The following is a 57,671-nucleotide window of genomic DNA, read 5'->3' as shown; positions in this document are numbered from 1 at the left end:
TGCAGGCCAGAAATTTTATTGAGCAGGAAAAACTGGATGATGCAGAATCTCTTTTACAAATTCTGGCAGCAGACCGTTTTTTCCTGAAAGACTAAAAACACAGTGGCATGAACAATATGCCTATTTATTATACAAGGATAAAAAATACGATAGCGCAGCCTTTCATTTAACCAAAGCACTCCCCAATGCTACCAATAATCAGGAAATGGCAAGATGGGAATACCTGGCTGCACAACTCTATAGCTTGGCCAATAAAGATTCAATGGCCATTGTATGGTTCGAGAAAGCCATCAAACAAACCACCGATCCTTTTTTAGATGTATTTGCCCGTTTAAACATAGCTGCCTTATCTGCGGATGGTAAAAAAGACGCAGTTAATTTTCATCTCAGCCAATTATTGCAGATGGCCAAAAGAGAGAAGTATCAGGCATTCAGAGATTTAATTTATTATGCAGCAGCGGAACTGGCCATGTCTCAGAAAAACTATCTGATGGCAAGCAACTATCTGAACAAAAGCATTGAATTCAATGAAAAAAATGCTGAGCAAAAGGCAAGGTCATTTTTCCTTTTGTCTGAAGCCAATTATTTACAAAAAAAATACATTGAAGCTTCTTCAGCAATGGACAGCGTGAATGCTCAATTACTTACCGAAAAGGAAACCGCAAAAGCCAATAGCATCAAGGGCCCTTTACAAAAAATTGCAAAGGGTTTCATCACGGTAAACAGAGAAGATAGTTTGCAAAAAATTGCTGCCTTGCCCTCCGCTGAAAGAGAAGCCTATTTAACCAGTTTATTGAAGAAACTAAGAAAAGAACGGGGGATTAAAGAAAGCGAAGCAGAACAAGGAAGCAGCTTTGGAGGGAATTTGAACTCAGGTGCGGACTTATTTGGAACCGCAGGTGCAACAGGGTTTTATTTCGCCAATAATTCCTTAAAAACCAAAGGACTTTCCGACTTTAAAGCTAAATGGGGCAACCGCCCAAATATTGATAACTGGAGAAGACAATCGGCAGTAGACAGAAACTTCAGTGTAGCTGCTATAGACACAGACGAAAAAAACAACAAATCTGCCAATACAGCCCCAGCTGTACTGAGTTTTACTTCGCTGGAAGATAGTCTGCCACTTACACCGGAAAAATTATTGCAATCCAATAATGCCATCACAGAATCACTATTAAATAATGCAAATGGATTTCAATACGAGCTTAATGATGCAGCCGCTTCAATAGAAACCTACGAATTGCTAGCCAAACGATTCCCGGAAAGTGCTGTACTGGAAGATATTTGGTTTCAATTAAACAATGCTTATAAAAAAACAAATCAATACGGAAAAGCAGATTCAGTTAAACAACTGCTTCAGTCATTTTATCCCAAAGGAAAGAACAACCAGATTTTACTCAATATGGGTAAAGAACAAACTGATCCTGCTATTGGCCTGTATCAGGATATTTACAACCAGTTTATCAGTGGCGATTTTGAAAAAGCACTGTTAAAAAAACAAAATGCTGACAAACAACTGGGTAGTTCTTACTGGACCCCGCAACTGCTCTATATAGAATCGGTTTACTTCTTAAAAAATCAGCAGGATAGCATTGCTAAAATTAAACTGAATACGCTGGCCAGTATGTTTAAAGAACATCCGTTGGCCGAAAGAGCCAAAACATTTTTGGATGTTATTAACAGAAGAAAGGAAATTGAAACCTATCTGTCCCAGCTTTCTGTTGAGAGACCGGTAGAAATACCAGATAAGAAAATTGATCTCAATAGCACAAAGGCAGAAGATCTTCCCCTAACAGTTAAAGCCCCTGTTAAAGTTACCGTACCAGTAAGCGCACCAACTATGCCAGGCAACATAAAAGCTGCTCCTATAGAAAAAGCACTTGCTCCTGAAACCTATCAGTTTAATGCTTCCGATTCTCAGTTTGTAGCCATCGCACTTTATAAGGTAGATCCGGTTTTTGTAAGTGAAGCCAGAAATGCCTGGAATCGTTTTAACCAGGAAAGGTATTATAATCAGAAACTACCCATTAATGTAATCAGGGTAAATGATTCAGAACAAATTTTAATTATGGGTCCCTTTGCTAATGCAGCAGAGGCAAGCACTTATACAGATAGAAACAGGCCACAGGCAAGCTCCAGAGTAACACCCTGGCTGGATTCATCCAAATTTAGTTTTGCCATCATCAGCAGAGAGAATCTGAATTTATTGCTAAAAAAAGGAGAAACAGGTACCTACTGGCAAATGTTGCGAAATCTGTTCCCTGATAAATATTAATTTTACCCTTCAAACATAGAACAAAAGATGAGTAAACCGGTTCGCATATTCTGGCGTATTTTTTTGGGTGGTTTTGCATTTGTCATCATTCTGCTGGCCATGTTGAATTTTGGATGGATTGGCAGTATGCCCGACCTGGATGACATTGAAAATCCATCTGCTTCTCTGGCTTCTCAGGTTTACGCGGAAGACGGAACCTTAATGGGCAAATATTATATTGAAGACAGAATCAATGTTCAGTATAAAGATATTAGCAAACATATTATTGAGGCTTTAATTGCCACTGAGGATGAACGCTTTTATGAGCACAGCGGAATAGATGCCCGTTCATTGGGGAGGGCTATTTTTTATCTGGGTAGTGAAGGGGGAGCCAGTACCATTACCATGCAAACAGCTAAAAACCTTTTTACAGAAAACTGGAGCACTAAAAATTTCATCTTAAGGGCTCTGCAGAAAATTAAAGAAGGGATTATTGCTGTAAAACTGGAAAGAAATTTTACCAAAGAAGAAATTATTACTCTTTACCTGAATACTGTTGCCTACAGCGATAATGTGTATGGAATCAGAAACGCTTCCAAAACATTTTTTCAGAAAGAGCCCGACCGGGTGAATGTAGAGGAAGCCGCCGTGTTGATAGGTATGCTGAAAGGTGCAACATTGTATAATCCCAGAAGAAATCCAAAATTATCTTTGGACAGAAGAAATACCGTACTGAGCCAGATGGTCAGAAACAATTACCTGGATCCCCAACAGGCAGAGATTCTGAAGAGACAGCCCATTGAGCTCAATTACAAAAAACTCGATGAAACAACAGGACTTGGACCCTATTTCAGAATGATTCTGGGCGAAGAGATGAAAAAGTGGTGTAAGGAAAACACCAAGAACAATGGTGACCAGTACGATTTATACAGAGACGGATTAAAAATATATACCACTATTAACCCGCGTATGCAATTGTATGCAGAGGAAGCAGTAGCCAAACATATGAGCTACATGCAAAAATTATTCAACACACAGGAAAATATCAGAACAGGAAGTATCTGGAAAGGATTTGAACCCATTCTGGAACAGGCCATCAAGCAAACTGACCGCTGGAAAAATTTAAAACGTGAAGGATTAACAGATGAAGAAAACCTTCGCACTTTTCAGGAGAAAGTACCCATGCGCGTTTTTGCATGGAACAACAACAGAGGAATAGATACAGTAATGACTCCTTTTGACTCTATCAAATACCACAAACAAATGTTGCAGGCTGGCTTTATGGTAATGGATCCGCTGAACGGACAAATTAAAGCCTGGGTAGGAGGAATTGATTTCAAAACCTTTAAATACGACCACGCTAATATCAATACCAAAAGACAGGTAGGTAGTACCATTAAACCATTATTGTACAGCTTAGCTATTGAAGAAGCCGGACTGAATCCCAATTCACCGGTACAAGACGTTCAGCAGAATTTTGGACAATATGGTCTGGTACCTGCTACTTCCAAAACCTGTACAGGAGCTACCATCCCCATGGCAATTGCGCTGGCTAAATCCAGGAACTGTGCTTCTGCTTATATCATGAAGCAACTGGACAATACAGCAAACAATGGAGCAAAAAGATTCGTTGAATTTTTAGAGAAGTGTGAACTTAAAACCAAGATAGATCCATACCCTTCCATTGCCCTTGGCGCTTGCGAAATATCCTTGATTGAAATGATGCAGGCATACAGTATGTTCCCTGGCAGAGGCTTCAATGCAAAGCCCATGTATATTACCCGAATTGAAGATCGCAATGGAAATGTATTGGCCACGTTTACTCCACAGAGAAAAGAAGTTATCAATGACGTTACCGCTTATTCCGTAATTAAAATGATGCAGGGGGTTTTAACCAATGGTACGGGTGCCGGCATATGGGGCTATGGATTACCTGCGGGATTACAGATGGCTGGTAAAACAGGAACCACCAACAACAACAGTGACGCCTGGTTTATGGGCTATACCCCACAATACCTTGCAGGCGGATGGGTTGGTTGTGATGATCGTTTTATTCGCTTCAACAGTAAGAATGGTGAGGGTGGCAGAGCCGCCATGCCAATCTGGGCTTACTTTTTCAATAAAGCCGCTGCAGATCCCAATTGTGGCATCGACACCAAACTAAGTTTTGTTAAGCCGGAAGTGATGAGCAACGATATCATTATTGATTATATCAATGGCACCAACCAAATTTTAGGAGGAGAAGGTGAAGATATGGGAGCAGGCACTTCAGAAGATTATGAAATACCCAAAAACATTAAACCAGAAGACCTGGGTGCAGAATCTGATTTGATTATTGACAATAAGAAACCTGCAACCCCTCCTGCAGTTCCAGCTAATAACCAACCCAAGCCTGCAGATAAACCCAAAGCAGTTTTACCACCTCCCGTTAAAAAACCGGGTGGGAACAGATAATGGAATAAAAAGTCTTGTTTTTATTCCATCAATGTTTTTGCTTTTAAAAAGCGAAATAGCTAGGACTGTAATTTAATTAATCCGAATGCCGGATTAATATCACCAGATGATTGATAAATCATATCAATAACTGAACTACCATATCTGGCGTAAAAGGAAGCCAGGTTCTCCTGTCTTTCCTGTAAACTATTGCCAGGGAATAAAGCTTGTTTAATGGATTGAATTTGATTTGCTGCAGTAGAAAATTTTCTTTTCTCGGCCCGTTTCATTTTTTTCTCGAGTTCATCCACTTTTTTCAGTGATTGATGAGACAATGCAGTCACGTGATCTCGCAGACTGGGATCAATCTGTGTTGCCAATCTACTCATCTGATCATAATAGGCCTGCAATGCTGCTTTTTCTTTATCCAGATTAAGCTGATGTTCGGTATGCTTCTCTACATACTGACCAATTAACAAATGTTCCGGAAGAAATAAATCTGCATCCGTCAGTTGCAAACTCATCTGCTTTTGTGCAAGCTTGGCTGAAGAAATAGAAAATGAATTTCTCAGCATCAGTAAGGGATAGGCAACCCCCGCATTTTCAAAAACTGTTTTCAGTTCCAGCCAATAAGCCAGTTCACCTCCCCCACCAACAAAGATGATATTGGGTAAAATGGTTTCCTGAAAAGCACCCCTTAAAATCACATTCGGACTAAACCGTTCCGGATGTTCATCCAGTTCCTGCAAAATGGCTTCTTCAGTAAAGCGCAAACCAAGGGAAGGAACTGTATACGCATTACCTTCCTTTTCAATTCTCTCCCGCTTATCGTCAATTAAATAAAAAAGATTGATGGGCCTGCCTGCAGCCTGTACTTTGTAAAATTGTTGCAGACTTTGAATGGTATCTGTTACCGCTTTATGAGAGAACTGTTCGGTAAGTTCTTTCGCCATTACAGGAGCAAACAACTTTTTTAATGCAGGTTGATCCGGAATTAATACAACCAAACCATAATGCCCGAACAGCGTGTGCACCAATGATAAGGTAGCTTCCTGAATGGTCTTCCCATTAACATAGCAATTACGTAATAATTCTACCCATTCATTTCCATTCGGTAATACGCCTAACTGACCTGCAATGGATTCAATCAACGAAACCAATTGCTTGTCAACCTTCATTCTTCCTACCGCACCTGTTTGCTTTGTATCCCAGCTCCATTTAGCACCTTCAATATTAACAAACCCCAACTCATCCAGATCCGCATCCTCACTTCCCATGTAAAAAACAGGTACGAAATTTTTATCAGGATATTTTGCTGAAAGGGATTCTGCCAGTTTAATCACATGAAGTATTTTGTAAACAAAATACATGGGGCCAGTAAATAAATTGGGCTGATGCGCAGTGGTAATGGTATAGGTAGCCGAGTCGTTAAGCAATGAAATATTGCTGAAAACTGCTTCCGTATTTTTCTGACCCATATATTGCTGTTGCAATACTTCAGTAAGCACTTTCCGGTTTACCGGATGACTATCCCTAGACTGAATAGAGGTTTTAATCCCCTCCCAATTGGGCTCATGCAAATAAAAGGGTCTGATATTTTCGTGTTGCTGAAGATAGGCTTCTACAATCTTTGAAAAATAACCGGTACTCTCAAATGGCAAATACGTCGTGCTACAATCCATATCGGTTGTAAAAATACAAATGTTTTAAGCAAATCGGTCAGGACTGAATGGAGTAATATCCATACTAAGAGAATTCCCGTTAATGATTTCACTAACCAGTTTTCCGGTGCCTGCCCCCAGGCTTAGTCCAATCATAGAGTGTCCGGTTGCAAGGGTCAGATTCTCCCATTTCCGGGTTCTGCCAATATAAGGTAGACCGTCTGCAGAACAGGGTCTGTAACCATACCAGATATTTTCAACAGGAGGCATGTCTATTTTAAAATCAGTATACACTGATTGCACTGCAGAAAGTATCCCTTTTACGCGATTCATTCTGGGAGGCGTATTGGTTGATGTAATTTCCATTGTACCACCAAATCGGATTTTATTTCCGTCCATCGGGGTCAATGCCACCCTACCCTCTACCAATACACTAGGATGATTAATCCGATAAGGTGAATTTTCCAGCGTAACAGAATACCCTCTTCCGGGCATCAATAAAAGATTTATATTTAATTGACTGGCCAGCTCTCTGCTCCAGGAACCGGAAGCCAACACCACTTCATCCGTTTGATAATTTCCTTTTTCTGTTTTTACTCCAATAATTTTTTTACCCGCTGTTTCAAATCCGCTTACTGCTTCGTTTTTAATCAGGTTCACACCCTTTTCTTGAAGCAGGTTTAATAATTGCTGCATCAGCTGATTCGGATACAGATGCGCATCACATTTAAAATACAATGCACCCAATGCATCCAGCGGAGTATGTGATTCCATCTCCTGCAGCTGTGTACGATCCAGCATTACCGTATCAGACAAGCCCAAAGCCTGCGCTTTCTTACATAGGTGTTCACATTTTTCCTTCCCCTTCTCTGTCTTGAATATTTCCAATAAACCTTTTTGCTCATAGGCAAATGAAAAATTGGGCAGCCTGTCCCATTGTTCATACCAATGCTTACTTAAAAACGCAACATCCCTCAAGGGAATAGCCGCCGCTTCTACCTGTTTTTCATTGGCCATTTGCATGAACTTCCAGCCCCATTGTACAAGTGACCAGTCTGGTCTTGGCTGAACATAAAAAGGACTTTCCGGATTCCACATCCACTTTAAACCCTGCTTAACTATTCCTGGTGTGGCCAGCGGAACAAAATGGCTGGGACAAACATATCCTGCATTTCCATAAGAACAGTTATTCTGCATATCTGTCCGGTCAATTACCGTTACTTCATGTCCCGCTTCACTTAAAAACCATGCGCTGCTCAAACCAATAATTCCACCTCCGATTATCGTTACTTTCATTTAACTTGGGTATAATTTTGAGACAATAATTATGGAAACTTACGGAAAAATATTGCTCATTGCGATGCCCGCATTTTTAGTTTTGATTTTACTTGAAAAATGGTGGGGGGTCTATAAAGGAAATGATACCATACGGACTATGGATATGGTGTCTAGTTTAACTTCTGGCATCACCAATTCTACCAAAGATGTGTTGGGATTAAGCATTGCAGTAATCAGTTATAACTGGATGGTTTCGCATTGGGCCATCTTTCAGATTGAATCATCCGTATGGTTATACATAATTGCATTCCTGGCGCTGGATTTAACCGGCTACCTGGTTCACAGGATTGATCATGAGTTTAATTTTTTCTGGAATGCCCATATTATTCATCATAGTAGCGAAGATTTTAATCTGGCTTGTGCGTTGCGTCAGAGCATTTCAACCTTTGTAAGATTATTTACCATTTTTCTTTTACCGGCAGCATTGTTGGGCGTTCCCACTCAGATTATTGCCGTTGTTGCCCCTTTGCATTTATTTGCTCAGTTCTGGTACCATACCCAACATATTGACCGTATGGGTTGGCTGGAGAAAATTATTGTTACTCCGTCTCATCACCGGGTGCATCATGCCATTAATCCGGAATACCTCGATAAAAACTACGGACAAATTTTTATTTTCTGGGACAAATGGTTTGGCACATTTCAGGAAGAATTACCGAATGTTAAACCGGTGTACGGAATCACGAGACCTGTAAGAACCTGGAACCCCATCAAAATCAACTTCATGCACTTGTGGCTGTTGATAAAAGATGCCTGGCATGCACAAAACTGGTCCGACAAATTAAAGATCTGGTTCATGCCCACCGGATGGAGACCAGCAGATGTTGCAGAAAAATATCCCGTATTTAAAATTGAGGATCCATATCATTTTGAAAAATATGAAACAAGGGCTGGAAAAGCATTTAACATTTGGGTATGGGCACAATTGGCCATCCTGTTACTGATGATCAGCTATTTATTCGGAAACATAGCCAGCATAGGAAGCCCGGGTATATTTTACTATGGGTTGTTTATTTATATCTATGTGTATGCTTTTACCGAGCTGATGGATGGAAATACCAATGCATGGGCCTGGGACTTGCTGAAATTATCCATTGGAGGATGGTTAATGTGGAATACCAGGGGATGGTTCGGCATTGAACAACTGCATCCAATACTACCCTATATTATTGGCATTTATCTGTTTGTTTCTTTTCTGCTTAGCATCTATTTCAGAAAAGAAAGCAACCGTGTTCCTGCAACAGCATAATACTATTGCATATCATTGGCAGTAAAACTCAAAGGCAACAAACTGGTAGCATCTTCAATAATATAAATAGGACCTTCCTGACCACTTAATATCAATCGGATGCGTTGCTGCTGTCTTAATGTTTGTTCCAGTAAACTTTGTCTGCAAATACCACATGGGCTCACAGGATTATTACTTTTCCCGTTTTCATTGTGATAGCTGATGGCTATGGTTTTAATAGCCTGGTTCCTGTGTAAGGAAGCTATGGCAGACAATAAAACGCGCTCGGCACAAATACCCACAGGGTAACTTGCATTCTCCTGATTGGTGCCTTCTACCCTGCTTCCATCGTTTAGTAAGGCAATGGCACCAACTTTAAAATGAGAATAAGGGGCATAGGCATGAGAGGTAATGGCTCTTGCCTGTAGCAATAATGATGCATCTTCCGGAGAAAGCGACGATTCCTTATCAAAAACCTGGTACTGAAATGGTATTTCTTTCATGAAATCTATTCAATGACTTTAAAAATTCTGTTCCATCTGGGTCCTTTATTCCAGCTGAACCAAATTAAGGAGGCCTTTCCAACTATATGGGTTTCGGGCACAAAACCCCAGAAACGACTATCCTGACTTCTATGTCTGTTATCCCCCATCATCCAGTAATAATTGTATTTAGGGATATACTGATTGGTTACTTGTCCATTAATAATGATTTGTCCGTTTTTCTCTTCCAGCGTATTCTGTTCATAAACCGTAATTAACCTGCGATATAAGGCAATATTATTGGGCGCCAATGCAATCGCTTTCCCTTTTTGCGGAATGGTCAAGGGCCCGTAATTATCCAGTGTCCATGGAAAATTGGCTTCATCATTTGGAAAAAACATGCCCACATTGGTATCAACATATTTAACTACAGAAACCACTCCGGGATACTTTTTTACTTTCTCTGCTTCTGTAGCCGTTATATTGAAAATATAAGTTTTGCTATCCGGGCCTGGAGAAAAATTTCCATTGTTATTCTCCAAATCAATTCCTATTTCGTCCTGCAGGAATTCATCAGAAAATCCGGAACCTGAAGTGGTAACAATATAATCAGTTTGGGCTCCCTCCGGAATATCGGCTAGCTTGCCATTTACAAAAAGGTCAGCATTTTTAATTTCAAGCACATCTCCGGGCATGGCAACACATCTTTTGATATAGTTGTCTGTTTTATCCATTGGATGCACCAGAATTGGGTATTCAGCCAGCAATGCTTCCCTGTTGCCTTTGAACTGACTACTTCTTAAAACTTCATAATAGGTTACCTTACTGCCAAATTCGGGCAGATTGATAATGGTATCTCCGGCCGGAAAATTAAATACAACCGCATCATTCCTTTTGATAGCACTGGTTGCTGGCAATCGTTTGTAAGGCAACTGCACTTCCTTAATATAGGAAGGCGTTGTTAAGCTGAAAGGCATGATATTATGTACAAATGGAAAAGATACAGGTGTCTGAGGTATTCTTGGACCGTAACTCATTTTGCTAACAAACAAAAAGTCGTTTACGAGCAAACTCTTTTCCATACTTTCTGTAGGAATTACATAGGCTTCAAAAACAAAAGTCCGGATAATGGTAGCTGCCACAACAGCAAAAACACCTGCGTCTATCCATTCTCTTGAAGCAGGCTTATGGTAATGTTGCAAGGCAGAAGGACCGTGCCATTTTTCTTTCTCAGAAAAACCCAGGTAAGGAAAATATATGAAGGGGAAAAACACTACAGCCGCATGGGCAGGTACAGATACCTTTTTAAAATTCATTACAAAAATGATGGTAATCCAGATAGTAATAAACTGACCGGCTATAGGAATCAATTGCAGCCAGAACCAAAATCTTTTAATATGGGCAACCCGAACAATTTCCCAAGTGTTGTAAAATGGCACCAGGGCTTTCCAGGGTTCAATACCTGCTTTCTTAAACATTCCATACATGCCTGCATGCCATCCGACTAATCCAATTAAAAAAATCGCAATACCCATAAACTGTTTTTAATGTAAACAAATGTATCCAATTAAATATAACTTTTAACATCGGTAGCCTGTATCTCCTTACCGGATAAAATAATTAACCTTTCCACTACATTTCTTAATTCACGAATATTCCCCGTCCAGTTATGTTTTTTAAGCAAATCCACTGCCCCTGAGGCAATTGCCTTGGGTGCCTGTCCATACTCATTGGCAATTTCTTCTAAAAAATGTTGAACCAGCAAAGGAATATCTTCCCTTCTTTCATTCAAAGAGGGCACATGAATTAAAATAACACCCAGGCGGTGATATAAATCGAGTCTGAAGTTTTTGGCTTCTACTTCTTTCATCAAATCCTTATTGGTTGCAGCTACAACCCTCACATCTACAGCAATCTCCTTATCACCGCCAACACGGGTAATTTTACCTTCCTGCAAGGCACGTAAAACTTTTGCCTGCGCAGGTAAACTCATGTCTCCTATTTCATCCAGAAACAATGTTCCTCCATGTGCCTGCTCAAATTTACCTATGCGTTGTTTTACCGCAGAAGTAAAAGAGCCCTTTTCATGTCCGAACAATTCGCTTTCAATTAATTCTGCTGGTATAGCAGCGCAGTTTACTTCTACTATTGGTCCCTGCGAACGGTTACTTTTCTCGTGCAGCCATTTGGCAACCAGTTCCTTGCCACTGCCATTTTCCCCGGTTACCAATACCCGGGCATCTGTTGCAGCAACCTTATCAATAGTCTCTTTAATTTTTTGTATTGGGGCCGATTCACCAATGATTTCCTGAATACGTGAAACTTTTTTACGCAACACTTTTGTCTCTTTAACCAGAGTAGTCTTATCCATGGCATTGCGAATGGTAATCAGCAAACGGTTCAGATCGGGCGGTTTCGATATAAAATCAAATGCCCCTTTCTTAACTGCATCCACAGCTGTCTCAATATTTCCATGCCCGCTAATCATAATCACAGGTACATCCGGATTCAATTCTTTTGCTTTTTGCAGAAATTCAATACCGTCAATTTTTGGCATTTTAATATCACAAAGTACCAGGTCAAAATTACCTGCTGAAAACTGTGCCAACCCTGCTTCACCGTCACCTGCTTCCACGGTTGTATATCCCTCATTGTTCAGAATATCCTTTAATACATTGCGGATTGCCCTTTCATCATCTATAACTAAAATAGAAGCCATATATTAAGTTTATTTACGAAGTTAATCATTGAAAACTGATTCTGAATCCTGCATAAAAATTACGCCCGGCTGCAGTATTGAAATACCGATTACCTACTGCGTTAATATCATTACCCAAACTATATACCTGATTAAGTAAATTATCAATACCTGTAAAAAGCTGAATACCTGTATTGCCTTTCTTTAATTGTTGGCTCAGCTTAACCTGTACCAGCTGATAAGGATCCGCAAAAACAGTGGCTGCATCATTCAGAGAAATTTTTCCGGTAAAATTAACATTACAGAAAATGGCCAGCCCCGATTTTGTTTTAAAATCAAGTCCTGTAACCCAAACAGAAGTTGGTACCCCTGTTAAGGGATTATTATTTAGCTGCAATGAACCTTGCTGAATATTAGTGAACCGATAAGGCTGATAACTGAATGCTCCCTTGTATTCCAAATCGAATGACTGTCCTTTTACCATTTGCATTATCCTGTAACGAATATTCAATTCAGCACCATGTTGTCTGGTTCCGCCTGCATTAACAAAATATTCATTCCCACCTGCATCCGTTCTTCTTACAATGGTGTTCTGCAGGTTAAAGCGATAATAGGAAATATCAAAAACAAAATGGTCATCGCCAAGAACTCCTTTTATGCCAGCTTCCATATTCCATCCCTGTTCCGCATTCAGTAAGGGATAAAATTGTCCGTCCGATGGTCTGATTTCTGCAAGCGTAGGGGCTGAAAATCCCCTTGAAACCACACCATACAAATTCAATTTGGGAGACACGGTATAATTGAATGAAAACCTCGGACTTATTGGAGAAGCAATCTTTCTGTAATTGAACAACTCGGATGCTCTTTGCATAGACTTGTACATATAATCCTGCTGACTAATACTTACCCCTCCCTGAAGAAACAATCCCTTAAAGGGTTTCCATTTTATCTGTGTAAATACAAAAGCCTGCTGACTGTAAATAATATCATCAGCAAAAAGATTGGCAGGTGTTCCTTTGTTGTTTGCATAATTTTTTATGCCAGCCTCATTGGCCATATATTCTGCACCGGTAGTCCACTGAAACTGATCGGAATTTTCAGTGGGGGATACTATCCACTGTATCCCCGTCATCAGATTCCTCTCCCTCCGTTTTTCATAATTGGTAATAAACGGATTTTCAAAACGGGTATTGGAGTATCCAATAAAAGCATGAATGGCATGCCGTTTATTAATCTGATAAATATCCTGCAAACCTATCCAGCATGTAGCATTACGAATGGATGCATTCTGCTCAATTGCCCCAGGTAAAACAGGCGTAGCCTGTCTGGACAATCTGGGATTCATGGCTACCTGTGCAGCAGTAATACCCCCCGGAGTCTGATAAAATAAATTGGTAAAAAGCAATCCAGACTTAATCTGATGTTTGTTAATCTGAACTGTATTCTGCCAGAAAATTCCAGATCGGTTCATTGCTGAGTGATCTCTGTACCCATCCTGCGCCAACCGATGCATTTGCAAGGTTGAACTCCATTGACGGGAATGATACTGCTGGGTTACCTGTTGCTGATTGTATCCATATGATCCTGCACTTATATCAATCTGCGTTTTATACTTTGGCTTATCTGCAAATGAAGCATTTTGCTTCAATAATAATATTCCTCCGGTACCTGCACCATACATGCTGGATGCAGGCCCTTTGGCCACTTCAATCTGGTCAAGCTGGGTAAGATCTATCAGATTCAGATAAGTATTTCCGGTAGCATCTGTAAATGGAATCTGATTCCAGTACACTTTAATATTTCTTATTCCGAAGGGTGATCTCAGTAAACTACCTCTTACCGATAAACGATAACTTCCCGGTGAACGTTCTTCCATTCTGATACCCGGGACCCGGTTTAATGCCGGCAATGCAGATGCGGCGGAAAAGGATTGAAAATCTTTTTGTCCAATAAGGGCAACAGCCGCAGGTGCTTCCTTCCACTTTACCCTACTGTTAAAAACAGTAACCATCACATCCTCTAAGGGCTTTTCTGCCGAAATAGTTGAATCCTGAGCAAATGCCAGATGACAAAACAAAAAGAATAAACCGGCTAGTGTAGATTTTTTTAAGATCATCATGAGGATAGCTATCAAATAACAAAGCCCGAAATGAATCGGGCTTTATCAGTTCATATGTTATTTTATTTCTTCATGTACATTACTTCTTTTACCAGCTTAACCGTTCTGGTTACATCCGGCACTGCCAATGCAGTCAGATTCGGCGCATAGTGCATAGGAGCATCTGCGCTGGTAATTCTTCTTATTGGCGCATCCAGGTAATCAAAACCTTCTTTCTGAATGCGATAACTAACTTCAGAAGATACAGAAGCAAAAGGCCATTGTTCTTCTACAATCACCAATCTGTTGGTCTTTTTTACACTTTCTAATATGGTCATCCAGTCTAGTGGTCGGATGGTTCTCAAATCAATTACTTCTGCACTTACGCCTTCTTTTGCCAACTCATCAGCCGCTCCCAAAGCCACTTTCATCATTTTATTAAACGAGACAATGGTAACATCTGTACCCTGTCTTTTAACATCCGCTTTTCCTAACGGTATATAATATTCTTCATCAGGCACTTCACACTTATCACCATACATAACTTCACTTTCCATGAACATAACGGGATCTTCTTCAAATCGGATGGCCTGCTTTAATAAACCTTTTGCATCATACCCATTTGATGGAGATACCACTTTTAAACCGGGAATATTTGCGTAGTAGCTTTCAAAAGCCGTTGAGTGTTGTGCCCCTAACTGACCAGCACTTCCGTTCGGGCCTCTGAAAACAATAGGACAACCAATTTGTCCGCCACTCATGGCAAGCATTTTTGATGCAGTATTCAGTATCTGATCCATGGCCAAAACTGCAAAGTTCCAGGTCATGAATTCAACGATGGGTCTTAACCCATTCTGAGCAGCACCCACCCCTACAGCAGCAAAACCCAACTCAGCAATGGGAGTGTCAATAACACGTTTATCGCCAAATTCAGCCAGCATTCCCTGACTTACTTTATATGCTCCATTGTACTGTGCTACCTCTTCCCCCATTAGGAATACTCTATCATCTCTTCTCATTTCTTCACTCATCGCTTCCCGAAGGGCTTCTCTAAATGCTATTGAACGCATAGTTGCTTATTTTAAAATGTGCACAAAAATAGAATTTAAACCTATACAAAAGCAAAAAACCCCTCCTGAGTTTTCACCAGGAAGGGTTTTTTATAACTTGTTAAACGTTTATTAGAATACGTTCCAGCCAAAGCTTACATAATATAAACCTCCGATCTGTACGTTTCCAAAACCGTTGTAGTAGTATTTGTTGAAAATATTGGTACCACCTACTTTAATCAACGACTTAATGCTTGGTAGTTTATAGCTAACCATTGCGTCAACAGTTGAGTAAGAAGGAACCTGACCTACAGCAAATGTACCTTCGTAATTGAAGGAATCCACCCATCTGTAAGTTACATTGAAGCCATAACGGTTGTCTTTTCCAAATCCGCTATTAGAGAACCCTGCATTAAAGCGGTACTTAGGCGTATTGAAATAAGATACAAAACCCGCTGGCAAATCACCAATTACATCAGAATATAAGTTGGCGTTTACAGAGAAGTTTTTAGGCATCAGATATTCCAAAGAAGCACCCCATCCTTTTACATCAACAGAACCTGGTGCATTGGTAGAAATGCTGTAAGCAATTCTTCTGTTTGCATCTAACAGGTTCAATGGACTTGGAGGTAATCCAGCTCTTGCCTGAATTACGGTTACACCACTTAAGAAGTCTCTGTAACGGGCAGTATATGCGTAAACGTCAATCAACAAACGCTTTCCAATTAAACCCTTGTAACCTACTTCAAATGAAGTGGTAGATTCAGGTTTAAATTCTCCAAATTGTTGTTGTTGAAGTAAACCAGGATTTGGAGCACCCGCTAAAGCACTTGCACCAAAAGCCTGCACACTTGCTAATGTATACGCAGGGTTGCCATTGAAATTGTAGAAATCTCTCAACTGAGGCAAACCTCCCATTAAACGGGTACCACCACCTACAAGAAGGTTGATCCACTGATTCTGTGTAGTTGGGAAACGGTAAGCAGTCTGATAAGAGAAACGTAAATTATGATCCTGTGCCAACTTAATAACTGCAGAAACTCTTGGAGTAAAGCGGCCTTTGAAATTGGTGTTCTTGTCGTAACGACCAGAAGCAGTAATTTTTAAACGATCTCCGAACATTTTCTGAGAAATCTGCAAGTATGCACCTGTTTCAGTAATATTAATATTACCTGCAGTGTCAGCAAATAAAGTTCCCAGAGAATTCAGGCTGAACTGACGGATATTACCTCCAATCATTAAATCAGTTCCTTTTTCAGTTAAGCCAAGGTCATCTGATAAATTATACTGTGCTTCCAAACTTTTTAAAGTTGTTCTGTCTACAAATAAACCACCTCCCTGAGAAATTGGAGTGTTGGCAATTTGCTGGAACAATGGATTGTTTCCAATAAATCCGCTTGGTCTTCCCTGATCAGCTACATTTCTTGCAGCATTCAGGATATTCATTCTGTTGGCAGCAACTACTCCAGGTGCAGCAGTTTGTGCAGCAGCCAAAGCAGCAGTTGGAGTTAAACCAGCACCTAAACCAGCAGCATAACCACCAGCCAATGCAGCAATATAAGTTCCTACAGCACCGCTGGAAGCAGACCCTACAGTTGCACCCACAAATTGTGGGAACCACTGAGTTGCACTTGGTTTCCAGGCTTCATTAAATAAACGGGTTGCAATGGTAGAGTTGAAAGAACCACCGGAATTTTCACGTGTTGTGTAAGCTCTTACATACCAGTTCTTTGCTTTCAATTCAAATTTGTATTGACCCATTTTTAAATCCTTCAGAGAATAACGGTCGCTACCGGTGTATACGGTGTTACCCATACCCCAGTAACCAGCAAAAATGGCTTCAATTTTGTCGCTGATTTTATAATGTAAAGCACCACTTAATTTAACATTCAGTGTTGTTGGATTTACCACCTGACTTTCATCGTAACCAGTTCTGGAAACGTATAAAGGTGAATTGGCAAATGATCCTAAAACAGCAGAAGAAGGAATTGGTGTTGGAGTAGTGATACCAGGGAAAGTTCCCGCTGGCAACAATGCCAGGAATGGATTACCGGCAATTACACCTGCAAAAGCAGAACGCAAATCAGCATTGGTTTCATCACCATAAGTATTAACACCATCGTAATTTGGATCTGTTAAACGGTTTCCGGGAACCACATTACCATTCGGGTTGGCAGACAATGGAGAGCGCAGATAGTTGCCATTGTTATTGGCTAACCAATCCTGAGCCTGTACAAACTGAAGATTCATTTTGTATGCCCACTTCTCATTGATTTTTTTCGCGAAACGAACGCTCCAGTCGTAATAAGGAGATCTTGGACGCTGCTTATTATCAACATGGTTAACCCCAGACTTAATCTGGAAACTCAAGCCCTGATATTTGAAAGGACTTTTACTGTTAATCAACAAAGTACCGTTGGTACCACCCGGGCCATACAATGCAGAAGATGCACCTTGTAAAAGCTCCATGTTCTCAACGTCTAATTCTGTTAAGCCAATGATATTTCCCACAGAGAAATTCAATCCAGGTGCCTGGTTGTCCATACCATCCACAATCTGGTTCAAACGCGTGTTACCACTGCTATTGAAACCACGTGTACCCACACTGGTAAAAGTTAAACTGGCAGATACAACGTCTACTCCTTTCAAAGTAGCAATCATATCATAATAGTTGGCAGCAGGAGTATTTCTGATGGCAGCTGGTCCGATTCTTTCAATAGAAACCGGCGATTCAAGAATACGCTCAGGTACTCTTGATGCAGAAACAACAATCTCATCGCCCAATGTGAAAGCTGTTTCCAGCTCAACAACAATATCCTGATTGTTATCCTTTACAACAACTTCCTTGGCTGCATAACCTACAGAAGAAATCACAAGGGTAAAAGGTAATTTTTGAACAGTGGAAAATTTAAAACTTCCTTTGTCATCGGTATAGGTACCTGCAGTACCTCCTTTAACTGAAATTGAAACCGCAGAAAGGAGTTCTTTGGTCTTTCCATTTTTTACACTGCCGGAAACGGTTGTCTGCTGAGCCATTACTGAAATACTCAATAAAAGCGCAAAGATAGACAGGCCGAAATGGGTTAATAGTCTTCTCATATTGGCAATTTTAGTTTGAATTGTAAGGCAAAATAATGTATGTTCCCCTCACATAAAAATTTAATTTGTACAATAAATCAGCTGTTTGTGGACAAATTTTGATGGAGTGGGTAGGTTTTAGAAAAATAGCAGTCTAATTTTGGGAAATGGCACAGTATAATTTCCCCGACCAAACCGGTTTTTACAGAGGCAAAGTAAGAGATGTTTATTCCATTGGCAGCCAGTGGCTGGTGATGGTAGCAAGTGACCGGATTTCAGCATTTGATGTTATTTTACCCAGGACCATTCCCTACAAAGGTCAGGTACTGAATCAGATAGCTGCATACATGCTTCAACAGACCACTGATATCTGTCCTAACTGGTTAATGGATTCACCGGCCCCCCATGTTTCCATAGGCAGAAGATGTGAACCCTTTAAAATTGAAATGGTAGTAAGGGGAAACCTGGTAGGCCATGCCTGGCGAACTTACCAGTCAGGAAACCGAACCATTTGCGGGGTTACCATGCCGGAAGGATTAAAGGAAAATGACTTTTTCCCGACACCCTTAATTACCCCGTCTACAAAAGCAGCAGAAGGTCACGATGAAGATATTTCTAAAGAAGCCATTATTGCGGGGGGATTGGCAACTGCTGAAGAATGGAATGTACTGGCTCAATACGCGCTGGCCTTATTTCAAAGAGGAAAAGAAATTGCGGCCAAAAGAGGATTGATTCTGGCCGACACCAAATATGAATTTGGCAAATTAGGAGATACCATTTACCTGATGGATGAAATTCACACACCGGATTCATCCAGGTATTTTTATGCAGATCAGTTCGAAGAAAAACAGATCAGCGGCGAAAGACAAATTCAATTGAGTAAGGAATTTGTAAGAGAGTGGTTAATCGCCAATCATTTTATGGGCAAGGAAGGACAAAACGTACCTGAAATGAGCGATGAATGGGTAAACACCATCAGCAAAAGATACATTGAATTATACGAAAAAGTAATTGGGGAAACCTTCCTGCCGCAGAACTTTACTGAAGACGAAACTTACCGCGCTGTTGTGCAATCACTAGAAAAAATACAATAAGGAAAATGAGGCAGGATTAAATCTCCTGCCCCATTTCTTTTTTTGCCTGTATTATTTCATCCAGCCTGGGTCTGATCCTGGCCTGGCTTTTATTAAAAATATTACGCCCCTTATCAATGCCTTTTCTAATTTCAGCCTGTCTTTCAGCAGGCATATGAATGGTGTCTTTACACTCTTTACTGCAACATCCTTCATATTTTTCTGCACAGGAAGTACATTGTATAAAAAGTAAATGGCAACCATCATTCTTACAGTTGGTATGGCTATCACATACAGCTCCACACTGATGACAATGTGCAATAATATCCTCGGTAATCCGCTCTCCCAGCCTGTCATCAAAAACAAAGTTCTTCCCAATGAATTTGGGCTCCAGTTCCTGACGCTTGATTTCATTGGCGTAATGAATAATGCCCCCTTCCAAATGATACACTTTTTCAAATCCTTTGTGTAACATGTAAGCACTGGCTTTCTCACATCTGATTCCTCCCGTACAATACATCACTACGTTTTTATCTTCCTTACCCTGCAACATTTCCACTGCCATGGGCAACTGTTCCCTGAATGTGTCGGAAGGAATTTCAACCGCATTGGCAAAATGTCCCACTTCATATTCGTAGTGATTGCGCATATCAATCACAATGGTATTGGGATCGTTCAGCATTTCGTTCATCTGGGCTGCATTTAAATACTTGCCTTTACGCTCCATAGAAAATGCAGGATCATCAATGCCGTCCGCCACAATTTTATCTCTGACTTTTATTTTGAGCACCCAGAAACTTTTCCCTTGTGTTAATGGATCATTTAAACCAGAAGGATCTTCTACAGCAATATTCAATCGCAAATCTTCCAGTCCGGGAATGGAGTTCATGATGCTTTTAAATTCATCCATATGATGTTCCGGAACGCTGATCTGTGCATTGATTCCTTCTTTGGCAATATATACCCTTCCAAACACCGAAATGGCATTGTACATTTTGTACAGCTGGTCCCTGAACTCCTGTGGATTCTGAACTGGGAAATAACGATAAAAACTAATCGTAATTCTTTTGAACGTTTCTTGCATCAAACGTTCCTTTAGCTCCTTATTGGAGACACGATTATGTAGTACTGCCATAAATAAATTTTAGACATAGCTGCTGCTATGTTCCGTTAAACAATGGAGCTGCTTGCAGGGCAGCCAAAATTCACAGCAAAAGTACAAATTATCTTCCAACAGGCAATGCAATCCGGATACCCGAACGCTGAGCGCCCCCCAGTTCAACAGAGCGTATATAATCCACCCGAATAACCTTGAAGATATTTTCCAGACCAGCAAAATATTCTACATAATAATTCCCCTTCTCCAGCATCAATGCATTGGCACCGGTAACCAGAAACCAATTCAGCTTCTTAAAGCCCGGAATTTTATTGGTTAATAAACCATTCAAATGGTATTCAATATGACCTGTTCCATACAATGCTGCAGTGTTGCTGAACCTATAATAAGGAGCCAGCTGAAAAGAACTGGTGAAAGGGCTGGCCAGAATAACCTGGTTGCCAATAAAATGAATCTGATCGGGTTCAAATACTTTTGTTTTTGTAAAAATCCACCTGTGGAAAATGCATATTTCAATTCACCGGCAAGTCCCAGATTCATTTCATCAGAAATATTCAATCGCCATTTGGTATAATCTGCGTCGGCACCCAAAATACCTGAAATGGCTTTGGTAACAGATAAATTAAATGTGGGATAACCGGAACCAATATTCACTTTGCGATCAGGGTATTCAATATACCTTGCACCTGGAATCCAGGTCAGGCTGGCATTCAGCAGCAATGCCTGATTAGGCTGCATGGGTCCTGCCCCCATTTCAGAAGGATAATTACCCGTAAAAGATCTGTTGGGAAAATCTTTCCAGAAAGCAATATCAGGAAGATTATTCAAAGGTCTTCTATTCTGGTATTGAAGAGAACCCGAAAAGTTCAACCCATTTCCAATACCCGCATTATAATTGATTCGGAAAAAATCCGCCTCATAAATTTTCATGAAATTCTGTTCTCGCAAAAGCGTATAAATAGAGTTAATGGGTTCAGAAATAGGAGCAGCATTGTTAAACTGAAAAACCTTTTTACCCCCCGCAATCTGCAAAGACTGAAAATACTTTTTCCCAAAACTATAATTCAAGGCAAGTGAAGGATTAAAATGCCTGTTCGCAAATCCATACCGGAATTCAGGCGTAATGGTTAATGATTTTCTACCCTCGTATTGTTTTCTCCACTGAGGTGCCACCAATAAAACACCTCCTTCCACTGTATTAAAGTTTAAAGAATTAATAAGCGGATCAATACGAAAAGTTGTTTTTTCTTTTCTTTTAGAAAAGGTTTTGCCAGTAAGCAAAACAGACCCGATACTTATCTTGTTTCTTATTTTATCCAGTGAATCCAGGTAGGCCGGGGATTCCCTTACTTTCTCCAGGCTGTCTTTTTTCTGATAATCCCTTACTTCTTCAGCCAACAAGGGTAATGGACGGATACTATCCCAATAAGTCATTGGTTTTTTATTGGCACTATCTTCATAACGGCGAATTACATTATTAAAAAACCGGGGTTTAAAAACAGGCGTAATATCAAACTGATTGTATACCTGCAGGAAATTTCCGAAAAAATCGAAACCAAAGAATTTACCATAAGGATAAATCATTTGTTGTTTAATTACCCAAAACGATTTTAAAGGAACATATTGTTGCTGAATAACCAATGAATCCAGCAGTTGCATCTGTTGCTCTCTCACCAGTTTAAGATCAACACTCTGTATATGCCAGTCGTTTTCTGTTATATGAATATACCCTGTAAATAAGGGCTCGTAGTTTCTTCTGGGTATTACACGTATGCGGTTGATTTCTTTTCCTGACTCATAAAATGTACCTTCAAATTTATACTTGTAAAAATTCAAGGCATTATCGGATATGGGGGATATAAACCCTCTTGGATTCAATCCATCTCCCAGGGAAACCATATTGTCGTAGAAAGAAATAATCTGTGGATTGCCAAAACCAAATCCATTACTTCTGCCACTTACTTTTGTTGAAACAATCTCTACTTTTTTCTGATTGGGTTCACTTACCGAATACTTCGCAATTGTTTCTGATAGAAACAACATTTTCCTTTTACTGGTATCCCCGTCTTCAAAATCTACTTTCTGACCCAGAAAACTTTTGGGATAATCACGAAGCTGCATTTGTCCTTTTATATAAACTTCAGCAGAAAACTGCTTAATTTCTGTTGCATTAGCTTTTCTGCTGGCAATGGCATTTCTTATTATACCATAAGCAGGATCTTCTCCGCCGGTTTTTACAATTACTTCATTTAACTGGTAGGTTTGGTTTACCAGAAAAATATCAAGCTTGATTGGCTGATTGCCAACTACAATATTTTTTTCCTGCGATTGATATCCAATATATTGAAACACCAGTGTGTACTTTCCCGGACTAAGTAACAAACTATAAAATCCATTGCTATTGGCGGTTGCCCCACTGGTTGTTCCTTTCACCAGAACCGAAGAAAAAGGCAGGGGAGACTGATTGGAAGCAGAACTTATGATTCCTGAAACGGTATTGGCCCATACAGGCATCTGAGCAAGAAAGAATAATAACAGAACTGCTGCCTTTTTACACATAAAAATAATTTGAATACAAAAAAAGCCCCAATACCTGATAATACAGGTTGGGGCTCTATAAATTGATGTTAATTTATTAACCTTTTATGCGATCCTGCCAGGCTAGCATCCCACCTGTTACATTAATCAGGTTAGAGAAGCCTGCTGTTTCCAGAATCAGACAAGCCTGTCCACTTCTGTTTCCGCTTCTGCAATACATGTAGACAGGTTCGTTTTTCAGGTGTTCTATTTCATCCAACTGCATGGTTTGAATATGACCCAGTGGTATATGCATTCCACCAATATTAAAATCGGCTCTTTCGTGGGGTTCTCTTACATCTACCAGATTAATTGGCTCTCCACTATCTAGTTTGGCTTTTAATTCTTCTACAGTTATTGTTTGCATATATTATTATTAAGGATGATGATTTACGGTATCTTTTACCGGTGCCTGTTCACTTATGTAAAGGTCGATTAATTGACCGGATCTTATTTTATTTTTTGCAGGATTGCCATCTATCCCCGGAACATCACTCCAAAGAGGAGGATTTTGCCGGATAACAAAAGCAGTGGAAGAGTCTCTTACTGAACCGGCTGCTATAATTGAGCCTATATTAATATTCATACCGGTAAGCGTTGCTCTTGCCTGATCAAGCGTAAGTCCAACCAAATCAGGAACATCCAATTCATCTCCGCCAATACCGCTCCCCAACACCAGGTTAATAATTGTACCAATTGGAACTTTCTGTCCGGGTTTAACCGGAGTTCCATTAATCAATTGCTCCAAAACGGCATTACGGGCTATATCCGGTTTATAGGTAACAAAGCCCAGCTTTAAACCAAGGCTTTGCAAATACATTTCTGCACTTCTGATTGAGAAACCAGTAAGATTGGGCATTTCCACTTGTGGCGGAATGGTTCTGTTCAGCGTTAAATAAATCCTTCTGCCTGTTTTTACAATGGCATCTGCTTCAGGAGACTGTCTAATTACAGCCTGCTTGGCGATGGTGTCAATATAAACTGAATCCTGAATAACTACTTCAAAACCCTGATCTTCCAGTAATTTTTGTGCAGCAATAATATGCTGTCCGGCAACATTGGGCACTTTCTCAAACTTGCCATATCCGGTTATCCAGTCAAGTGATCCAAAAAATAAAAGTATTAACAGAAGAATAATTCCTATCCCTGTTAAGATGTTTACCCAAAGTGGTTTATCTGTAATGAATTTGAACACTTGCTATTATTAATTTAGGAAATAATTTAGTGAAATGCCTGCTCAATTACCGCTGAATAAAAATCAGTCAGACTCATCCCCATTGCCCTCACCTGCTGAGGGATTACAGAAGCATCGCTTTGTCCGGGCACCGTATTTACTTCCAGCATAAACGGTTTCTGTTGCTTTGTGTCGTAAATAAAATCTACCCTTACTACTCCTCTGCAATTGAAGATTTCATAGACCCTTTTTGCTGCAGCTTCCAGAGAAGCTTTCATTTTTTCATCAATAACCGCCGGCGTTGTTTCAATGCTTTTTCCCTGATACTTGGCTTCAAAATCGAAGAACTCATTCTGGGTTGTTATTTCAGTAATAGGTAAAACCTTAATTATACCATCCTGCTTAAATACTCCAATGGTAAATTCTCTGCCACCAATAAATTCTTCTACCAGAATCTGGTGATCTTCCCTGAAAGCTTTAACTATAGCGGGTTCCAGTTCTTCTGCGCTGTTCACTTTACTCATACCTATACTACTGCCCCCATTATTGGGTTTTACAAACAAGGGCAATTGCAGTTGGGAAAGTATTTCGCTTGCGGGAACAGGTGTATGACTGAACAAATGCATAGACTTAGCTACTGCAATACCTCCAAACGAAGCAACCGCAACGGTATATCGTTTGTTCATGGTTAATGCTGAAGTGGCCGCGTCACAGCTGGTATAAGGCAATCCAATCAAATCAAAATATCCCTGCAATTTTCCATCTTCACCCGGTGTACCATGAATGCACATCAATGCCACGTCAAAAACAATATTTTCATTGTTCTCCACAATGGAAAAATCTGCTTTATCCACGGGTAGTTTTTCACCTGAAGCTGCTTCATACCACCAACCAGAGGCATTGATATCAATTTTATAAACGGTATACTTATTCCGGTCAACATGATTGCCAACCGTTAAAGCACTCTTGTAACTGATTTGCGCTTCTCCGCTCAACCCTCCTGTAACCAATGCAACTTTTCGCTTCATTTGATAATTTGTGCAATTAAATATGCATTTTAGCCTTCTTAGCCATTAATTCATCAATCGTTTCCTGATACATTTCATCAGGAACACAACAATCTACCGGACAAACTGCCGCACACTGTGGTTCTTCATGAAATCCCTGACACTCAGTACACTTATTGGGAACAATAAAATAAGTATCCAGACTAATAGGAGCAAAACGCTGGTCTGCATCAACCGTTGACCCGTCCATTAACTGAAAACTCCCCTTGATGGTAGTACCGTCGGCAATAGCCCACTCTACTCCGCCTTCATAAATTGCATTATTAGGACATTCTGGCTCACAGGCCCCACAATTGATACACTCTTCTGTTATTTTGATTGCCATACGAAATGGGTTTGTTAGGTTTGTAAAATTACTTTTGCAGTACCAAAAATACGGTTGACAAATGATTTTACAAGAACGAATTGGATTATTATCCCGATTAGGTCAATATATTCTGTCGAATACCCCCGACTGGCAGGAAGTAAAAGAAAGAGCATATCGTGAAAACCAATGGTTTGTTCCGGAGTTCATTAATAAAGCCAGCGAACAAATTGCCCAAAGCTTTCTTGATGAAGATAATTTAACGGCATGGGCCAATCAATATCAGATTCCGGACGCTTTATCCCATCCGAAGCAGGTCGGCATTGTAATGGCTGGCAATATCCCGTTGGTGGGTTTCCACGACTTCCTTTGTGTATTTGTTTCAGGAAATATCAGTGTAATTAAACCCTCATCAAAAGACGAGGTACTTATCAAGCACCTGATAGCCAAATTGTACGAATGGGACGTAAGAATACAGAACTGGGTTTCTTTTGCTGATAAGCTAAAAGGCCTGGACGCCTATATTGCTACAGGAAGTAATAATTCCAGCCGCTATTTTGATTATTATTTTGGCAAATACCCCCATATCATCCGAAAAAACAGAACTTCTGTTGCCATTCTGGATGGATCAGAATCGCAGGAAACGCTTTCCTTGCTGGCAGATGACGTGTTACAGTATTTTGGCTTAGGCTGCAGAAATGTTACACAAGTGTATGTGCCGGAAAATTATGATTTTCAACCTTTGCTAGCTGCGTTGAAGAAGTATCCTGAATTTATTGACTATCACAAGTACAAACACAATTATGACTATCACCTGGCTTTACTGATAATGGGGGGAAAGTACTATATGAACAATGACCTGATGGTGCTTACAGAAAATGCTTCTCCCTTTTCACCGGTAAGTCAACTGCATTTTGCCTACTATCAGAACAGACAAATGCTGATAGAGCAGTTGCAAAAAGACGAAGCCATTCAATGTATCGTTGGGATGGGATTAATCCCATTTGGCCATGCCCAAACCCCCGGACTGAGCGACTATGCAGATGGAATAGATACCATGGAATTCTTAACAGGCTTGTAAAGATGACATTTTTTCGGAAAAATTTGTTAAATGGTGTCATTGGTCAACTGTCAATTAAACAGCTTTGTTTATTTGCTATTGAATAGGCACATTAATTGATTAAATTTATTAAAACAAACAGCGCATATGAATTGGAAAAATGGTTTACTGATCGTAGGCATTAGTGCCTCTACCGCCCTAGCTAGTGTTTGGGGCTACGGTAAATATATGGAGAACCAACAGGCTGGAATTCAGGAACAAGGGAAATTACCAGTGAATTATGCTGGATTTATGAGTGGTGCTAATAATGCGGCAAACAATGCAATTGATTTTACTGCAGCCGCCACCACGGGAACCCCTGCCGTTGTGCACATTAAAACCAGAACCAAGGCCAAACAAATCAGCAGTTCGCAACGCCAGCGTAATCCGTTTTCGGATATGTTCGGTGATGATTTCGGCGATTTCTTCGGAGGCCCCAGAATACAGCCTGAACAAAGAGCCAGCGGAAGTGGTGTCATCATAACAGAAGATGGATATATCGTCACCAATAACCACGTGATTGACGGAGCGGATGAAATTAATGTTACGCTTGCCAATAAAAAATCCTACAAAGCCACATTAATTGGGCAGGACCCAAACAGCGATCTGGCTGTAATTAAAATTGAAGGAAAGGCATTCCCTTATATTGTTTACGGCAATAGCGATGACGCCAAATTAGGCCAATGGGTATTGGCCATCGGCTATCCTTTTAGTCTGGACGTAACCGTAACTGCAGGCATTATCAGTGCAAAAGCAAGATCAATTGATATCAATGGAAGACAGGGAGCCAACCCAATTGAATCCTTTATTCAAACCGATGCCGCAGTAAATCCGGGCAATAGCGGTGGCGCGCTTATCAATACCAATGGAGAATTAATTGGCATCAACTCTGCCATTGCTTCTCCTACCGGATCTTATGCAGGTTACTCTTATGCCATCCCAGTAAATATGGTTAAGAAAATAGTAACCGATATAGTTAAATTCGGTACGGTTCAAAGAGCGTATATCGGAATCAGTTATCCAAAGGAAAACTTATCTGATGAAGCCAAGAGAGAACTGGAAAAAGAGTTAGGCACTGCCTACAAAGAAGGAGAAGGTGTTTATATTACAGATACTCCTGAAGGGGGTGCTGCTGCAAGTGCAGGATTAAAAAAAGGAGATATTATCACGAAGATTCAGGGTGTTAACATTACCAGTGGTCCTGAATTACAGGAACAAGTAGCCCGCTACAAACCCGGCGATAAGGTTACAGTACAATACAAGCGTGGTGGAAAGGAAAATTCTGTAACAATTACGCTGAAAAATAAAGCAGGAAATACCGATTTGGTTAGACGCAGCAGTGTGATTGAAAAACTGGGAGGAGAACTGGTAAACCTAGACAAGAAAGTGGCCACTGCTAATGATGTTCCGGGTGGTGTATTAGTTAAGAAAGTAGGAAATGGCTTACTAAGCAAGAGCCGCATGGAAGACGGCTTTGTTATTACTGGTATCAACGGAAAAGAAATTGTAAATCTCGACGAACTGAAGATTGCACTGGGAAATATAAAAACCGGAACCATCCGCATAGATGGATTCTATCCCGGATTTGAAGGAAGATATACTTACCCGCTGCAGATCACTGAAGAATAACAAAAAGATTTTCTTGCCTTAATAAGGTAACTAGTAAAATAAAATCCCCGCATAATTGATGCGGGGATTTTTGTTAAGAAGCAATCAATCAATTATTTTCTCATACACCAGGTACTCCCCTGCCTGCAATTCAAAGCTTTCAGCTTGCTTAAATTGAAATATCAAATCTGAAAATACATTCCGGAAACTTCCCTTTAACCAGTCATGGTCAATAGAAATTCGCAATCTGTTATGCTTTGAAACATTCAACAATACCAAAACTATTTCTTTGCCGCTTCTTCTGAAAAATGCCATCAATGAGTGATCCTGATCGGAAGGAAGTATATGCGTTTCGCCTTTGTAAATGGCAGCATTTCTCATTCTCAGGCTGGTAAGCTTCTGATAAAAAGTATGCAGGGAAGGCTGTTCCTTCCATTCAATTAAATCCTTATCAAAAAAAGCCAAACGTTTCAGCATTGGATTTTCCTGACCGCTGTAAATTAAGGGCATGCCTGCCCATGTAAAAGAAAATACCGACCATGCAAGCGCCGCTGAACCATATTTCTCGTATTCGGTACCATTCCAGCTATTCTCATCATGATTCGAGGTAAAAAATAATTTAATCGCATGTCTTGGGTATTGCGAATAAGCATGTAATACATTTCTTATTTCATGTAAACTGCTATTCCCTTCTGCATATCTTCCTGTTTCATGCATCCACCACCAGGCATAAGTGGCATCAAAAACCTGATGATAGTCCTGCACTTCACATTCTGCCAACCAGAAAAGGGGCTTGGTTAATTCACAACTCAATCTTGCCTGCTGCCAAAAATCAATTGGCACCAAATGAGCCATATCACAACGGAAACCGTCAATATCAAATTCACTTACCCAATAGCGCATGGCTTTAATGAGTTCATGTCTCATTTCCGGAACGGCAAAATTCAAATCAATCACATCTTTCCAGCCATTTTTTTCAGTGAAGTTTCCCTCTTCGTCCTGCATAATCCAGTCGGGATGGTCCAATGTCCAGTGATGATCACAACCAGTGTGATTGGCCACCCAGTCAATAATCACTTTCAATCCCAGGGAATGGGCTTTATCAACCAATGCTTTAAAATCTTCTTTATTACCAAATTCCGGATTGATATCTGTGTAACTGCTACAGGCATAATAACTTCCTAAACTCCCCTGTCTGTTAGCCATACTTATAGGGGTAATTGGCATCAGCCATAGTATGGTAACCCCCATTTCCTTTAGCCTTGGCAGATGTTTTGCAAATGCAGCAAAACTACCTTCTGGTGTATATTGTCGAATATTAACTTCATATAAAGTAGCAGTATGCGCCCATGGCACTACGTGAAAAGATGACTTCATGTTTACCCAATCTTATACGGTAAGATAAGTGTTTATCGTTTTAAAAAACCTAAAACAACACTAAAAGCTATTACAGCCAATGCACCGGCTACATTCAACCATAAAAAGCCCAACCCAATTACATTGTATTTATCCAGCAGGAATAATGCTACCACTAACAACTCGCCAATAACCGCTGCCCAAAATACAGCCGTGCCTCCGATTTTTTTAAGATAAAATGCCACTAAAAAAATCCCGAGAATAACACCGTAAAACAGCGACCCTAAAACATTTACAGCTTCAATTAAACTGCCCATGCCTGTGGCAAACTGTGCGGTGATAATGCAGAATATACCCCAGAAAAAAGTATACCATTTAGAGAGCTGATAATCTTTCAACGATTGCGTTGCATGATCTGTTTCAGGTTTTTGCTTTAAAAACCGCTTATGAAAATCTACCATCGTGCAGGATGCCAGCGAATTCAGCGCAGCAGCAATGGACCCCCAGGCAGCCAGAAAAATAATGGCAATCAATAGTCCCACCAACCCTGCTGGCAAGAAGTCTACCACAAATCTTAAAAAAATATAGTTGGTATCATTGGTATCTGCAGCAGGCACTGCTTTTTTAATGACGGTTTTATACTCTTTTTTAAGGGTGGCCAATTTTTCAGCCCCCAACGCCACACTATCTTTTAATGCGGGTGTAGATTTCAATATGTACAATTTGCTATTCGCCTGCTGATTAAATTGCTGCTCCTCAAACTGATATCTTATTTGAAGCAATGAATCCCTGTAAGAGGTCTGCATAGCTTTATCCTCCGCAGCTCTGTTAAAGAAAATAGGTGAAGGATTAAACTGATAAAAGGTAAATAACAGTGCCCCAAGCAAAAGAATAAAAAACTGCATCGGTACTTTTACCAATCCATTCATGAGTAATCCTAACTTACTTTCTGATTCACTTTTGGCTGTCAGGTATCTACCCACCTGTGACTGATCTGTACCAAAATAAGAGAGAGCCAGAAAAAAACCACCAATAATACCACTGATAATATTATATCTGTCTTTCCAGTCAAACCCGTTTTCAGTAAACCCGGTTGTAATCACATTCATTTTCCCGGCTGCACCACTAACTGCCAGCGCTTCACTAAATCCTACATTTTCCGGCAAATGTTTTACAATCAGATAACCTGCAATAAACATCCCGATAAAAATGATGATTAGCTGTATCTGCTGAGTGTAGGCCACCGCTTTTGCACCACCGGTAACTGTATACACAATTAACAATCCACCCATTACAATATTGGTATAATAAATATCCCAACCCATTAGGGAAGACAAGATGATGGAAGGCGCGTAAATACTGATTCCTGTAGACAATCCTCTTGACAATAAAAAAAGTGCTGATGTAAAGGTTCTTGTTTTAACATCAAAGCGTTGTTCAAGATATTCATAGGCAGTAATCACTTTCAATTTGCTGAATAGCGGAACGAATGTGATACACAATACCACCATTGCTATGGGGATACCAAAATAATACTGAACAAAACGCATCCCATCGGTAAATGCCTGCCCGGGAGCTGAGAGAAAAGTAATGGCACTGGCTTGTGTACCCATGATACTCAGCAGCACAATATACCAGGGCATATTTCGGTTACTCAGAAAATAACCTTCCATGTCTTTACTGGTCTTACTTTTGTAAACACCATAAGCAATAATGCCAGTAAGCGTAATAATTAAAACAATCCAGTCTGTAAGTCTCATTTAAATAAGTTTGTCATCCATTCAAATAAAACAATCTGACACAGCAATACAACCAGTATGAAAATATACCAGCTGCGCCAGGATTTAAACAAGGGTATTTTCTCTTTCATTTTCTTGATCTTGAATTAAGTAGTCCTCCCCCCAATAATCCCAATGCCAGTCCAATCAACAGTCCCGCTTTAACATTTTTCAGAAACAGTCCAACAACTACCCCAATAATAACAAGCAAAAAAAACTTATTTTCTTTCTAGGTTGCATAGTTATTTATTATCAGTAGCGGCAATTAAGTTAGCCAATAATTTATAACTACCCGGCACTCCGGCTGGTAATTGCCGGAATAATACCAGGCTAACATAGGTAAAATACCCTTTCCCATATTTGGCCGTCACAAGACTACCCTTTGTAGGTGCATCGTTGCTATCCTTCATTTGAAAGAAAGCTTCATAAGGTGCTTTCACCGGCTCCATCTGATAAGTACTTCTTTCCTGAATCCAGTTATCAAAATCCTTCTCGCCAATCCGGTTGGGAAAATTCATAAAAGGGTGTTTTGCATTCAGCAATTCTACAGACGCTTTCTCTTCTGTTACCCTTACATTTGAAACAGAAAAATCGTAAGGCCCAACTTTTACCCGCTTATTTCCTATTAAATTATTCTTGAGGTATTGCACAATTAAGTGGCCGCCATTTTCTATGTATTGATTTAGCACATCGTTCTTATTGGTAAGCCACTCATGAATATTATACGCACGAATTCCAACCACAACAGCTGCATATTGTTCCAGCTTCGATGCAGCAATATCAGACTCATGTAAAATATCAACAGTGTGACCCAGTTGCATTAATGCTTCCGGCACCTTATCGCCGGCTCCAACTATATATCCTACTTTTTTTGGCGTTGAAAAAACAGGCTCATCAATCAATTGAATCTGATCTTTGTATAAGTAATTGATAGCAGGAATATGGTCATATCGAATGGACTTTAATTGCTGATCAAAAGAAAAAGATTGCTCGTTGCGCTTTAGCTGAACCTCTCCTGTTATGGTATTCCCTTTTTTCTTTTTAAGTACTTCAGACAGCGAAAGTGAATAGGGATAGATATTTCCCGCAATTAAATTATAACTGGTGTCTTTGGATACAAGTAAGTTTTTCTCGTCTTTTAAACCCAGCTTTACGGGAACAGCAGCAGCAGTAAAATTAGACTTGAACTGAAGTAGAATATCGGGTTGTACTATTGCCTTATTGTCCGGTGTTTTTAAATCTGAAAAAATTACTTTTTTGTTCAGAGAAACCAAAACGGGTGGAATCACCGTAAGAGGCTCGTACAATTCGCCTCTTACAAGGTCTACATATTTATATTGTACCGGTGACCTAAGATTCATTTTTTCTCCGTTAATACTAAAGGTAAAAATGACTTCAAAGTCTGGCAAGGAATTGGCAAGCCCAATCAAATCCTGATTGGTTACATTAAATGTACCCATGTCTTTCATAGGAGATGCCAGCCAATAAGGCTGACTAAGAGGCTGATTCGTAGGAACCGTATACTGATAGGTTAAATTGAAATTGATATTATTTTGTAAAGCCAGCTGTATGGACGAATCAAAAGCTGCTTTACCCTTCGACATCAATTGTATCTGCATCAAATTAATATTTGCATCCGTTCTTTTATTTATCTGGAATTGAATACCCAGTTTTTCTCCGGGAACAGCGAATTCCATTTCAGTAGTTGCTTCGGCCACCAATCCGGCGCTAGCTGCAATTAATCGCGTTATATCCGATAATTTCTGATCCTTCCATGTTGCATTCATCTGAATCATTTGAACCTGCCGATACAATTCAACTAATTTTGCAACTGCATTCTCAGGTTTTACAAATTGAAAATCATGAATCAATTCATCTATTTTCTGTTCAACTATTTTGCCTGAATGTCCAAATCTGCTCCAATCTGTTGTTACCCCATCCATTAACTGAGTTTTAGCAGAATCTCCCGCAATCGTTACAAAATATTCATAAAGAGGACCTTTTCTTCTGGGCCTTCCCTCTCCCTGACTTTTGTGCATTGATCTGGCTTCTCCTCCTACCTCACCATAACTCTGACCCAGAAATGGATTATAAACGCCTGCATTGATTTTTAACTGATTTTCACTGGTTGTATTGGCTCCTCCAAAATTGAAAGTATTCCACAACAAACGTTTGGCCTGCCATACACTTACTCCTTTTTTTAACTGTTCGGGAAATTGATTCGGATCTCCGGCAGCTTTAAAAGCTTGTATGGATAAAATGGCAGAAGATGCATGATGACCATGTCCGGCTCTTGCATCGGGAGGAAAACGGTTGATAATAATATCGGGCTGAAACTTTCTGATTACCCATACCATATCAGCCAGCACTTTTTGCTGATCCCATATAGAAAGTGTCTCATTAGAGGTTTTACTGAACCCAAACTCATAGGCACTGGTAAAATATTGTTCTGAACCATCAATTTTTCTTGCTGCCAGTAATTCCTGGGTTCGGATAAGACCCAGATCAATCCCCTGCTCAGAACCAATCAGGTTTTGTCCCCCATCTCCTCTGGTTAAACTGAGATAGGCAGTCCTGTACTTTTTTTCTTTTGCCAGATAAGGCAAAAGACTGTTGTTTTCATCGTCCGGATGCGCAGCAATATATAATACACTACCTGCTACTTTCAATTTTTGCAACTCCTGAAAAATGGCAGCACTTCCCATCGGTTCCGGCAATTGTGCATTCAGACTGGAAACGCCCATGCCACAGGCTGCAAAAAAGACCAAGACTAAGTATCTATTCACTACATTCGAAAGCATAGTATAAAATTGGTGTTTAAACGAAGATAACCATAGTTATCACTCTTGCTTACCCATTCAAATAAAAATATGATGAGTATCATAATTGAGAGTAATGCAGGTCATATTTCGCTCAGTATTAGCCACTTAGCTTCGCATAAAATTATTGTTTATGAAAAAATTAATGACAGCTTTATTGCTTATTGTTGTTAGCCTTGGAGCTAACGCTCAGAAGAAAGGATTACAGGGAGTTAGTTTTGCCACTTCTCAGTTTGGCTACACACAAACAAAAACCGGAACCAACAAGAGTACCAATTTAACGGTGTTACCAATTGTAGGAACTTTTGTATCTCCATCCGTAGCCATTGGTGCTGGTATTGGAACAGTTAATATAAAATCAGTTACCGGTGCTACTACGAATGCCAATACCAGTTTATTTGTATTCCAGCCATTGGTAAGAAAATACTGGAATGTTGCGGGCAGCATGTATTTCTTTGGTCAGTTGGCTGCACCCATCATCAGCGGTAAGGAAAAGCAAAGCGAACTGAAAGTAACACAGATAGGATTAGCAGCATCCGGTGGCTTAGATATGATTCTGGGTAAACATTTCAGTGTTGAGTTTTCTTACAACCTTGCCAATCTGTCCTTTACTACCTTGACTCCAAAAACAGGTAATAAAACAACCATTACCGATTTCTCTCTGGCTCATGTAGCCAATGTAGAAAGCGCATACAATAGTGCTTTAGGTGGAAGCAATCCAACATTGACTACCCCACTTTCATTTGGATTTAAATTTTTGTTTTAGTTTAGAAAAATTGGATTCTTTAACCGGTCAATCTTTTTTGACCGGTTTTTTGTTTTTATACCCCTGCTGTACAACATTCAACCAGTGAAATGACTCTAAGAAACAGAAACCTGTTTATTTTGCATAAACAAAGTGCATTCTTTTATTTATTTCAATATGAGCAAACCAATTTCAGTTTTAATATTTAGTTTCCTGCTTACGCATTTTTCATTTGCTCAGTCGAGTCAGAAAATACCATTGGATGGAAATAGATGGTATCAGTTAACCAATGCAGAAAAAGGTCTACAGCAATTAACAGACGGTGATTTATATACCCCTGTAGATGCCCAGTACGATAAAATTATACCACTGCACGAATCTTATTACCCTTTACTGAAGGGAGAATCGATGGTAATTCAAAGCATTCGATTCTACGATTGGGTAGGAATGAGTTCGCAGCCCTTTGTGCTGTACATTATAGACAGCAACTGGACAAGAAAACCCATCGCTTCATTCGATGGCAGTAAATACGACAGATGGGTTGGCCCTTATCCAAACAGACCCGATATTATTCAGCTGGATACACCTGCTACCAATATCATGTATCTGATGCTGGTATCGCAAAATGATTATCCTTCTGAAATGGAATTGTACGGAACCTACAATGCACCATTACCCGTAAATCCGGTCATCAAAAAGAAAAATCCGATTTCAGGATTACTGGGAATTAATGGGTATGAGTGGAACTTTTCAGACGCAAGAACAGACCCATTTGGCATTGACCCAAAAAGATTAAATACAGTAAAGCAGTTTGGAGGATTCAGACACTATATGGATTGGCAGAAACTCGAATACAGGCAGGGCAGTTACACCTATAGTCCTACCCGAAGTGGTAGCTGGAATTACGATGCAATTTATGAAGCCTGTAAAAAAGAGGGCATTCCTGTATTAGCCTGCTTAAAAACATTACCAGACTGGATGCTGGCATCCTATCCGGATAATTTGAAAGACAATGAAAACAATCCGGTATTCTATGGCAAAGACCTTAGTGATCCAGCCTCTTATATTGAACAGGCTAAACTGGGTTTTCAGTATGTGGCACGTTATGGTAAAAACAAGAATATTAATCCGGGCTTATTGTCGGTATTCGATTCCTCCAGATTTACAGGTGATGAAATCAATACCGTAAAAATCGGACTGGGACTGATTGAATACATAGAATGCGAAAATGAAAGAGACAAGTGGTGGAAGGGAAGAAAAGCTTATCAGACCGGAAGAGAGTATGCGGCCAATTTATCTGCTTTCTACGACGGGCATAAAAAAACACTAGGAATAAATGTTGGAGTAAAAAATGCTGATAGCACCATCCAAGTTGTAATGGCAGGCGTTGCGTTGGCTTCAACAGACTATTTCAGAGGTATGATAGACTGGTGCAAAGAGTTCAGAGGCTTTCATCCCGACGGATCCGTAAATATTTGCTGGGACATCATCAATTATCATCTTTACACCAATGACACAAAAACGCAGCGTGGTATTGCACCTGAACTAAAATCGGCAAACGCCAATGCTGATTCAACAGCAAAAGCATTCCTGCTTAATTCAGCTATTTATCTAAACAATATGCCTGTTTGGGTTACAGAAACAGGTTATGATATCAACCCCGGAAGTCCTAATAAAGCCATTGCCGTAGGGAATAAAACTGTATTACAAACACAGGCAGACTGGCTGCTCAGAACTGCTCTTTTATATGCCAGAAATGGAATTGAAAAGCAGTTTTTTTACCAACTGGAAGATGATAATTCAGGGTCACCCCAACTATATGCAACCAGCGGTTTATTGGGTGACGCATTGAATAACAGGCCTGCTGCAGATTATGTAAACCAGACAAAAAAGCTGTTTGGAAATTATGTATTTAATCAATCCCTTAACGCAGACCCCACGGTGGATGAATATTTACTTAACGATACAGGCAAAATGTATGTGGTATATATTCCTGATGAAAAAGGCAGAACCGGAGTTTATACCTTACAGCTGGGCAATGCCGATTCAGCCTACATCTATACCCCCACAGCAGGTGCCAGTGAAATGGCTGTGATTAAATTAAAAGTGAACAATGGAAATATCATCGTAAATGCCTCTGAAACACCCGTTTTTGTGAAACCGGTTGGCCGAACCGGAGTTAATCCTACAACTGTTACTGGTATTCAGCTATTTCCTAATCCTGTAAAACATACTATTACCATTCAGGGATTACAAAATGGGAAACAACAGCATTTAACGGTATATAACAGCATCGGGAAGAGGGTTTCACAGTCCGTAACCACAAGTAATACTTTTCAGTTGAATATGGCTTCTCTTCCAACCGGCATCTACTACCTGGAAATAAGAAACAGCAATCAGAAACAAACCCTGAGTTTTATAAAGAGTAACTAAAATGCAAAAAGCCACTCAAATGAGTGGCTTTTGCGGACCGGACGGGACTCGAACCCGCGACCTCCGCCGTGACAGGGCGGCATTCTAACCAACTGAACTACCGATCCATTCCTTTCCGACAGGTTATGTCGTTTTTGGGATTGCAAAGATAAGGGGAAAAGAGTTTTTCAAACAAATCTTTTCAAAAAAAAAGCAATGCCTATTTTTACCGCCAAATCATATAATATGCCTCAATACCCCAATAGACAATTTCTTGATTTTGAAACCCCCATCAAAGAGTTGTATGAACAAATTGATGCTACAAAAAAATTAGCAGAGAAGAATCCTAAAATAGACTATACCCTAACCCTTCAACAACTGGAAGCTTCTATTCTTGAAAAAAGAAAAGAAATAACTGCACATTTAACTCCCTGGCAAAGGGTACAACTGAGCCGTCATCCCGACAGACCTTATACCCTGAAATATATTGATAAGATGTGCACTAATTTTGTGGAATTGCACGGAGACAGGAATGTAAAGGACGACAAAGCCATGGTTGGCGGATTTGCACAATTAGACGGAGAAACCGTAATGATTCTGGGGCAGCAAAAAGGTGTGAATACCAAAATGAGACAGATGAGGAACTTTGGTATGGCCAACCCGGAAGGATATAGAAAAGCACTTCGGTTAATGAAGCTTGCAGAAAAATTCAATAAGCCGGTTATTGCCCTGATTGATACTCCCGGTGCTTTCCCTGGTTTGGAAGCTGAAGAAAGAGGACAGGGCGAAGCCATTGCCCGCAATATTTACGAGATGATGAGACTGAAAGTGCCCATTGTTATTGTAATAATTGGCGAAGGGGCCAGCGGCGGCGCCTTGGGAATTGGTGTGGGTGATAAAACCCTGATGATGGAGAATACCTGGTATACTGTAATTTCTCCTGAAAGCTGCAGCTCTATTTTATGGAGAAGCTGGGATAAGAAAGAAACAGCAGCTGAACAATTAAAACTAACGGCATCAGATATGAAAGGATTTGGACTGGTAGATGAAATTGTGCCGGAACCATTGGGTGGTGCACACTGGGACTACCAGGAAGCAGCTGATATATTGAAGAAAAATATAAAACAGGCATTAGCTGAATTTAAAAACGTTGATCCTGCTGAAAGAATCAATAATAGAATTAATAAGTATTGTAAAATGGGATTCTGGGAAGAATCTGCTATTTAAGATTTATGCAAGTTCAAAATCAATTTAAAGGAACAGGTGTTGCGGTTATCACCCCATTTACTAAAGAGAATGCTATAGATTTCCCTGCATTGGGTAAAGTCATAGAATTTTTAATTTCCAATCGTGTGGAGTACCTGGTTCTATTGGGTACAACAGGAGAAACACCTGTCCTAAGTACTTCAGAAAAAACAGAGATTCTGCAGTATTCCTATGAAAAAATAGCTGGAAGGGTACCTGTAGTTGTAGGAATCGGCGGGAATGACACCATGCATTTACTGGAAGACTTTAAATTGCTACCTCTTGAAAAAGCTGCAGCCGTATTAAGTGCAGCACCATATTACAACAAACCATCACAGGAAGGGATTTTTCAGCATTACAAAATGGTTGCTGAATCTTCTCCCAAACCCACTATTCTGTATAATGTGCCAGGCAGAACGGGTAGAAATATGTCTGCCGGAACAACCCTTCGATTGGCCAATGAAGTTCCCAATATCATAGGAATTAAAGAAGCCAGCGGAGACATGGCACAGTGCATGCAAATTCTGAGAGATCGTCCTGAAGGATTTCTGGTATTAAGTGGAGACGACGCCCTGGCATTGCCTCAGATGGCTTGTGGAATGGAAGGCGTAATCAGTGTTGCCGCCAATGCATTTCCGCTTGAATTCGGGGATATGGTCAGAGCTTGCTTAACAAATAACTTTAAAGAAGCCAAAGCAATCAATGATAAATTAATTCCAACTTATGATTTAATGTTTGCAGAGAACAATCCTGCAGGTGTTAAAGCATTTATGTATAAAATGGGATTAATAAACAACCAATTACGATTGCCTAATGTACCATTAAGTCATCCTGTATTCAGCGCTATAGAAGCATGGATGGCCAATAACCGCTAGCAGCCGGAGCGAAAAGAGACAGATTAAAAGAATTGCTGAACGAATTCGTTTTCTTTTAACTCAGCAAGATTTTCAACACTTAATGGCTTACTCACAAACTGAGCAACAACAGGGAATTTTTTTGCCCTGGAGAAGTCTTCCGGATCAATTGTAGAGGATAGGATAATTACTTTAGTCTGGGTCAATTTTTCTGCAAACAGAGGAATATAAGCTTCCAGAAATTCCCAACCATTCATTACCGGCATATTAATGTCCAGTAAAATCAGAGAGGGCGCGTCTGCCACAGGATCTGAACTGGTAGCAAATAAATCTTTAAAATAATCCAATGCATCGCTACCGTCAACTGCAGTTACCACATCATTGGTAAAACCTGTCCTTTTCAAAAGTAATTTTGAAATAGTAAGCGAGATACTGTCGTCGTCAACACAAAGAATTTTATTAATCATCTATCTGAAGATTCTTTTACTGATTATCCTATTATATTGGAAGGTACGGCGAAAACTTTAAAAACAAATCATTTTCGTTTCGCTTTTTCCCATAAAACAGACTGTTCTGTAAAACAATATCTGAGCAATCCTGCTACTACAGCGTAATTCATCAAACAAAAATAATAGGGAACAAAAAACACTTTCACTTTTAACTGCCTTTGTTCCAGTATCCACCCAAGCAATGCCGCCAGATAAAAAAACAATTGTCCTGCCAGCATCAAACCATAAATATTGCTCCAGCCGCTGGAATAAACAATTATACTATTCAGAATAAGTGCCAGAATCATCATATAAGGGGTAACCATCCAACGTAATATCCGATGACTGATATATTCAAAACTTAAAACAGGTTGTCTGAATGGCCATAAAAGAGATTTAAGTCGGATGGTAGATTGTACCCCACCAGCTGCAATTCTTATTTTCCGCTTTAATTCTTCACCGGTATTTGCAGATGCCAACTCAGAAGCATAAGCATCAGGCTCATACACAATTCTATATCCTTTTAAAGCAATATGCATTGAAATCATAAAATCGTCCAGAATGGTATCAGGTTCTACAGGAGTATAAAGACTGGTACGAATACTGAACAGTTCGCCTGCTGCACCCACTACCGAATACAACTCAGAATCCCATTTCTTCAATTTTGATTCATATTTCCAATAGAATCCCTCCCCTGCGGTTGCATCTGCAGTATCGTCAATTTGAACTCTTTTTTCCCCTGCAATTGCACCTACTGATGGATCAATATAATGCCTGCACATTAGCATCAATGCCTCTTTGTTTAACATGGTATTGGCATCTGTAAATACAACTACTTCTGAACTCACTTGCTCCATTGCACGATGCACTGCTGCAATTTTACCGCTTCTTCCTGGCTGGTGCATCCCTTTTATTTGAGAATACTTCGCTACAATTGAAGGTGTTTCATCCGTAGACCCATCTGTTATAAAAATAAAAGTGACTTTTTCAGCCGGATAATTTAATGCCAGCGTATTTAGTATTTTATCTTCTATGCAGTAAGCTTCATTATAAGCAGCAACTATAACGGTTAAGGAAGGCGTGTATCCTGGTTCAGGATTCTGCTTCTTCCCCTTAATGATTGCTTTTAATTTTAGAATTAAATACAGTAACAATCCATATCCGATATAGGTGTAAAGGATAATGAAAACAGATATCCAGAAAATTATATGCATATTTTAAATTAAGGCTTGAATCCTAATTGTTTACTATTTACCCCATTGGTTAAATTCCACCATATAGCATTGAATAGCTGTTTAATGAAGTTATAATTTTTCTCCCTGATATAAGCAAGCAGGTTTCTTGGGGTAACTATTAGCAGAAAATAAAAATAAAAACAAACTGCTTTTAAAAAAGGAGCATTTCTTCTGATAAACAGGATGCGGTTGCGATTCATATAATACTCTTTCAAGGCACTCTTTTTCCCGACAGAAATAGATTCTTTATGGTAGATGGTCGCTTTCATATTTACCCAGATGTCAAAGCCATTCCTTCTGATCCGGTCTGCCCAATCGAGCTCTTCATAATAGAGAAAGAAGTTTTCTGCCATTGGTCCTGACTTTTGTATTGCCTCTCTGGTAACCATCATTGCTGCCCCGTGTGCAAATCCGGTGGGCCCAACCAATTGATCGTATTGTCCGTTATCGGTTTCAAACTGTCCAATACAGGCATTTCTGGCCGTGAAATAATTCATAGGCGTATATCCTGCATATTGAAGCATGCCTGGCTGGTCAAAATAAAGCAGTTTAGGTGAAACAACACCCACACCGGGATGATGGTCAAGCGTTTCAACCAATGTATCAATCAGACCTTTGGTAAATTCTGTATCATTGTTAACGAAGAATAAAAAATCACCAGTAGCAGAATGCAGACCAAGATTATTTCCCCCGGCAAAACCCAGATTCACTTCAGAGCGAATAAAATGAACTTCCGGATATTTAGTCTTCCAAACGGGAACAGGATTCTCCTTGCTTCCGTTGTCAACTACAATAATTTCTATGTTTTCATAGGTATTCCTGGCACGGATAGAGTCCAGTAATTCATCCGTTACATGACTATGATTAAAATTGACTGTAATAATGGATACTTTTTTCATGAATCTTATCCGGCAATTAGTTCCGTAATTTATTTAAATTAGCGCACAAAGTGAAATAATAGGTGTTTATGGCCACAGACAACAGTCAGGTTTTAAAAATAGAAAAGGTTTTTGCAGAGTTCATTGAAGAACTCGAAAAACAGCCTGTAAGCAAGCAAAAAGCTATAGAAATGCAACACCTGTTTTTACACACCATGGAAAAAACATACAAGGTTGGAGATCATTCTCACGCTGATGATGCAAGAGGCAGCGAAGAAATTGTTTTAGACATGGATAAGCTATTAAGACAACACCGTTCATTTAGCGTAAAAAATCTGCCTGACAAAGCAATCAACTGGGCAGCAGGATTGGCATATTCAGGTGTTGGCTTGTTATTTATTACAGTTGGCTTTTTAACCATTGTTACTCCAGCAACGGCAGAATTTGAAATAGCCACATTATTTTATTTTAATGAGCACGATGGCTTCACTGTTCTGGATGCGTTTGCTTTGGTTGTAATTTTTATTGGGATATTTTTCTTTATCAAAGCCTTTGTTGCTCAGGATAAAAAGGAATAAGCTAGCCTATTTCTGCATCTATCATTGAAAGTACATCGTCGTTTTCTGCGAACTTTCTGGCGAAGAAATGCCCGGACTTCATCATAGCTGAAAAGTCATCTTTGGTGAGCATTTTGGGGTTTTTTAACCCTTCGGACCAATCAATATACCTGAGATTGTTATTCACTATATCAAACTTGAAAGTGGAATTATACAACAAGGTCTGAAAAATAATTTCATCCGGTGCCCACGAGTATGAAAAGAATTTAGAAAAAGCGGGGTTAGCCTCCAGCCTTTTAATTATAAAGACTACATGTTTTAATGAAATAGTAAACCATTGAGACCTGCCTACCGGAATAAGATTCTCAGGCAAATTTCGCTTTGGCAAAAGAAAATTTATGATTTTCTGAATCTTGTATTTACCAGGTACTGTCCAATGTGTAAAGTGATAAGATCTTACTCTGCTAATAGCTTCTGTCCATTCTGTTTCAATATCCAGACACTGCATAAATGCTTTACCGGGATTCATTCTTAGAAAATCATGAAATTTAGAAACAGGTTGTATTGGATAATCCTGACCACTCAACAGGTTTACATAATCAATAGCTAATCCAGAAGCAACAATGGCCTCAAACCCATTTACAGTTGCTTCTACCATACTATAGGTTGCCCATTGAATATCCACCCTTTTATCAACGAAATAAACATTGTTTATTCCTTTTAATGCTGCCCTGAATAACTCTATATTGGCTTTGGCATCTACGTGTATGAAAAAAATAGCCTTGTTGTGCACAAGCCTATTTACCAGCCTCTTCAGCTGATCAGGTTTGGAATGAACCAGGATTAAGTGAGCTACAACCATTTGTTCTAGTTTTTAACCAGGTATTTTCTAAGCATTTTTCTGATATTAATGTATCCTGATACAAAAATATTTGACAATTTAAATGGTATATGCTGATTAAAACGATAATAACCGTAAAAAATTCCAACTATTAAGGGTAAAGACGTTGCTAATGCCGCTCCATATAAATTTCCCGTTAAATATATACCCACAAAATCGCCAATTACATTTACCAGCAACATTAAAAGTACTTTAACAAAGTTGGCTTTGGGTTGATGAATGATATCCAGGGAAACGGCTATGAAACGATCAATTGGATAGAATATCGCCAGCAACATCATAATTCTCAACAGATTGGCTGCTTCGGAATCAACATATTTCCCACCCCCTAACAACCCTGTTGCAATATCCGCAAACAAAATAGCACCTATTGCCAATGGAACAAAAGCTACAGTTAAAGTACCAGCATACTTTTGCAGAATATATGCCACTTCACGTTTGTTTCCTGTATTAAAAGCTTTGGCCAGTGATGACATAGCTGTTGCCAGTGTACTTCTTAAAGGAATTTCAATAATCTCCATGAGTCTGCCAGGCAAATTATAAATAGCAACGGCAGCGGGCCCAAGCATATAAGCAACTATGAATGTATCTGCACTTCTGAGCATATTGGCACTAATGGTAGTTCCTACACTATACTTCCCAAAGTGATAAATTTCCTTTACACAGGAAGCGGTTTTAGCCCCTAGTGTTTTAATGCCCGACCATCCTGAAAGAACTGCAATTAAACTGGCAAGTGATGCTGATGCAATATTTGCAATGAATACATTCTGTAATTGCATCAAATCAAAAACAATTAAAAGAATAACTGAAAGGATAAAGCTACCCTGTGTAACAATTCTTAAAATCAATAATCTGTCAAAGCGCTGATCGGCCTGCAGTATCCATGAAGCAATACCTGAAGGAAGGGTTGATAAAAAACTCCAGCCAAACCACTGAATTATTACTAATATGGCAGGATTATCAAAGTAGGACTTAAAAGGAACAAACAAAAGATTTATTAATCCCAGTACAGCAGTAATAACTATGGCCAAAAACCAAACTGAACCCAGTACTTCCTTTGCCCGCTCATTCTGAGTTCCTGTATAAAATTTCACCAATGCAACCTGCAGGAATCCAGTCCTGAATGTATCCAGTAAAACAGCTACAGTTTGAAAAAAAACCCAATATCCTATTTCTTCTACAGTTAGTGCTCTGTATAAAACTGCAACTGTTATCATTGCTAATACCGACATAGCACCATTACCTGCTAAAGACAAAAAGTGCTTATTATTCAATTGCCGTACCAGCTTCTTAATCATAAAGGTCTTAGATAATCTATTTGAATTTACAATAATAATTAATTTGAATGCTTTTCAATGGCTTTATAAATTTCTGCCACACTGTTTTCCCATGTATGCTCAGCTGCAAATTCTTTTCTTTCCAATTGCTTTTGCTTACTATCTTCCTGTAAAGCAAGCTCAATTAAACTAATATAATCAGCTGCATTTTTTGCCAGATAGGTATAACCAGAAAAAACAGCTTCCATAAATGGAGTACTCGTTGCAACTACTGGTTTACCCATAGCCAAGTACTCATCTATTTTTCTGGGATAATTACCAATAGTCACCTGACTAATTACTTGCGGATTCAGACAAATATCAAAGGAATGAATATATGAGGGTAAATCATTGGGTGACCTGGATCCCAGAAAATGTACATTAGAGAATTGATGAAGCTCGCTTCCTTTAAAAAGTTCATCCTCAGGACCCACCAATATCAGTTGCCATTGAGGTCTGCTTCTGGCAATCTCGGTTAGAATCTCAATATCCAGACGAAGTCCCAGCAATGCTCCTACATATCCTATTTTAATTCCTTCTATTGCTTTAATTTCAGCGGGTGAATCCCCTTTGAAATCCATGAATAAATCCAATTCACACCCCTGCCCTACATAGTAAGAATTAGGATTGTATTGTCTGCAATAATCAGCCAGATAGGTAGAATTAGCCACACAGATATCGGAAGATGCAATCAACTGAGGTTCAAGTTTTTCACCATGTCTTTTCCAATAATCAACAGCAAGCATATAGTCCCTTGAATAATAAATTGACAAAGCGGGCTTCAGCAATTCTTTCAAATGGAAACTTCTGAAAATATCATTGTCATTGAATAAAATAAAATCTTTAAATCCCAATTTACTGACTGCTTTTTGTATACTGCCGGCAAAACGTCTGTTATTTATTTTATTCAATACTTTAAAAACAGGGTGAATAGAAATCCAGTTGATTGATTCAATCATGGCATCCGGATATAAATTCCAAAGACTATCACTTATTTGTAGTAAACCAGATGTTTTACCTTCAACAATCTCTTTCCGCTTCCTGATTTTTGCATCATTCCCATTTCTCATTAATGTAATGCGATCCAGCGGAGAATTGACATAGAGAACTCTGTTGTATTTACTAAATTCAACGGCAATATTCTTGCAATTACTGCCAATCTCAATATCCCAGGGTTGCTGACCAACTATAATGATGTCTTTGCCTTTTATCATACTTTATTATTGAATGCTTGCATTGAGTTGTTTTGTGAATCAAGACGTTTAGTTATTACAATGAGAGCCGCAACCAAATAAAACAATGTATTGGAGGGGAACTGAACAATTGCTTCCTGGGGGTAATTTCCAATATGATAGGCAAAAATGACCAGTATCATTGCCAAACAAATAGATTTTAAAGTAGGGTCTTTTATGGTATAATAATTATTAATCCCAACCTTGAGAATGATAAACATTAATGTACAAAAAATCAGAAGCCCAACCCAGCCTGTTTCAACTGCTACCCTTACATAGCCACTATCTGGCGGAAAATTGGCAAGAAAAGAATTGGGCGCAAATCTTTTACCCCACATACCAGTAGCACCCAGGCCTCCACCCAATGGGTGACTCTGAATAAATGGCTGTATTCGTTTCTGATTCAACTTCCTAACGTTAAAAGAAGCATCATCCGAAGGTTTAAATGCGGTTTGAAAACGATAGATGGTTGGATTGGTTGTTGGTACAAAAATTAAGGCTGCAAATCCCAATGCGCCGATAATGGCTCCAACCATTACTTTTTTATTGAACTTTAAAATGGCATAAAGAGCCATTGCTGCAGGGGGCAAAACATAAGCTCCCCTGGTTCCTGAAAATAACATAGAAGTCAAACATAAAAAGGCACTGATCATTAAAAGAATTTTAGTTCTTCTGGAAAAAGGCCCTGTTAACAGACCAATACAAAGCAGTGCACTTACCACCATATTATAGGAAAAAGCTACCGGGTCAGTAAATATGGAAAACTTCCTCCATTGGCCTCCAATAAATAATAGTCCGGCTATCTCAGGATCTGAGTATAAATATGCTTCTTCAAATGCGGTGAAGCCTATATACTGCTGTTTGTACCCATACAATGCTGCAAATACCGAAAGTCCAATCCAGATTTTTAATATTAACTTAATAAAATCAAGTGTTCTGATATTATATAAAAAAACAAAGAACATCATCATAATTACAGCCACAGATCTAACCGTATATACCCATGCAAGTCTTGACTCTGCTGTTGGGTTAATAACCTGAATTAAATTATAACAGATCCAGACAAGAATAATAACACTGATTGGACTTTTAAAAAGCGCCCAGTTTGATTCTGTTTTTTGCTGAACAAAAATTCCTAAAAACAAGAGCAACTCCATTCCATCCATTAATGTACCTAAAGGGAAATCAGTTATATTCATCCTGCCCACATACATTATTAAATATGCAGCAACTATAAAAGTAACAACCCCGAACTTTGGATAAAATATCAGGGCCAGTACAACCGGCAACCCAATTAGCATTAATAAAATAAGAATCCCCGGAACCAATCCGAGTTTACTTACCACAAGTGAAAAAAATATTGCTGCTGCACCAAAAAAGAACAGTCCCCAAATACCCCCCATCTTTCTTACGATAAAAAAATCATGCAAAAGAGTAAAAAAGCCTTTGCGATTATTTTTTTCACCAAGTGGTATTTGGAATGGTTCTTCCATTAAAGAAATAGTAATTTGATAAAAAAGTAATATACACTTGCTCCGGCAAATACCAATGCTGCCAACCTGGTTAAGCGATCTAGCTTTTGCTGATCAAATATTGCCTGCTCTTCTTTAGTTAGCCTCTTAGATGAAGGTTTTACTCTCATTTACAAACATTATTTTATTCCGCTTCAGTGGAATCTGGTATAAAAAAATAGTTTAGAGAAGATTGTCCCTGGTATTTAACCAACTCCTTGTTCTTTATTACAAATGTTTTATATCCCAGTTCCTGCATCAATTGAATACAGGAGTTCCTGCGAGCATTGTCCCATAATTCTGCCATTACAATTGGTCGAAACTTCATAACCAGATTTCTGGCACCCTTCAAAACAAAATACTCAAAATTCTCTACGTCTACCTTGATACCTGAAATTGGAGGATTGATATGATTTCCCCAATCACTATCCAGGGTAACCATATCTACTTCTTCAGCAATACTAGACTTAATAAGCTCTATATCTTCCCGATCTACTTCCTTATCAATATAACTAAGGCCTTGCTTTTTAACACCTTGTATAACGGGTGTTTTAATCATCACTGTTTCTAAAGAGTCACCCAAAGCTTTTTGTCTTACTTCAATATTATTGACTCTAAAAAAACGAACGACTCTATAAATAATTTGAGACAATAGCCTTACAGGCTCGTAAGAAATAATAGAACTGGAAGGAAATGCTTTTGCAAAAATAACACTCGTGTACCCCACATTTGCTCCCGCATCAATCACAACTCCCTGCTTTTGCTTTTTAACCAACTCAATAAAAAAAGTGATATCAATATCATCTTTCATGAATTGATACCGTAGCACTCTATAAATACTAAACCAGTATAGATAGTTGGAATATCCAATGATTCTCTGAATCAGAAACTGAACTGAATTTTTTATTTTTTGCATCATTGATTCAACTACTCAGTTTTTTTATCAGCATGAAAATGTTTAGTTGCCACCGACCTCTTATTAGCGGAACGAACACTCATTAAAGACATAACCTGATAAAATATAAATTTAGGAATGCCCCAGAGTGATTTATAAATTTTCGGATTCGTATTACTCATTATCAGAGACATCATAAAGCCTCCGATAAAAATAACATAACCGAGTACCCAAAGCAAGGCAGCAAAAGGATTTAAAATCAAATTCAGTAACAAACAAAACAATCCAAGTAATAGAAAAATAAACAAAGGAGGTCTAAGCAAAATCAAACCAAATAAAAACTGATTCCAGTTTAGCCTGAGTATTCCACTGGCAGTTATCCCGAATCCAAACTTAAAATACCTAAACCAGGTATTAATCCATCTGGCACGCTGATTTACCAATTGATCACTTTTTGATGTCTTCTCATCATAAACAATAGCATGTTCAGAAAATGCAATCCTGTTTCCCCTGCCTACAATTTCCTTCTGTAAAACTTTATCAAAACCTGCACCTGTTATATCTAAACGTCCCAGACATTCTTTATATAAGGAGGTAGTAAATGCCATTCCCGATCCTGAAAGCGTAGCAGAAGACCCTACATTAAATAAGACTTTACCGTCATAAAAATGATAATAGATATCTCTTGCCCCATCCAATGCAGCATACAATGTATCCAGGTTCTTTGCATCTCTTACTCCCTGAACGGCTTTATAACCTAAATCAAAATATTCATTCAATGCTAATAGATAATCGGGATCAACTAAATTGTCACTATCAATAATAGTTAACCTTTCATGTGGCCTCTTAAATCTCTCAATTGCATAAAAATGCGAACGGGTATTACTCGAAAGCGTATGTTCAGGACGAAGGACAATCACCCTTTCGTCTTCAAAATGAAGCCCTGATACATCACATTTATCGGCTACAATATAAATAAGGTAGTTACTGTAATTTAACTTTAAAAGAGAAGCAACAACAGAAGGTATTAATGTAGTTTGTTCGTATGCGGTAACAATAATAGCATAGTCCGCTTCTTTTTTTTCAGATTGAATTACTCTTTTTCTATTACCAATTATTGCATATAATAAAAGTAAAAAGAAAGGTAGAACTAAATTATAACCAATAGCAATCTGAATAAAAACCCAGGCAAATTCGAGAATGAATTGGAAAGTCATTTTGTAGCAATTAATTTATTTAGGAATCTTGTTAAGGCGATTGATAATTACTTTGTTCAATGCCCAGCCTGCAAACTGATCGCCCAAATCGTAGAGATATTGAACACTTTGCTTTTTACCATTCTTTATTGTTGTACCAGCTGCATAAATAGCAACTACTTTTTCTGCCAGTACCACCCACTCTCTTGACTTATTGAGTTTATCCATGGATGGTGCTTCAATAATTATAATATCAAATACATCTCGCAGATAAGTAAGCTTTGGCTTTACAATAGATTCATCACAAAATTCAAAAATTGAAGTATCACCGCCACGGTTACCAAGAACACTTATTTTTCCTTCTTTAACAATTTCGCCCAGCGTTATTCTGTTTTTAAGATAGTCTTCTAAATAAGTATTGGCGCCTGTTGTTTCGCTTATAGTAGGTTGATCAAAATTTCCATCTATTACAAGAACCCGCTTGTTTACCATTGAATAAGCATAGGCAAGTCCTAATGATATTAAGGTCTTTCCTTCGCCGTCAGTTAAGCTGGTAACAACCAGCAACTTTTTATTCCCCATTTCTCTCTCAACTTCAAATCGAAGAGAACGAAGCAGATTCTTAAAAGCAATTGTTATTCTGTTTCCTTCCCCATTCTTCCACAAGTTGGTTAAATCGAGCATGGATGTATTGATATAAGGCAGATAAGCCAGAACAGGAAGATTGGTTTTATTAGCCAATTCGGTAGCATTCTGAATGCTGTCATCCAGATAGAATATTACAAATAATGCTGCCAAACAGAAAACAAAACTAATTATACCTGCCAGTGCTACTAGCAATAATTTTTTTGAAGGCTGAGCCGGACCGGGCATGGCCATTTCAATTTGCCGAAGCTGAACGGTCATACTCGATTCCAGAGAAGTCTGGTTAAACCGATTCTGTATATCCAGGTATTCCTTTCCTGCAACATCAACCGAACCTTCATAGCTTTGAATCAATGCCTCGTGCGGAACCAGCATATCAAACTTTTCATTCAGTCTTCTAAGTTCAGAGGTAAGCGGATCAATACTGCTTCTGGCCTGATCCAGCGCAATTTCCAGATTTAGTTTTTGCTGAACCAACAATTGTTTATTTGCCAATGGACTAACCAAAAGCCGGTCAGTAGATTCTAAAACTTTGCTTTCCAATTCATTTCTCAATGAATCTTGTTTCTCTTTTATTCTGGGATCAAAATTACTCTTAACCAAATCATTGGTCACCTGCCTCAATCTGTCTCTTGTTGCGATAACCGACTGATTCACGTCAACTACAACACTTTCCAGGTATCGCCTGTCTTGTGGACTAAACTTTTTCTCTATTCCCCTGATAGCCCCCTGATAGGCTTCCACGTCTTTCAAGGCAACTTGCAACCTTGACTCATAATCAGCAATTTGATTGTATAAACTTTTTGCCTGTTCATTCAGATTCAAAACCCTGTTACGAATTTTATAATCTCTCAGTAATCGCATTTTAGCGGTCATTGAGTCGTACTTTTTCTTCATCAGCATATCCAAAAAATTCACCGCTTTCTGCTGATTCCCTTTAATGTAATTACTGTAGAAGTCTACAAATTCTGAGATTAAAGTATTAATTACAAATGCCGATAAAAAAGGATTTTCCGACTCGTATTCAAAATCTATAAAGTCACTGTTATTAACCCGATAGATGATAATTTTTTTCTGAAGTGTAGGTTCATCATAACCCATTGAAATGAGTAGTTGATTAATTCCAAACTGATCTTTATCAAAAAGAGAAAGGGGCTCTTTTGAAACAATATGTTTTTTAAAAACTTCTAGTGCATGTGCTCTTGCTTCAGGACCAATTTCGTTAAGTAGTTTACTTGGAGGTCTGAATGGCTTGTCACTGGTTAAATCATGAACCATTAACTGAAAGGAAACCTGATCAAAAATTCGCTTCAGCCTGTTCATCTCAATCAGGTTGCTGAATTGCTGGGAGATTTTATTTTCGTCCTGCGTTTTGTTGGTTTCAAGAAATTGCTGGGATTGATCTACCAGTCCGGTTGAAATTCTGGACCTTGACTTAAATGTATCCGGAAGCTTTCGTACAAGAAAATAGGTTATAAATACGGCAATCATTGGAACAATGAGCAGTATATATTTCCTCTTGTATAACAGTAAAAAAAACTTCTGTAATTCCATTTACTTTATCTCTTCCAGTTTTTTTCCTACTAATTCTTCCAATGCGTTTTTAGCAATCAAGGCAGCACTTTCAGCATCAATAATTTTTTGTCTTTGATCGGCATTCTGTATCATTACTTTAGTAAAGTTTTCTAAAGTTTCTTCTCCTCTTTCGTACCGAAACTTCAATTGCTTATATAATGCTTCAATGTCTATTGCATTCTGATTCTGAACTTTTAACACAGAAAGTGTTTGCATATACCTGAAATAACGGTTCTTAACATCTGTCTCAAGCGTTATTGCATACTGATCTGCTGTTAATTGTGCTATAGCCAGCTCTTCCCGGGTTTGTCGAATTACGGTTGGTTTTTGAATGATATTGCTAAAATTGATAAATAACCCAATCTGCACACCCGTTAATGTAGCATTGGTTAATGTTACGGATGTACTGGGGCTATAAAATGCAGATAAAGTAAAAAAATCGAACCAGGAAAGCCTTGCTTTTTGAAGATTATAATTGGCCACATTTACCCTTCTTAAATTGGCTTTCATGAGGGGATAATTTTGCTTGGCAGAAAAAATCAATTTCTCCAGAAAAGGATAAGACAATTCAGGAATCATAGATTCCTGGGCCTGGATTTCCCTGGATGATCCCAACAAAAAAGCACAGGAAAAAAGCAAAAAAAACAGCTTTTTCCTGACAAAGGAAATACTCACTTTTGACAGAAGGCAGGATTTAGGGTAATTTATATCTAAACCAATGATTCTCATAAAGATTAAAGATAAATAATATAGTTAAAACCAATGGTTTAGATATCCCCACTTTATTCAAATGTCAGGAATGAAGCAATTAATTAAAGAAAAATCAGCAGGATTATACAGATTCTTTTTGTAAAAGTGCAGGTATGGTTCTGAGAATCAACTTGATATCGTACCAGAAACTATGGTTTTCGGCGTATTTATTGTCGAGCATAAGCCTTTCCTCTTCGGACATTTCGCCCTTCCCTCTTTTCTCTACCTGCCAAAGGCCTGTTATACCTGCTGGTGCCATAAAACGCATGGCATATTTATCGGTTGTTAATTTCTCAGCCTCATACAACGGCAAAGGGCGGTTTCCCACAATACTCATATCACCAATAATCACATTCCAAAGTTGCGGAAGTTCATCAATACTGCTGTTTCGGATGAATTTACCCACTTTGGTGATTCTGGGATCATCTTTTAGTTTAAAGAAAGCAGATCCTGCTTTGGCTTTTTTACTTTCACTGTATTGCTTTTCGCACCATTGAATGGTATCTGAATAAATAGGGAATTTACAACCCGTTCCCGCTGCTTTACATTCATCACATAAGTACTCTTCCTCTGCTTTATTGGTAGTGGCTTCATCCGCTGCAGGTGCATATTGGTTCAGGTGTTTTAAATCTTTCAGGCGCTTATCTGCATTCACATACATAGACCTGAATTTATAAAACTTAAACGTTCTATACCCCGACCCAACTCTGAGTGCGTAATAAAATATGGGGCCCCGGGATTCCAGTTTCAGCAATATACAAACTGTAATTAAAAGTGGCGATAATAGTAACAAAGCCAAACTGGCAAAGAATATATCAAATACCCGCTTAATAAAGGGGGTTTTATATTTATGAAAATCCAATACGGTGTTAGCGTGCTTTAAGTCATTCCACTTTTCTATTAAAAATGGAATCCTGATTTCCAGATTCTCTTTTTGTATTGGAAGCTTAAAAACATCAGCAACCCCTGATTTAAGTGTCATCCTAACGGTACTTTCACTCAACTGCTGACTTACCAGAAAAAAAGGCACATTGATATTTTTCTTATTTACCAGTGTTTCAAGCAGCGAAATACCTCCAATACCTAACACTTCACTTTGTGAAACGATAGCGACCAGATTAAACTTGCTTTTTTCCCATTCGGCAAAAAAAAGCAGCGGATTGGCAAAACGTTTCAGACTTCGTCCTCCTAAATTGGCCGACGAAAAAGTTTCAAAAATATTGTCATCACAATTAAGAAAAACGATGATCTGCTCCTGGGGGGGTAGTATTGTATTCATTGGCCCTTTTAATGAAATTATTTTCTGATTCTGCGTAAAACCACTCTAAGCCTAGCTTCCAGCTCTTTGGGATTAAATGGTTTTACCAGATAATCATCTGCTCCTGCCTCAAGACATTGAATAATCATTTCTGAACTCTCTTCCCCGGATAAAATGATAATAGGAATAGCATTGAAGAAATCACTTGCTCTTAATTGCCTGGTTAACTCAAGGCCTCCCATCACAGGTGTATTCAGGTCAGATATAATAAGATCCGGAACATTTCCTTGCTGTAAAAAAGCCATTGCATCAACCCCGTCTTTAAAAATTTCTACCTGATATAGCGTACTTAAGTACTTTTTTAAAATCAGCTGCATGGTCATCTCGTCTTCAACCACTACGATTTTTAAAGTATCAGAATTTGAGAATGCCATATTTTTAAAATTTTGCTAATGTAAGAAATCTAAATATATTTAAATATATAAGTAATGAAGTTAATAGAATTTAAATCAATCTAAGTACAATTATACCCCCTCATGAGACCCATTTCAATCCCCACTTATATAGAACAATTATTCAGGACCAATCCCAAAGAGATTGCTACAACCGCACTGATAAGAGAAAGATACGGCAAAATTGCCAATCAACCACCTGTAGTATCCATTGTAATTCCGGCTTACAATGAAGAAGAAAATATTCTTCAAACCCTGCTGTCCTTAAGCAATAATGAAACCCAATGGCCTGTTGAAATAATTGTTGTAAACAACAATTCAAAAGACAGAACTGCCGAAATGGTTATTGCCACAGGCATACCTTGTGTGAATGAGCCCAAACAAGGTATTACCAATGCCAGAAATGCAGGACTGGCCATTGCCAAGGGCAAGTATATATTAAACGCAGACGCAGACACCATCTACCCCAAAGATTGGATACAGGAAATGATTAATCCCTTGGCTACCAATAAAAAGCTATGCTCTGTTTACGGGAGATTTTCCTTTATTCCTATAGGAAGTACCGGCAGGTTTACCTATTTTTTCTATGAGTATTTTGCAGATTTTATGAGATGGCTGAATAAAATGTTCAGGGATGAAGCCATGAATGCCTATGGTTTCAATTCCGGCTTCAGAAGGGAGCAGGGACTGGAAGTGGATGGATTTAACCATCCTCCAGGAACCAATGAAGACGGATGGCTGGCACTCAAACTGAGAGAGAAGGGATTTGGGAAATTGCACTATGTTACTAATATCAAAGCTCTTGTGTGGACCACGGACAGGAGAATTCAGTTAGATGGAGGGCTTTGGAAAGGAACCTGGAAACGACTAAAAAGAATGATTGGATGGTAAATAAACTGGCAATAGAGCATAAAAACGATTTAATCAATTATAAAGGGGCCCTGATTGGACCCGGCGAATGGATTACCATTAACGAAAAGATGATTTTTGATTTTGCCGCACTAACCGGTGACAATCAGTGGGTACATACCGACACAGAAAGAGCAAAAAAGTGGCTTCCCGACGGAAAAATCATTGCTCACGGTTATTTAACGCTTTCGCTTTTATCTAATCTGCTCTACAAACTAGTTGAAATAAAAGGCATACAATCCTTTGTGAATTATGGGATGAATAAACTAAGATTTGTCCATCCCGTAACTGTTGACAGCAGGGTCAGGCTAAAAGCCAAATTAGAAGAAGTTACGCTGATGGAAAACAATACGATACAAATCTTACTTGACTGCACCCTGGAAATTGAGGGAAAGGATAAACCAGCCTATGTTGCAGAACTGATTGCATTAATACAATAATATGTTGCCTTATACCAGTATGGAATTGTTGAAATTCCTGTTATTCCATGTTCATCCATTGGAAAAACTTTTCAGTTACGAAAGATTTGCCCACCTGAATAAAGAACAGGCCTGGATGATGATTGAGTCTGCTAAATTACTGGCAGACCAGGAAATGGCTCCTTATTTCAAGGCAATGGACGAAAAGCCTGCCTATTATGATGGTAATGGAAAAGTAATTACCCATCCTGCCTTAAAAAAAATAATAACAGCAGCAGCAGAGCAAGGTTGGATTGCAGGAAGTGCCATTTTTGAACACGGAGGCATGCAGTTACCTGAGTTGATTTTTGGAACTGCTCATCATATTTTTCAGGCAGCAAATAATGGTGTGCAGGGCTATCTGGGCCTATCGGTAGGAGCTGCTGCATTAATTACCAGCTTTGGTACAATTGAACAACTAACACAGTATGTTCCCAAAATTTATTCCGGTGAATGGCAGGGCACTATGGCATTAACAGAACCACAGGCCGGTAGTTCACTCTCAGATATTACAACGAGCGCACAAAAAAAATCTGAATCAGAATACTTAATTAAAGGACAAAAAGTATTCATCTCAGCAGGACAGCACGAAGCTTGTGAAAATTTTGTGCATCTAACACTGGCAAGAATAGAAGGGGCACCTGCAGGAATCAAAGGGATTTCGCTGTTTATTATTCCAAAGTTCAGACCTGACCCGGAAGGAAACTTGACTTATAATGATGTCTATTGTGCAGGGGATTTTCAAAAAATGGGACAACGTGGATACGCCACAACCCAATTATCATTCGGAGATAACGATAATTGTATCGGATATCTGGTTGGCGAACCCAATAAGGGTTTACATTATATGTTTCAAATGATGAATGGAGCCAGGATCAGTGTTGGCCTTTCAGCTGCATCTGTTGCAATGGCGGCCTATCAGTATGCACTGCAATACGCAAATGAACGTTCACAGGGAAGAAAGGCAGGAGAAAAAAACCCGGAAGCCGCTCCGGTAAAGATCATTCACCATGCAGACATTCAAAGAATGTTGCTAACGCAAAAAGCCATAGCAGAAGGTTCCCTTTCTCTTGGACTTGAATGCAATTTATTATACGACTTATGGCATGCCAGTAAAGGAGAAGAAAAGAAGTCCTATCAATTGTTACTTGAAATTCTTACCCCTATAGCCAAAACTTACCCTTCAGAACAAGGTAGCAGATCAGCTGCCCTGGCCATTCAAACTTTGGGAGGATATGGATTCACAACAGACTTTCCTGTTCAACAGCACTATCGCGATTTAAAAATCATGTCTTTATACGAAGGCACAACCGGAATTCAGTCTATTGATCTTTTAGGCAGAAAAGTTAATTTGGAAAATGGTCAGGCCCTAGAATTGTTAATTGCAGAATTCAGAAAGGAAATTGCAATAGCACAAATATCCGAAGAATTGTCAGCAGAAGCTGAACTACTCGACCAGGAAGTAGCCAGAATCAGATGGGTACTAAATAAACTGAAACGTTTTGCAACTGATGGAGATACAGCCAGGTATCTTTCTGATGCATCGGTTTTTCTTGAAATGATGGGTTATGCAGTAATTGGATGGCAGTGGCTTAAAATGGCCAGCAAATCATTGGAAATGCTGTCATCCGAAAACCTGTCTGCGGAGCAAAAAGCCTTTTATGAGGGCAAAATTCACGTTTGCCGGTTTTACTTTAAATACGAAATGCCTCATTCTGCTGCCTGTGCTGCAATATTAACCAATGAATCAGCATTGACATCCATTCAAAATTTCAACCTGTTCAATTGATTGGCTATATTTACGCATTATATTATTAAATTATGTTGAAAGTAGGCGTATTTGGTGTTGGGCATCTTGGTAAATTTCA

General features: G+C 39.1%; 45 protein-coding genes, 1 tRNA gene and 1 pseudogene (1 of these 47 running past the window's edge). 15 read left to right on the top strand and 32 right to left on the bottom strand.

Translation table 11 applies throughout. The features are described from left to right. The 3 genes in view from P767_RS0101845 to P767_RS15305 are tightly spaced (at most 27 nt apart) and all read left to right on the top strand, a layout consistent with a single transcriptional unit that may run on beyond the window. Positions 1-95, top strand: partial view of a hypothetical protein gene (locus P767_RS0101845; protein ID WP_157611317.1) — the 3' portion only. 637 nt of this gene lie to the left of the window's left edge; only the last 95 of its 732 coding nucleotides appear in the window; the start codon falls outside the window, past its left edge; the stop codon is at positions 93-95. After that, on the top strand, positions 47-2,275 hold the full coding sequence (gene porW, locus P767_RS0101840) for a type IX secretion system periplasmic lipoprotein PorW/SprE (protein ID WP_456113459.1): 2,229 nt from the start codon (positions 47-49) through the stop codon (positions 2,273-2,275). Before P767_RS0101845 ends, porW begins: the two co-directional genes overlap by 49 nt. A gap of 27 nt (positions 2,276-2,302) precedes the next feature. Then, positions 2,303-4,708, top strand: a complete 2,406-nt coding sequence (locus P767_RS15305; protein ID WP_071840016.1) for a transglycosylase domain-containing protein — start codon at positions 2,303-2,305, stop codon at positions 4,706-4,708. Between the two features lie 59 nt (positions 4,709-4,767). Here the strand turns inward: P767_RS15305 and bshC are convergent, their stop codons facing one another. After that, positions 4,768-6,369, bottom strand: coding sequence for a bacillithiol biosynthesis cysteine-adding enzyme BshC (gene bshC / locus P767_RS0101830; protein ID WP_026763181.1), 1,602 nt, complete (start codon positions 6,367-6,369; stop codon positions 4,768-4,770). 24 nt (positions 6,370-6,393) lie between these two features. Next, a complete protein-coding gene (locus P767_RS0101825) occupies positions 6,394-7,644 on the bottom strand; it encodes an NAD(P)/FAD-dependent oxidoreductase (RefSeq protein WP_026763180.1) in 1,251 nt (416 codons plus the stop codon). A 31-nt stretch (positions 7,645-7,675) separates the two neighbouring features. Between P767_RS0101825 and P767_RS0101820 the strand changes: the two genes are divergently transcribed. Further along, a complete protein-coding gene (locus P767_RS0101820) occupies positions 7,676-8,935 on the top strand; it encodes a sterol desaturase family protein (RefSeq protein ID WP_026763179.1) in 1,260 nt (419 codons plus the stop codon). Positions 8,936-8,937: 2 nt separating this feature from the next. On the opposite strand, the gene P767_RS0101815 is transcribed toward P767_RS0101820, so the two are convergent. From P767_RS0101815 to P767_RS0101790, 6 genes are all read right to left on the bottom strand, one after another. Further along, a complete protein-coding gene (locus P767_RS0101815) occupies positions 8,938-9,417 on the bottom strand; it encodes a cytidine deaminase (protein ID WP_026763178.1) in 480 nt (159 codons plus the stop codon). Positions 9,418-9,422: 5 nt separating this feature from the next. Next, on the bottom strand, positions 9,423-10,931 hold the full coding sequence (lepB, locus tag P767_RS0101810) for a signal peptidase I (RefSeq protein ID WP_026763177.1): 1,509 nt from the start codon (positions 10,929-10,931) through the stop codon (positions 9,423-9,425). A gap of 32 nt (positions 10,932-10,963) precedes the next feature. Beyond that, complete coding sequence (locus P767_RS0101805; RefSeq protein WP_026763176.1) at positions 10,964-12,115, bottom strand: sigma-54-dependent transcriptional regulator; 1,152 nt, start codon at positions 12,113-12,115, stop codon at positions 10,964-10,966. Positions 12,116-12,140: 25 nt separating this feature from the next. Then, complete coding sequence (locus P767_RS17400) at positions 12,141-14,213, bottom strand: TonB-dependent receptor (RefSeq protein WP_084799801.1); 2,073 nt, start codon at positions 14,211-14,213, stop codon at positions 12,141-12,143. Between the two features lie 62 nt (positions 14,214-14,275). After that, the gene (locus tag P767_RS0101795) at positions 14,276-15,262 is read right to left on the bottom strand and encodes a pyruvate dehydrogenase complex E1 component subunit beta (RefSeq protein ID WP_026763175.1); all 987 of its coding nucleotides are present in this window, start codon (positions 15,260-15,262) and stop codon (positions 14,276-14,278) included. A 111-nt stretch (positions 15,263-15,373) separates the two neighbouring features. Beyond that, positions 15,374-18,340 carry a TonB-dependent receptor gene (locus P767_RS0101790; RefSeq protein WP_026763174.1) on the bottom strand — a complete coding sequence of 989 codons (2,967 nt, stop codon included), beginning with the start codon at positions 18,338-18,340 and terminating at the stop codon, positions 15,374-15,376. A 146-nt stretch (positions 18,341-18,486) separates the two neighbouring features. Here P767_RS0101790 and P767_RS0101785 point away from each other — a divergent pair, with 146 nt between their 5' ends. Beyond that, positions 18,487-19,413 carry a phosphoribosylaminoimidazolesuccinocarboxamide synthase gene (locus P767_RS0101785; RefSeq protein ID WP_026763173.1) on the top strand — a complete coding sequence of 309 codons (927 nt, stop codon included), beginning with the start codon at positions 18,487-18,489 and terminating at the stop codon, positions 19,411-19,413. A gap of 16 nt (positions 19,414-19,429) precedes the next feature. Here P767_RS0101785 and trhO read toward each other — a convergent pair whose 3' ends face one another. From trhO to P767_RS0101750, 6 genes and pseudogenes are all read right to left on the bottom strand, one after another. Continuing rightward, the gene (trhO, locus tag P767_RS0101780) at positions 19,430-20,527 is read right to left on the bottom strand and encodes an oxygen-dependent tRNA uridine(34) hydroxylase TrhO (protein WP_026763172.1); all 1,098 of its coding nucleotides are present in this window, start codon (positions 20,525-20,527) and stop codon (positions 19,430-19,432) included. Between the two features lie 88 nt (positions 20,528-20,615). Further along, positions 20,616-23,023, bottom strand: a pseudogene (locus P767_RS0101770) (DUF5686 and carboxypeptidase regulatory-like domain-containing protein). A gap of 121 nt (positions 23,024-23,144) precedes the next feature. Next, on the bottom strand, positions 23,145-23,453 hold the full coding sequence (locus P767_RS0101765; RefSeq protein ID WP_026763169.1) for a rhodanese-like domain-containing protein: 309 nt from the start codon (positions 23,451-23,453) through the stop codon (positions 23,145-23,147). Positions 23,454-23,462: 9 nt separating this feature from the next. Further along, the gene (locus tag P767_RS15295) at positions 23,463-24,281 is read right to left on the bottom strand and encodes a PASTA domain-containing protein (RefSeq protein WP_051416978.1); all 819 of its coding nucleotides are present in this window, start codon (positions 24,279-24,281) and stop codon (positions 23,463-23,465) included. Positions 24,282-24,307: 26 nt separating this feature from the next. Next, positions 24,308-25,288 (bottom strand): D-alanine--D-alanine ligase, encoded by a 981-nt coding sequence (locus P767_RS0101755; RefSeq protein WP_026763168.1) that lies wholly within the window; start codon positions 25,286-25,288, stop codon positions 24,308-24,310. 16 nt (positions 25,289-25,304) lie between these two features. Then, complete coding sequence (locus tag P767_RS0101750) at positions 25,305-25,652, bottom strand: 4Fe-4S dicluster domain-containing protein (protein ID WP_026763167.1); 348 nt, start codon at positions 25,650-25,652, stop codon at positions 25,305-25,307. A 61-nt stretch (positions 25,653-25,713) separates the two neighbouring features. Between P767_RS0101750 and P767_RS0101745 the strand changes: the two genes are divergently transcribed. Together P767_RS0101745 and P767_RS0101740 are read left to right on the top strand one after the other, a co-directional pair. Next, positions 25,714-26,712, top strand: a complete 999-nt coding sequence (locus P767_RS0101745) for an acyl-CoA reductase (RefSeq protein WP_026763166.1) — start codon at positions 25,714-25,716, stop codon at positions 26,710-26,712. 126 nt (positions 26,713-26,838) lie between these two features. Continuing rightward, the gene (locus tag P767_RS0101740) at positions 26,839-28,359 is read left to right on the top strand and encodes a S1C family serine protease (protein ID WP_026763165.1); all 1,521 of its coding nucleotides are present in this window, start codon (positions 26,839-26,841) and stop codon (positions 28,357-28,359) included. Between the two features lie 84 nt (positions 28,360-28,443). Here P767_RS0101740 and P767_RS15290 read toward each other — a convergent pair whose 3' ends face one another. From P767_RS15290 to P767_RS0101715, 3 genes are all read right to left on the bottom strand, one after another. Continuing rightward, positions 28,444-29,715 (bottom strand): alpha-amylase family glycosyl hydrolase, encoded by a 1,272-nt coding sequence (locus P767_RS15290; protein WP_037351530.1) that lies wholly within the window; start codon positions 29,713-29,715, stop codon positions 28,444-28,446. 32 nt (positions 29,716-29,747) lie between these two features. Beyond that, the gene (locus P767_RS0101730) at positions 29,748-31,454 is read right to left on the bottom strand and encodes a sodium:solute symporter family protein (RefSeq protein WP_026763164.1); all 1,707 of its coding nucleotides are present in this window, start codon (positions 31,452-31,454) and stop codon (positions 29,748-29,750) included. 260 nt (positions 31,455-31,714) lie between these two features. After that, positions 31,715-34,273, bottom strand: a complete 2,559-nt coding sequence (locus P767_RS0101715; protein WP_037351528.1) for a PIG-L family deacetylase — start codon at positions 34,271-34,273, stop codon at positions 31,715-31,717. A gap of 151 nt (positions 34,274-34,424) precedes the next feature. Here P767_RS0101715 and P767_RS0101710 point away from each other — a divergent pair, with 151 nt between their 5' ends. Then, positions 34,425-35,057 (top strand): hypothetical protein, encoded by a 633-nt coding sequence (locus tag P767_RS0101710; RefSeq protein WP_026763162.1) that lies wholly within the window; start codon positions 34,425-34,427, stop codon positions 35,055-35,057. Positions 35,058-35,213: 156 nt separating this feature from the next. Next, the gene (locus tag P767_RS15285) at positions 35,214-37,469 is read left to right on the top strand and encodes a T9SS type A sorting domain-containing protein (protein WP_051416976.1); all 2,256 of its coding nucleotides are present in this window, start codon (positions 35,214-35,216) and stop codon (positions 37,467-37,469) included. A gap of 33 nt (positions 37,470-37,502) precedes the next feature. Here P767_RS15285 and P767_RS0101700 read toward each other — a convergent pair. After that, positions 37,503-37,576: transfer RNA gene (locus P767_RS0101700), tRNA-Asp, on the bottom strand. 88 nt (positions 37,577-37,664) lie between these two features. Here P767_RS0101700 and P767_RS0101695 point away from each other — a divergent pair. After that, on the top strand, positions 37,665-38,675 hold the full coding sequence (locus tag P767_RS0101695; RefSeq protein ID WP_245586811.1) for an acetyl-CoA carboxylase carboxyltransferase subunit alpha: 1,011 nt from the start codon (positions 37,665-37,667) through the stop codon (positions 38,673-38,675). Positions 38,676-38,680: 5 nt separating this feature from the next. Further along, positions 38,681-39,568 (top strand): 4-hydroxy-tetrahydrodipicolinate synthase, encoded by an 888-nt coding sequence (dapA, locus tag P767_RS0101690; RefSeq protein WP_026763160.1) that lies wholly within the window; start codon positions 38,681-38,683, stop codon positions 39,566-39,568. A gap of 23 nt (positions 39,569-39,591) precedes the next feature. Here the strand turns inward: dapA and P767_RS0101685 are convergent, their stop codons facing one another. The 3 genes from P767_RS0101685 to P767_RS0101675 all read right to left on the bottom strand — a co-directional run bounded on the left by P767_RS0101685 (position 39,592) and on the right by P767_RS0101675 (position 42,169). After that, positions 39,592-40,014, bottom strand: coding sequence for a response regulator (locus P767_RS0101685; RefSeq protein WP_026763159.1), 423 nt, complete (start codon positions 40,012-40,014; stop codon positions 39,592-39,594). A 68-nt stretch (positions 40,015-40,082) separates the two neighbouring features. Continuing rightward, positions 40,083-41,249, bottom strand: a complete 1,167-nt coding sequence (locus P767_RS0101680) for a glycosyltransferase family 2 protein (RefSeq protein WP_026763158.1) — start codon at positions 41,247-41,249, stop codon at positions 40,083-40,085. An 8-nt stretch (positions 41,250-41,257) separates the two neighbouring features. Then, a complete protein-coding gene (locus P767_RS0101675; RefSeq protein ID WP_026763157.1) occupies positions 41,258-42,169 on the bottom strand; it encodes a glycosyltransferase family 2 protein in 912 nt (303 codons plus the stop codon). Between the two features lie 68 nt (positions 42,170-42,237). Here P767_RS0101675 and P767_RS0101670 point away from each other — a divergent pair, with 68 nt between their 5' ends. Further along, a complete protein-coding gene (locus P767_RS0101670; RefSeq protein WP_026763156.1) occupies positions 42,238-42,726 on the top strand; it encodes a hypothetical protein in 489 nt (162 codons plus the stop codon). A gap of 1 nt (position 42,727) precedes the next feature. Here the strand turns inward: P767_RS0101670 and P767_RS0101665 are convergent, their stop codons facing one another. The 11 genes from P767_RS0101665 to P767_RS0101615 all read right to left on the bottom strand — a co-directional run bounded on the left by P767_RS0101665 (position 42,728) and on the right by P767_RS0101615 (position 54,418). Then, positions 42,728-43,567 carry a beta-1,6-N-acetylglucosaminyltransferase gene (locus tag P767_RS0101665; RefSeq protein ID WP_026763155.1) on the bottom strand — a complete coding sequence of 280 codons (840 nt, stop codon included), beginning with the start codon at positions 43,565-43,567 and terminating at the stop codon, positions 42,728-42,730. A 5-nt stretch (positions 43,568-43,572) separates the two neighbouring features. Next, positions 43,573-44,904: a lipopolysaccharide biosynthesis protein gene (locus P767_RS0101660; RefSeq protein ID WP_026763154.1), complete on the bottom strand. Its 1,332-nt coding sequence runs from the start codon at positions 44,902-44,904 to the stop codon at positions 43,573-43,575. A 38-nt stretch (positions 44,905-44,942) separates the two neighbouring features. Next, complete coding sequence (locus tag P767_RS0101655) at positions 44,943-46,136, bottom strand: glycosyltransferase (RefSeq protein WP_026763153.1); 1,194 nt, start codon at positions 46,134-46,136, stop codon at positions 44,943-44,945. Then, positions 46,133-47,647 carry an O-antigen ligase family protein gene (locus tag P767_RS0101650; RefSeq protein WP_026763152.1) on the bottom strand — a complete coding sequence of 505 codons (1,515 nt, stop codon included), beginning with the start codon at positions 47,645-47,647 and terminating at the stop codon, positions 46,133-46,135. The genes P767_RS0101655 and P767_RS0101650 overlap by 4 nt, the downstream gene beginning before the upstream one ends. Beyond that, positions 47,647-47,796 carry a hypothetical protein gene (locus tag P767_RS18565; RefSeq protein ID WP_157611313.1) on the bottom strand — a complete coding sequence of 50 codons (150 nt, stop codon included), beginning with the start codon at positions 47,794-47,796 and terminating at the stop codon, positions 47,647-47,649. The genes P767_RS0101650 and P767_RS18565 overlap by 1 nt, the downstream gene beginning before the upstream one ends. A 14-nt stretch (positions 47,797-47,810) precedes the next feature. Next, positions 47,811-48,476, bottom strand: a complete 666-nt coding sequence (locus tag P767_RS0101640) for an FkbM family methyltransferase (RefSeq protein ID WP_216593181.1) — start codon at positions 48,474-48,476, stop codon at positions 47,811-47,813. A gap of 116 nt (positions 48,477-48,592) precedes the next feature. Next, positions 48,593-49,777 (bottom strand): glycosyltransferase, encoded by a 1,185-nt coding sequence (locus tag P767_RS0101635; RefSeq protein ID WP_026763150.1) that lies wholly within the window; start codon positions 49,775-49,777, stop codon positions 48,593-48,595. Between the two features lie 15 nt (positions 49,778-49,792). Further along, positions 49,793-51,955 (bottom strand): exopolysaccharide transport family protein, encoded by a 2,163-nt coding sequence (locus tag P767_RS0101630; RefSeq protein WP_026763149.1) that lies wholly within the window; start codon positions 51,953-51,955, stop codon positions 49,793-49,795. Continuing rightward, complete coding sequence (locus tag P767_RS0101625) at positions 51,956-52,705, bottom strand: TolC family protein (RefSeq protein ID WP_026763148.1); 750 nt, start codon at positions 52,703-52,705, stop codon at positions 51,956-51,958. It abuts the gene before it with no gap. Positions 52,706-52,808: 103 nt separating this feature from the next. Beyond that, positions 52,809-54,005, bottom strand: coding sequence for a sugar transferase (locus P767_RS15280; protein WP_026763147.1), 1,197 nt, complete (start codon positions 54,003-54,005; stop codon positions 52,809-52,811). 17 nt (positions 54,006-54,022) lie between these two features. Beyond that, the gene (locus P767_RS0101615; protein ID WP_026763146.1) at positions 54,023-54,418 is read right to left on the bottom strand and encodes a response regulator; all 396 of its coding nucleotides are present in this window, start codon (positions 54,416-54,418) and stop codon (positions 54,023-54,025) included. Between the two features lie 102 nt (positions 54,419-54,520). On the opposite strand from P767_RS0101615, the gene P767_RS15275 reads away from it, so the two are divergent. The 3 genes from P767_RS15275 to P767_RS0101600 are packed head-to-tail and all read left to right on the top strand — an operon-like array spanning position 54,521 to position 57,592. Continuing rightward, positions 54,521-55,327, top strand: a complete 807-nt coding sequence (locus P767_RS15275; protein ID WP_051416974.1) for a glycosyltransferase family 2 protein — start codon at positions 54,521-54,523, stop codon at positions 55,325-55,327. After that, positions 55,321-55,785 carry a MaoC family dehydratase gene (locus P767_RS0101605; RefSeq protein WP_026763145.1) on the top strand — a complete coding sequence of 155 codons (465 nt, stop codon included), beginning with the start codon at positions 55,321-55,323 and terminating at the stop codon, positions 55,783-55,785. Before P767_RS15275 ends, P767_RS0101605 begins: the two co-directional genes overlap by 7 nt. Position 55,786: 1 nt before the next feature. After that, entirely contained in the window at positions 55,787-57,592 is a 1,806-nt protein-coding gene (locus P767_RS0101600; protein ID WP_026763144.1) for an acyl-CoA dehydrogenase, read from the top strand. The last annotated feature ends 79 nt before the right edge of the window (positions 57,593-57,671 follow it).

Source organism: Sediminibacterium salmoneum NBRC 103935 (assembly GCF_000511175.1).
Lineage (GTDB): Bacteria > Bacteroidota > Bacteroidia > Chitinophagales > Chitinophagaceae > Sediminibacterium > Sediminibacterium salmoneum.
Note: the sequence above shows the minus strand (reverse complement) of the source record. Positions and strands in the feature narration are given on the sequence as shown.

Excerpts from the sequence above, each read along its gene's own strand:
- P767_RS15305 (WP_071840016.1), top strand. The coding sequence starts at position 2,303 with ATGAGTAAACCGGTTCGCATATTCTGGCGTATTTTTTTGGGTGGTTTT.
- bshC (WP_026763181.1), bottom strand. The coding sequence starts at position 6,369 with ATGGATTGTAGCACGACGTATTTGCCATTTGAGAGTACCGGTTATTTT.
- P767_RS0101825 (WP_026763180.1), bottom strand. The coding sequence starts at position 7,644 with ATGAAAGTAACGATAATCGGAGGTGGAATTATTGGTTTGAGCAGCGCA.
- P767_RS0101820 (WP_026763179.1), top strand. The coding sequence starts at position 7,676 with ATGGAAACTTACGGAAAAATATTGCTCATTGCGATGCCCGCATTTTTA.
- P767_RS0101815 (WP_026763178.1), bottom strand. The coding sequence starts at position 9,417 with ATGAAAGAAATACCATTTCAGTACCAGGTTTTTGATAAGGAATCGTCG.
- lepB (WP_026763177.1), bottom strand. The coding sequence starts at position 10,931 with ATGGGTATTGCGATTTTTTTAATTGGATTAGTCGGATGGCATGCAGGC.
- P767_RS0101805 (WP_026763176.1), bottom strand. The coding sequence starts at position 12,115 with ATGGCTTCTATTTTAGTTATAGATGATGAAAGGGCAATCCGCAATGTA.
- P767_RS17400 (WP_084799801.1), bottom strand. The coding sequence starts at position 14,213 with ATGATGATCTTAAAAAAATCTACACTAGCCGGTTTATTCTTTTTGTTT.
- P767_RS0101795 (WP_026763175.1), bottom strand. The coding sequence starts at position 15,262 with ATGCGTTCAATAGCATTTAGAGAAGCCCTTCGGGAAGCGATGAGTGAA.
- P767_RS0101790 (WP_026763174.1), bottom strand. The coding sequence starts at position 18,340 with ATGAGAAGACTATTAACCCATTTCGGCCTGTCTATCTTTGCGCTTTTA.
- P767_RS0101785 (WP_026763173.1), top strand. The coding sequence starts at position 18,487 with ATGGCACAGTATAATTTCCCCGACCAAACCGGTTTTTACAGAGGCAAA.
- trhO (WP_026763172.1), bottom strand. The coding sequence starts at position 20,527 with ATGGCAGTACTACATAATCGTGTCTCCAATAAGGAGCTAAAGGAACGT.
- P767_RS0101765 (WP_026763169.1), bottom strand. The coding sequence starts at position 23,453 with ATGCAAACAATAACTGTAGAAGAATTAAAAGCCAAACTAGATAGTGGA.
- P767_RS0101755 (WP_026763168.1), bottom strand. The coding sequence starts at position 25,288 with ATGAAGCGAAAAGTTGCATTGGTTACAGGAGGGTTGAGCGGAGAAGCG.
- P767_RS0101750 (WP_026763167.1), bottom strand. The coding sequence starts at position 25,652 with ATGGCAATCAAAATAACAGAAGAGTGTATCAATTGTGGGGCCTGTGAG.
- P767_RS0101745 (WP_026763166.1), top strand. The coding sequence starts at position 25,714 with ATGATTTTACAAGAACGAATTGGATTATTATCCCGATTAGGTCAATAT.
- P767_RS0101740 (WP_026763165.1), top strand. The coding sequence starts at position 26,839 with ATGAATTGGAAAAATGGTTTACTGATCGTAGGCATTAGTGCCTCTACC.
- P767_RS15290 (WP_037351530.1), bottom strand. The coding sequence starts at position 29,715 with ATGAAGTCATCTTTTCACGTAGTGCCATGGGCGCATACTGCTACTTTA.
- P767_RS0101730 (WP_026763164.1), bottom strand. The coding sequence starts at position 31,454 with ATGAGACTTACAGACTGGATTGTTTTAATTATTACGCTTACTGGCATT.
- P767_RS0101715 (WP_037351528.1), bottom strand. The coding sequence starts at position 34,273 with ATGCTTTCGAATGTAGTGAATAGATACTTAGTCTTGGTCTTTTTTGCA.
- P767_RS0101710 (WP_026763162.1), top strand. The coding sequence starts at position 34,425 with ATGAAAAAATTAATGACAGCTTTATTGCTTATTGTTGTTAGCCTTGGA.
- P767_RS15285 (WP_051416976.1), top strand. The coding sequence starts at position 35,214 with ATGAGCAAACCAATTTCAGTTTTAATATTTAGTTTCCTGCTTACGCAT.
- P767_RS0101695 (WP_245586811.1), top strand. The coding sequence starts at position 37,665 with ATGCCTATTTTTACCGCCAAATCATATAATATGCCTCAATACCCCAAT.
- dapA (WP_026763160.1), top strand. The coding sequence starts at position 38,681 with ATGCAAGTTCAAAATCAATTTAAAGGAACAGGTGTTGCGGTTATCACC.
- P767_RS0101685 (WP_026763159.1), bottom strand. The coding sequence starts at position 40,014 with ATGATTAATAAAATTCTTTGTGTTGACGACGACAGTATCTCGCTTACT.
- P767_RS0101680 (WP_026763158.1), bottom strand. The coding sequence starts at position 41,249 with ATGCATATAATTTTCTGGATATCTGTTTTCATTATCCTTTACACCTAT.
- P767_RS0101675 (WP_026763157.1), bottom strand. The coding sequence starts at position 42,169 with ATGAAAAAAGTATCCATTATTACAGTCAATTTTAATCATAGTCATGTA.
- P767_RS0101670 (WP_026763156.1), top strand. The coding sequence starts at position 42,238 with ATGGCCACAGACAACAGTCAGGTTTTAAAAATAGAAAAGGTTTTTGCA.
- P767_RS0101665 (WP_026763155.1), bottom strand. The coding sequence starts at position 43,567 with ATGGTTGTAGCTCACTTAATCCTGGTTCATTCCAAACCTGATCAGCTG.
- P767_RS0101660 (WP_026763154.1), bottom strand. The coding sequence starts at position 44,904 with ATGATTAAGAAGCTGGTACGGCAATTGAATAATAAGCACTTTTTGTCT.
- P767_RS0101655 (WP_026763153.1), bottom strand. The coding sequence starts at position 46,136 with ATGATAAAAGGCAAAGACATCATTATAGTTGGTCAGCAACCCTGGGAT.
- P767_RS0101650 (WP_026763152.1), bottom strand. The coding sequence starts at position 47,647 with ATGGAAGAACCATTCCAAATACCACTTGGTGAAAAAAATAATCGCAAA.
- P767_RS18565 (WP_157611313.1), bottom strand. The coding sequence starts at position 47,796 with ATGAGAGTAAAACCTTCATCTAAGAGGCTAACTAAAGAAGAGCAGGCA.
- P767_RS0101640 (WP_216593181.1), bottom strand. The coding sequence starts at position 48,476 with ATGAAAGATGATATTGATATCACTTTTTTTATTGAGTTGGTTAAAAAG.
- P767_RS0101635 (WP_026763150.1), bottom strand. The coding sequence starts at position 49,777 with ATGACTTTCCAATTCATTCTCGAATTTGCCTGGGTTTTTATTCAGATT.
- P767_RS0101630 (WP_026763149.1), bottom strand. The coding sequence starts at position 51,955 with ATGGAATTACAGAAGTTTTTTTTACTGTTATACAAGAGGAAATATATA.
- P767_RS0101625 (WP_026763148.1), bottom strand. The coding sequence starts at position 52,705 with ATGAGAATCATTGGTTTAGATATAAATTACCCTAAATCCTGCCTTCTG.
- P767_RS15280 (WP_026763147.1), bottom strand. The coding sequence starts at position 54,005 with ATGAATACAATACTACCCCCCCAGGAGCAGATCATCGTTTTTCTTAAT.
- P767_RS0101615 (WP_026763146.1), bottom strand. The coding sequence starts at position 54,418 with ATGGCATTCTCAAATTCTGATACTTTAAAAATCGTAGTGGTTGAAGAC.
- P767_RS15275 (WP_051416974.1), top strand. The coding sequence starts at position 54,521 with ATGAGACCCATTTCAATCCCCACTTATATAGAACAATTATTCAGGACC.
- P767_RS0101605 (WP_026763145.1), top strand. The coding sequence starts at position 55,321 with ATGGTAAATAAACTGGCAATAGAGCATAAAAACGATTTAATCAATTAT.
- P767_RS0101600 (WP_026763144.1), top strand. The coding sequence starts at position 55,787 with ATGTTGCCTTATACCAGTATGGAATTGTTGAAATTCCTGTTATTCCAT.